Source organism: Massilia solisilvae (assembly GCF_024753215.1).
Lineage (GTDB): Bacteria > Pseudomonadota > Gammaproteobacteria > Burkholderiales > Burkholderiaceae_D > Telluria > Telluria solisilvae.
In genome coordinates this window covers 1-55979 of record NZ_JANUGV010000005.1, presented here as the reverse complement: position 1 = coordinate 55979, position 55979 = coordinate 1, and the positions used below count along the sequence as shown (strand labels likewise).

Below are 55979 nucleotides of genomic sequence, written 5' to 3'. Positions count from 1 at the left end.
AGCGTACCGCCGCTCACCAATACGTCGCTTGCGTCAAAGGTCGCGCCCGGGTCTTCGCTGAAGGTGAAGGTGATGGCCGCCGTCTCGCCAATCTTGAGCGCTGCTTTGTCGCTGGTGATCGCCAGCGTCGGCGCCAGGGTGTCAAAGGTCAGGCCAGGCGTTGCGCCGGCGCCGCCGGTGTTGCCCGCGCCGTCGGCGTAGGTGCCGCCTGCAACGGTGATGCTCGCCGTGCCGCCGTTGGTGCTTGCGGTCGGCGTGAAGGTCGCCGTACGCGTCGTTCCCATGCCCGACAACGCGCCCAGCGTACCGCCGCTCACCGCCAGGTCGCTCGCGTCAAAGGTTGCGCCAGGGTCCTCGCTGAAGGTGAAGGTGATGGTCGCCGTCTCGCCTGCCTTGAGCGCAGCCTTGTCGCTGGTGATCGTTACCGTGGGCGCCAGGGTGTCGAAGGACAGGCTCGGCGTGGCGCCGGCGCCGCCGTTGTTGCCCGCGGTGTCCGTGTACGTGCCGCCTGCCACGGTGATGCTCGCCGTGCCGGCGTTCACGCCATTCGTCGGCGTGAAGACGGCAGTGCGGGTCGTTCCCGTGCCCGACCATGTGCCCAGCGTGCCGCCGCTCACCAATACGTCGCTCGCGTCAAAGGTCGTGCCGGGGTCCTCGCTGAAGGTGAAGGTGATGATCGCTGTTTCGCCGACCTTGAGCGCCGGCTTGTCGGCGGTGATGGCGAGTGTGGGAACCGTGGTGTCGATGGTCACGGCCAGCGGGGCCGAGGCGGGGCCGGTATTGCCGGCCGCGTCGGTGGCCACCGCCGTGATCGAGTGCGTACCCTCCGACAGCGCCGGGGCGGTGATCGACCAGACACCGGCGGTCGCCGTGCCGGTGCCGATCAAGCTCGCGCCGTCGTACAGCTTGACGGTGGCGCCTGCCTCGGCGGTGCCGGTGAGGGTCGGTGTCGTGGTGTTTGTCTGGTTGTCGGTGGCCGAGGTGCCTGTATCGCTGCCGGCGGCGAGCGCGGGCGCCGAGGGGGCGTTCGGGGCCAGCGTGTCGAAGGTCACGCCCGGTGTGGCGCCGGCGCCGCCGTTATTGCCCGCGCCGTCCGTGTAGCTGCCAGCTGCCACGGTGATGCTTGCCGTGCCGCCGTTCGTGTTTGCGGTCGGCGTGAAGGTCGCGGTGCGGGTCGTTCCGGTACCCGTCAATGCGCCCAGCGTACCGCCGGTCACCGCCAGGTCGCTCGCGTCAAAGGTCGCGCCCGGATCTTCGCTGAAGGTGAACGTGATGGTCGCTGTCTCGCCAACCTTGAGCGCCGCCTTGTCGCTGGTGATCGTTACCGTGGGCGCCAGCGTGTCGAAGGTCACGCTCGGCGTGGCGCCGGCGCCGCCGTTGTTGCCCGCGCCGTCTGTGTACGCGCCACCCGCCACGGTGATGCTCGCCGTGCCGGCGTTCACGCCATTGGCCGGCGTGAAAACGGCGGTGCGCGTCGTTCCTGTGCCGGACAATGCGCCCAGCGTACCGCCCGTCACCAATACGTCGCTCGCGTCAAAGGTCGCGCCCGGGTCCTCGCTGAAGGTGAAGGTGACGGTCGCCGTCTGGCCAATCTTGAGCGCGGCTTTGTCGCTGGTGATGGTTACCGTTGGCGCCAGCGTGTCGAAGGTCACGCCTGGCGTCGCACCGGCGCCACCATTGTTGCCTGCCCCGTCCGTGTAGGTGCCGCCCGCCACGGTGATGCTGGCCGTGCCGGCATTCGTGTTTGCAGTGGGCGTGAAGGTCGCCGTGCGCGTCGTTCCCGTGCCGGAGACAGTGCCCAGCGTACCGCCCGTCACCAATACGTCGCTTGCGTCAAAGCTTGCGCCAGGGTCTTCGCTGAAGGTGAACGTGATGGTCGCCGCCTCGCCAGCCTTGAGCGCCGCCTTGTCGCTGGTGATCGCCAGCGTCGGCGCCAGCGTATCGAAGGTCAGGCCCGGGGTAGCGCCGGCGGCCCCAGTGTTGCCTGCGGCGTCCGTGTACGTACCGCCAGCCACCGTGATGCTTGCCGTGCCGCCGTTGGTGCTTGCGGTCGGCGTGAAGGTCGCGGTGCGGGTCGTTCCGGTACCCGACAATGCGCCCAGCGTACCGCCGGTCACCGCCAGGTCGCTCGCGTCAAAGGTCGCGCCCGGGTCTTCGCTGAACGTGAACGTGATGGTCGCCGTCTCGCCAACCTTGAGCGCGGCTTTGTCACTGGTGATCGTTACCGTGGGCGCCAGCGTGTCGAAGGTCACGCCCGGCGTGGCGCCGGCCCCGCCGTTGTTGCCAGCGCCGTCCGCGTACGTGCCGCCTGCGACCGTGATGCTCGCCGAGCCGGCGTTCACGCCATTGGCCGGCGTGAAGATGGCGGTGCGGGTCGTTCCCGTGCCCGACAATGTGCCCAAGGTGCCGCCGCTCACCAATACATCGCTCGCGTCAAAGGTCGCGCCCGGGTCTTCGCTGAAGGTGAAGGTGATGGTCGCGGTCTCGCCAATCTTGAGCGCCGACTTGTCGCTGGTGATCGCCAGCGTCGGCGCCAGCGTGTCGAAGCTCACGCTTGGCGTCGCGCCTGCGCCGCCATTGTTGCCCGCGGCGTCCGTGTACGTGCCGCCTGCCACGGTGATGCTCGCCGTGCCCGCGTTGGTGTTTGCAGTGGGCGTGAAGGTCGCGGTGCGGGTCGTTCCCGTACCCGACACCGTGCCCAGCGTGCCGCCTGTCACCGTCACGTCGCCTGCGCCGAAGGTCGCGCCAGGGTCTTCGCTGAAGGTGAAGGTGATGGTCGCGGTCTCGCCAGCCTTGAGCGCCGACTTGTCGCTGGTGATCGCCAGCGTCGGCGCCAGCGTGTCGAAGGTCAGCGACGGAGTCGCGCCCGCACTGCTGGCATTGCCTGCGGCGTCCGCATAGGCGCCCGCCGCCACGGTGATGCTGGCCGTGCCGCCGTTGGTGCTTGCCGTCGGCGTAAAGGTCGCGCTGCGCGTCGTTCCCGTGCCCGACAGCGCGCCCAGCGTGCCGCCCGTCACCGCGATGTCGCTCGCGTCAAAGGCCGCGCCAGGGTCTTCGCTGAAGGTGAAAGTGATGGTCGCCGTCTCGCCAATCTTGAGCGCAGCCTTGTCGCTGGTGACCGTTACGGTCGGCGCCAGCGTGTCGAAGGTCAGGCTCGGCGTGGCGCCGGCACCGCCATTGTTGCCCGCGCCGTCCGTGTAGGTGCCGCCTGCCACAGTGATGCTCGCCGTGCCGGCGTTGATGTTTGCTGTGGGCGTGAAGGTGGCCGTGCGCGTCGTTCCCGTGCCGGACACCGTGCCCAGCGTGCCGCCCGTCACCAATATGTCGCTCGCATCAAAGGTCGCACCCGGGTCTTCGCTGAAGGTGAAGGTGATGGTCGCGGTGTCGCCTGCCTTGAGCGCCGCCTTGTCGCTGGTGATCGCCAGCGTCGGCGCCAGGGTGTCGAAGGTCACGCCTGGCGTCGCACCGGCGCCACCATTGTTGCCTGCCCCGTCCGTGTAGGTGCCGCCCGCCACGGTGATGCTGGCCGTGCCGGCATTCGTGTTTGCAGTGGGCGTGAAGGTCGCCGTGCGCGTCGTTCCCGTCCCGGACAGCGCACCTAGCGTGCCGCCCGTCACCGTCAGGTCGCTTGCATCAAAGGTCGCGCCAGGATCTTCGCTGAAGGTGAAGGTGATGGTCGCGGTGTCTCCAGCCTTGAGCGCCGACTTGTCGCTGGTGATCGTCAGCGTCGGCGCCAGCGTGTCGAAGGTCAGCGACGGAGTCGCTCCCGCACCGCTGGCGTTGCCTGCGGCGTCCGCATACGCTCCCGCCGCCACGGTGATGCTCGCCGTGCCCGCGTTCACGCCATTCGTCGGCGTGAAGACGGCGGTGCGGGTCGTTCCCGTGCCCGACAACGCGCCCAGCGTACCACCCGTCACCGTCAAGTCGCTCGCGTCAAACGCCGCGCCCGGGTCTTCGCTGAACGTGAACGTGATGGTCGCCGTCTCGCCAATCTTGAGCGCAGCCTTGTCGCTGGTGACCGTTACGGTCGGCGCCAGCGTGTCGAAGGTCAGGCTCGGCGTGGCGCCGGCACCGCCATTGTTGCCCGCGCCGTCCGTGTAGGTGCCGCCTGCCACGGTGATGCTCGCCGTGCCGGCGTTGATGTTTGCTGTGGGCGTGAAGGTCGCCGTGCGCGTCGTTCCCGTGCCGGACACCGCACCTAGCGTGCCGCCCGTCACCAATACGTCGCTCGCATCAAAGCTCGCGCCCGGGTCTTCGCTGAAGGTGAAGGTGATGGTCGCAGTCTCGCCAGCCTTGAGCGCCGCCTTGTCGCTGCTGATCGCCAGCGTCGGCGCCAGCGTGTCGAAGCTTACGCTCGGGGTGGCGCCGGCGGCGCCATTGTTGCCCGCGCTGTCCGTGTACGTTCCGCCTGCCACGGTGATGCTCGCCGTGCCGCCGTTGGTGCTCGCCGTCGGCGTAAAGGTCGCCGTGCGCGTCGTTCCCGTGCCGGACAGCGCTCCAAGCGTGCCGCCCGTTACCGTCAGGTCGCTCGCGTCAAAGGTCGCGCCCGGGTCTTCGCTGAAGGTAAAGGTGATGGTCGCCGTCTCGCCAATCTTGAGCGCCGCCTTGTCGCTGGTGATCGTCAGCGTCGGCGCCAGCGTGTCGAAACTCAGCGACGGCGTCGCTCCGGCGCCGCTGGCATTGCCTGCGGCGTCCGCATACGCTCCCGCCGCCACGGTGATGCTCGCCGTGCCACCGTTGGTGCTCGCCGTCGGCGTAAAGGTCGCGCTGCGCGTCGTTCCCGTGCCCGACAAGGCGCCCAGCGTACCGCCCGACACCGTGATGTCGCTCGCGTCGAAGGCCGCGCCCGGGTCTTCGCTGAACGTGAACGTGATCGTCGCTGTCTCGCCAATCTTGAGCGCCGACTTGTCGCTGGTGACCGTTACCGTCGGCGCCAGCGTGTCGAAGGTCACGCTCGGCGTCGCGCCGGCGCCGCCATCGTTGCCGGCCCCGTCGGTGTAGGTGCCGCCTGCCACGGTGATGCTCGCCGTGCCCGCGTTGGTGTTTGCAGTGGGCGTGAAGGTCGCGGTGCGGGTCGTTCCCGTGCCCGACACCGTGCCCAGCGTGCCCCCCGTCACCGTCACGTCGCCCGCGTCGAATGTCGCGCCAGGGTCTTCGCTGAAGGTGAAGGTAATGGTCGCGGTCTCGCCAGCCTTGAGCGCAGCCTTATTGCTGCTGATCGCCAGCGTCGGCGCCAGCGTGTCGAAGGTCAGCGACGGAGTCGCGCCCGCACCGCTGGCATTGCCTGCGGCGTCCGCATAGGCGCCCGCCGCCACGGTGATGCTGGCCGTGCCGCCATTGGTGCCTGACGTGGGCGTGAAGGTCGCGCTGCGCGTCGTTCCCGTGCCCGACAGCGCGCCCAGCGTGCCGCCCGTCACCGCGATGTCGCTCGCGTCAAAGGCCGCGCCAGGGTCTTCGCTGAACGTGAACGTGATGCTCGCCGTCTCGCCAATCTTGAGCGCCGACTTGTCGCTGGTGATCGTTACAGTCGGCGCCAGCGTGTCGATGGTCAGGCTCGGCGTCGTCCCGGCGCCGCCGTTGTTGCCGGCTGCGTCGGTATAAGAGCCAGCCGCGATCGTGATACTGGCCGAGGTGCTGTCCAAGCCCGCCGTCGGCGTGAAGGTGGCGGTGCGCGTGGTGCCAGAGCCCGAGATGGCGCCGAGCGTGCCGCCGGTGACGACCACGTCGCCGCTCGTTCCGTTCCAGGTAAAGCTCGAACCGGGATCTTCGCTGAACGTGAAGGTGATCGTCGCGGTCTGGCCCACCAACACCTTGGAGACGTTGCTGCTGATGGTGACCGTCGGTGCGGTGCGGTCGATGGTGAAGCTGCCTGCGCTGCTGGTTGGGCCCACCTGGCCGCCGCCGGTGATCTGCCCGTACACGTTGTAGCTGCCATTGGCGAGCGTGGAGACGTCGATCGCCGGGGACGTCCACGTGCCACTGGTCAGCGTCGCCGAAGTGCTGATCAGATCGGTGCCGGCGTCGTACACCCCATTGCCATTCTTGTCCACCCAGACCTGCACGGTGCTGGTCGAATCGCCCGCCGCACCAGCGCCGGAGAAGGAGACGGAGGTGGCCTTGGTGAGCTTGTCGCTGTTGCTCAAACCGGTGTCGGTGGCGGCGGTCAGCACGGGTGCGCTTGCTGCGGGGGGCTTGACCGTCACGTTGACGGTGCGCGTAGCGGTGGCGGTGCCGTCACTCACCTTGACCACAAACGAATCGGTACCCGCATAGCCGGTGGTCGGCGTATAGACGATGCTGCCGCCCGGCGTGACATCGGTGCTGCCGCTGGTCGCGGTCGGGCTCGAGAAGGTCAGGACGCCATGGGACGGAGCGGTATCCTGGCTCCAGGTCAGCGTCTGGCCGCTGTCGGTATCGCTCACGTGCAGTAGCGCAGCCAGATTCACTGCGGTGTTCTCGGTGTCGGTGAGCTGGGTGGTCGTGTCGACAAAGGTTGGCGCGATATTGGCCGCGATCGGGTTTGAAACGCTGAACCCGTCGAACGTGTTTTGCGAGATCGGCCAGTGGACCAAGGGGTCGCTCGACCCGATGATCTCGACCGTAAACGTGTGTATGCCCACGAACCCCGAGAAGTCCCCGCCGGTATAGGTGGTCGATCCGTTTGCTGTACTGACGGTGGTTTGCGCGATCAGGCCCCCGCCCGCGTTAAAGCCGCTCACAAGAATCGAAAACGTTCCCGTCGCCGAGTATTTGATCCAGTTGATGCCGTCGAGGTTGAATCCCGTGATGTTGGTGTTATCGGCGGTGACGGTGAACTTTGCGTCACGCCATTCGTTTGGCGCGGCCGGCGAATTGAAATACAGGCCGTTGGCGTCATAGGCCCCGGTCAGGGAATAGCCGGTTTGCACGCTCAGGGTGAAGCCGCCAACGAACGAGCTGGTGCTCATGGTGGGCGTTACGTCCTGCAGGCCGGTTGGCATCAGGCCCAGCAAGGTGTCCAGGCTGTGCACGGCCGCGGCGTTTAGCGCGCCATCGCTGGTGACGTCGCCCTGGCGGTATTCGAGCACCCAGTCGCCGCCGCGCTGCGCACCGCCGGTCGCATCGGTGGACGCCGCCACGTCCGCGCCAGTGGCCTGCGCGATCTGGCCGACGAATCTGGCGCCGATCGCCGCCGCACCCACGTCGCAGCCATACAGCAGGATATCGCCACCAGCGGCCAGCGCCGCGCCGATCTTGCCCAGCACCTCGGTGTAGCCGCCGATGTTGGCCGAGTCCAGGTTCACGCTGCCGAAATTGAGCGATCCCTCCGCGCCGTGCCCAACCACGTGCAGCCCGCCGACGCCGCTGCGGCCCTCGAGGATTGCCGAAATTTGCTGCAGGCCATCCTTGCTTGCGTCCAGGACGTGCACTTCGACGTCCGGAAGGAAAGCGGCAACCAGTTCCTGATAGTGGGCGACGTTATCGAAAACGAAAGCAATTTGGGTGGCGGGTTCTTGGACAGTTTGGCTATTCATGGCACGTAGACTGGTCGAGACAAAGGGAAGCCCGGCCGGGCGAAGCGATTCCGGCAGGCAAATAATTAGCTAAGTTTAAGAGTTAACGTAACCGCGAGAAAGCACAACTAGCAAGACTTCTAGTATAAAAGTTTGCACAAAGGAAAATAATTGCTATATTTTCACGTAGTTTGTTGTAAATTGTGTAAACGGCGCCGGGAGCCGGCGGCTGTTCAAACGAGGAGGAGAAGAGGCGATGTCGGATCAATTTGTCGGAGAAATCCGAATGTTCGGGGGCGATTACGCGCCGCTGGGCTGGGCGCTGTGCGATGGCAGCACAGTCAGCATTTCCGGAAACGAGGCCTTGTATTCGCTGCTGGGGACGACCTACGGCGGCGACGGGGTGACAACGTTCAAGCTGCCCGACCTGCGCGGCCGGCTGCCCATCCACCAGGCAACGGGCAGCGTGCCCATCCTGGGAAGCGTCAATTACCCGATCGGCGCGATGGGCGGCGTGGAAACGGTGACGCTCATCACCAACCAGATGCCGGCGCACACGCACGTGCCCAGCGCCAACACCGCCAACGGCACCGTCTCCAACCCGACGAATGCCTTCTGGGCCAGCAACTCGGATTTCAGTGCTTATTCCAACGCCGCGCCGAACGCGCTGATGAACGCTGCCGAAATCGGCCCGGCGGGCGGCAGTATGCCGCACAACAACATGATGCCCTTCCTGACGATCAATTTCATCATCGCGCTCGAAGGCAACTACCCGACGCAAAACTAACAGGAGCAGACAATGGCTGAACCATTCATCGGCGAAATCCGCCCCTTTGCCTTCGGCTTTGCGCCGAAGGGCTGGGCAAGGTGCGAGGGCCAGCTTCTGGCGATCTCGACCAACGTGGCCTTGTTTAGCATTCTCGGCGTCACCTATGGCGGCGACGGCAAGACGAACTTCGCGCTGCCCGACCTGCGCGCGCGCACGCCGCTCGGTTTCAACAACACCTACCCCCAAGGTACGCTGCAGGGCGAACAAGCGCACACGCTGACCACCAACGAGATCCCGCAGCACACCCACCAGGTACTGGCGACCAACACGCCCGCGACCTTGTCCGCCGTGACCAACAACTACTGGGCCAACAGCATGAGCTACTCGCCCACGGCCAACGGCACCATGGGCGCGAACGCGATTGCCACTGCCGGCGCCAGCCAGGCGCACCAAAACATGCAGCCATACACGGCTGTGAGCTTCTGCATTGCCTTGCAGGGGATTTTCCCGCCACGTAGCTAAGGAGAAAGATCAACATGGACCCCTACATCGGAGAGATCCGCCTGTTTGCCGGCAACTATGCACCGACCGACTGGGCATTCTGCAACGGCCAGCTGCTCCCAATCTCGAGCAACACCATTTTGTTTTCCATCCTCGGCAATCGGTTTGGCGGGGACGGCGTTAGCACTTTCGGGCTGCCCAACCTGTCCGGCAAGGCACCGCTGGGCATGGGCCAGGGCCCGGGCTTGAGCAACCACAACCTGGCCACCAGTGACGGCAGTTCCACCGTGACGCTGGTGCAGAGCGAGATGCCCGTCCACACCCACGCGCCGCGCGCCTACGCCGACAACGGCAACAGCAATTCGCCGGCAGGCGGCGAGTGGGCGCAGTATGTGGACACGAGCACGCGCCCGCCAACTTCGGCCATGCTGTACAGCGACGGCACCAGCGGCGCAGTGCAGATGAACCCGCTGGCGCTGGGCGTTGCCGGCTCGAGTATGCCGCACAACAACATGCAGCCGTTCCTGGCAATGAATTTCATCATTTGCCTCAACGGTATTTTCCCGCAAAAACCGTAACGCGTACGGGCACAATGCCGATCAAATGGCGCCCGCACGGGCGCCATTTTTTTTAGTAGACCCGCTCAACCCCGACGCCGCGCGCGCGCAGCAGTTCGGGTACGCTGCGCGGGCCCAGCAGGTGCAGAACCCCGATCGCGGAGACGGCCTTGTCCGTTTCCTTCAGCAGGGTGTCGATCTTGTCCGCCAGCGTGCCGTTGCGGCCGTCGAGCAAGACCTCGCGCGTGAACTTGCCGCCCACGCTGTTATCCAATTGCATGCGCTGCGCCATCGCTTCCAGCCCGGCCTGATCCGCTCTGCCCCAGGCGCCGACCACGGTACGCACCTCGTTGGCTTGCGCACCCGAACTAATGCTGTTGAGACAATCCTCGAGGAAGCGCCATTGCGACGGCACCGGCAGCGAATCGAGCATCGCGAGCTGGCCCTCCAGCGATTCGAGCTCGACGATGCGAACGCCGCGCGCGCGCGCCATGCGGGCCAGTTCGCGATCGGTGGACAGGCTGGCGCGGTAACCCTGCTTTTCGTATTCCGCGAGCGACAGCAGTGTTGCCAGCAGCACAGGCTTATACGAGTGCGCGGTGGCCGGATCGAGCCCGGCGGCGCGTGCCATCTCGTCGATGCGGGTGAGCTTGCGCGGGCCAAGTTGCACATAGCCGGCGGCGCCCGGCGCCAGCTTGCCGTAGCGGTTCAGGGCGGCAGCCACCTTGGCGAACGAAGGCTGGGGATCGAGCTCCAGCGCCAGCACGCTGGCCGATTCGACCGCCGCCGCCAGTTGCGGTTCCAGCGGATAGAAGCTGGGCAAACCGACATGCATGGTACCGAACAGGAACATCGTGTGGCCATGCGCGCTCAGCCTGAATAATGCACCACGTTCTGCCGCCTCGGCCGGCTGCCAGGACAGGAACACGAAGAACACTATAATCAGGCGTCGCAACATGCTCACTTTGAATCCGTCGGTTACTGTGGTCGATATTACAAGAACTCCTAAAATCTGGTTGTTCGATTTGGACAATACCTTGCACGATGCATCGCATGCGATCTTCCCTGCGATCAGCGCGAACATGAACGTGTACATCGCGCGCGTGCTTGGCGATGGCACGCAGCCGGCCAGCCCGGAAGCCGTCAACGCCGCGAGGATTGGCTATTGGAAACGCTATGGCGCCACACTGCTCGGCATGATCCGCCACCACAACGTGCGCGCCGCCGACTTCCTGCACCAGACGCACCAGTTGCCGGCGCTGCAGCAGATGATCCGCGCCGAGCGCGGGCTGGCGCGGCTGCTGGCGCGGCTGCCCGGCACCAAGATCCTGCTCACCAACGGACCGCGCGGCTACTCGGGCGAGGTGATGCGCCACCTGGGCTTGCACCGCCAGTTCGCGCACCACATCGCGATCGAGGACATGCACGTGCACGGCCGGCTGCGGCCCAAGCCGTCGACGCTGATGCTGCGGCGCCTGCTGCGCCGCCGCGGCCTGGACGCGCGCCGCTGCGTACTGGTGGAGGACACGCTGGCCAACCTGAAGAGCGCGCGCCAGCTGGGCATGGGCACCGTGTGGGTCACGCAGTACCTGCGCGTGGCCGACCCGATCGGCACGGCGCCGCTGCCAAGGATGCTAAAACGTCCACATTACGTCGATGTCAAAGTAAAATCGGTACGGCAGCTTCCCGGCAGCCTGCACAAGCTGCGCTGAACCGACCTCCAACCGACCCGAATCCATGTCCAGTACCAAGCCAGGGCAACGCAAACTGCAAATCCTCCAGGCCCTGGCCGGGATGCTCGAGCATCCCAAGGGCGACAAGATCACCACCGCGGCGCTGGCCGCGCGCCTGTCGCTGTCCGAAGCGGCGCTGTACCGCCATTTCGCCAGCAAGGCCCAGATGTTCGAGGGGCTGATCGACTTCATCGAATCGAGCGTGTTCGGGCTCATCAACCAGATCGCCGAGCACGAGGAGCGCGGCATCGACCAGGCGCAGGCGATCGTGCGCATGCTGCTCGCGTTCGCAGCCAACAACCCGGGCATGACGCGCGTGCTGATCGGCGACGCACTGGTGGGCGAGGACGAACGCCTGCAGCTGCGCATGAACCAGTTCTACGACAAGGTCGAACTGGCCTGCAAGCAGGCGCTGCGCCTGGCGGCCTCGCAGGGTATGGGGCTGGAAGACGAAGTGGCGGCACGCGCCGGCCTGCTGGTCAGCTATGTCACCGGCCGCTGGCACCGCTTTGCCAAGAGCGGTTTCAGGCACAACCCGGCGGACGGGGCGCCGGTCCAGATCGCGCTGCTGTTGGCCGCGCCGCAGATGGCCTGAGGCGATGGGCACCGACGAAGTCTTTGCGCTGCTCGACGACGCGCTCGCAACTGCGGGCGAGCCGGGCTCGCGCCTGTACAGCGGCCACGCCGCCACCCTCACCTGCGCCGATGCGGCAGGCTGGCCGGTGCTGCTCGAGGACCTGGAACGCGCGCTGGCGCGCGGCCTGTTCGCGGTTCCCCTGCTCACCTATGAGCTGGGCGAGCGCCTGGCCGGTATCGGCGCGCGCACGGCCGATGGCCCGCTGGCCCAGGTGCTGCTGTTCACCCGCTGCGACAGGCTGACCGCCGCGCAAGTGCAGGCGTGGCTCGACACGCGCGCCGCACCTGGCGTGCCGGCCGGTGTGGCGGCAATCGCGGCGAGCGTGAACGAAGCGCAGTTCGCGCGCGCCATCGAGCGCATTCGGGACTACATCGCGGCCGGCGACACCTACCAGGTCAACTACACGTTCCGGCTGCGCTTTGACGCCTTCGGCCCGCTGGCGGCGCTGTACGCGCGGCTGCGCGCACGCCAGCCGGTGCCTTATGGCGCGCTGATCGGCCTGCCGGACGGCGGCGCAGTGCTGTCGATGTCGCCGGAGCTGTTCGTGCGCCACCACGGCGGCGAACTGGTCGCGCGGCCGATGAAGGGCACGGCGCGCGCCAGCGGCGACGCGCAAGCCGACGCCGCGAGCGCCGCCGCGCTCGCGGCCGACCCGAAGAACCGCGCCGAGAACCTGATGATCGTGGACCTGCTGCGCAACGACCTGGGCCGCGTGGCCGCAACCGGCAGCGTGGACGTGCCCGCCCTGTTCGAGGTGCAGCGCTTCGGCGACGTGCTGCAGATGACCTCGACGGTGCGCGCGACCGTGCCTGCGGATGCCACGCTGGCCGGCGTCTTCGGCGCGCTGTACCCGTGCGGCTCGATCACCGGCGCGCCCAAGCTGCGCACGATGCAGATCATCCGCGAGCTGGAAACGGCGCCGCGCGGCATCTACACCGGCGCGATCGGCTGGATCGACCCGCCGCAAGACGGCCGCGCGCTCGGCGACTTCTGCCTGTCGGTGCCGATCCGCACCCTTGCGCTCGGCCCGCTGGAACACGGCGTGCGCCGCGGCGAACTGGGCGTGGGCGCGGGCATCGTCTTCGACAGCGATGCCGCCGCCGAATACGCCGAGTGCCAGCTCAAGGCGCGCTTCCTGACCGGACTGGCGAACGACTTCGAACTGTTCGAAACGATACGCGCGAGCTTCGACGACGGCCCGCGCCACCTGGACGAGCACCTGGACCGCATCGGCCGCTCGTGCGCCTACTTCGGCTTTCCATTCGAGCGCGAGGCAGCGAAGGCGCTGGTGGTGGACGCCTGCCTGGCGCTCGGCCCTGGCCTGCAGCGCGTGCGCCTGTCGGTGAACGCGACCGGCGAAGCCAGGGTGCAGGCAGCCCCGCTGGGCGAGACGCCGCGCGAACCGGTGCGCGTGCTGCTGTCGGACCAGCCGACCGACTCCGGCGACCTGTTCCTGCGCCACAAATCGAGCATCCGCAGCCGTTACGACGCGGCCTGGAAGGCGGCCGAGGCAAAGGGCGCATTCGACGCACTGTTCTTCAACGAGCGCGGCGAACTGACCGAGGGCGGGCGCAGCAACGTCTTCGTGCGCATCAACGGGCGCTGGTACACGCCGCCGCTGTCCTGCGGCCTGCTGCCCGGGGTGGTGCGCGCGGTGATGCTGGCCGCGCCCGCGTGGAAGGCGTCCGAACGGATCATCACCCGCGCGATGCTGGAGAACGCCGAGGACATCGTCGTCTGCAACGCGCTGCGCGGCCCGCTGCGCGCCGTGCTCGACACCACTACCCGGCTTTCCTGAGCCATGCTTCGGCGCGCGCCGAAGCATGGTGCGCGCTTATGCGGTTATCGTTCCTGCCCTTCCCCACTGAGGACACACGCATGGAACTGATCCGATACCTTGAGCGGTACTTCTTCACGCGCGAGCAGCTGCTGGATCGCTGCGCGATCGAGCTCGCGCAGCTGGCCAAGCTGCAGGCGGCACGCATGGCGCCCGCGCCATCCTACCGGCTGCGGCTGGACATCGGTTGCGACTCCTTCTTCGGCCCCTGGGCGGGCGCGGCCGCCGCCGACTACTATGCGAAGGGGTACGTGGCCTGGATCGGGCAGCTTGCCGGGCTGGATGGCGAGGCGCAGGCGCGCGCACTGTTCGACCAGCGCTACATGGCGCGGCTGGACCAGCTGCGCGCCGGCGGCATCGCACCAGGGGCGCCGGCATTCGCCAGCGAAGAACACCTGCGGGCGGAATGGTCCGCCTTCCTCGACGGCACCTACGGCCTGTGCACGGTGTCGGGCCTGCCCGAGGATATCGCCGCCAAGGAGGCGGCGGTCACGGTGATCAACGAGACCGCGCCGGCGGCAGCCACGGACGCGCTGGCAAAAGCGCGCCTGCGCACGGCGGTCGACCTGCTCGACAGCGTGGCCGCGCCCTTTGCCCCGCACGAGGTGGCGCGCAGCTCGCGCCAGCGTTACGTGAACGCGATGCGCGAGGCGCACAGGCTGTGAATCAGGCAGCCAGCTTCTGCATCTCCCAGTACAGGTCGGACTTGCCTTCAAAGCCGATGCCCGGCAGGTCCGGCATCGTGATGAAGCCGTTTTCGACCTTGACCCCATCGGGGAAACCGCCGAACGGCTGGAACAGGTCCGGGTAGGACTCGTTGCCGCCCAGGCCCAGGCCGGCCGCGATGTTCAGCGACATCTGGTGGCCGCCGTGCGGGATGCAGCGGCTGCGCGACCAGCCGTGCTGGTGCAGCATGTCGAGCGTGCGCAGGTACTCGACCAGGCCGTACGACAGCGCGCAGTCGAACTGCAGCCAGTCGCGGTCGGGACGCATGCCGCCGTAGCGGATCAGGTTGCGCGCGTCCTGCATCGAGAACAGGTTCTCGCCGGTGGCCATCGGCTTGTCGTAGTAGTTGCGCAGGGTCGCCTGCAGTTCGAAGTCGAGCGGGTCGCCCGCCTCCTCGTACCAGAACAGGTCGTACTGCGACAGCGCCTTGGCGTACCGGATCGCGGTGTCCAGGTCGAAGCGGCCGTTGGCGTCCACCGCCAGCTTCTGCCCGTCCTGCAGCACCGACAGGATCGAGTCGATGCGGCGCAGGTCCTCGTCGAGCGAGGCGCCGCCGATCTTCTTCTTGACCACCGTGTAGCCGCGGTCGATGTAGCTCTTCATCTCGTCCTTGAGCTTTTGGTGATCCTGGCCCGGATAGTAGTAGCCGCCGGCCGCGTACACGAACACCTTGCGCTCCGGCGTGCCGTTGCCGTAGCGCTCGGCCAGCAACTGGAACAGCGGCTTGTCCGCGATCTTGGCCACCGCGTCCCACACCGCCATGTCGATGGTGCCGACCGCGACCGACCGTTCGCCGTGGCCGCCGGGCTTCTCGTTGGTCATCATCGCCGCCCAGATCTTGTGCGGGTCCAGGTTCGCGCCGGTTTCGTCCAGCAGCAAGGCCGGGTCGGCATCGAGCACGCGCGGGATGAAGCGCTCGCGCATCAAGGTGCCCTGGCCGTAGCGGCCGTTCGAATTGAAGCCGTAGCCGATCACCGGTTTGCCGTCCCTGACCACGTCGGTGACGACCGCCACCAGGCTCAGGTTCATTTTCGAAAAGTCGATGTAGGCGTTGCGGATCGAAGAGCTGATCGGCACGGTCTTTTCGCGGATTTCTACGATTCTCATGGTGATCTTTAGCGATGACGGAAAGACCCAAGCATAGGCCCGCAGGGCGGTTTTATAATGTCGGTATTTTCATAAGAGTTTTCACCCAAAGTGAAAAGCGATAGCGCATCCGAACTCGAATTCTTCGTGCTGGTGGCACGCCACAGCAGCCTGTCGGCCGCCGCGCGCGCGCTCGACCTGACCCCGCCGGCGGCCAGCAAGCGGCTGGCACAAATGGAGCAGCGGCTTGGGGTGCAGCTGGTGAACCGGACCACGCGCAGCATCGGCCTGACCAGCGAAGGCGAAACCTACCTGCGGCACGCCACCCGTATCCTGGCCGAGATCCGCGAGATGGAAGACGCCGTCTCGCTCGGCCGCAGCGCGCCGCGCGGGCTGCTGCGCGTGAATGCCACGCTCGGCTTCGGCCGCACCACGATCGCGCCGCTGATCTCACAGTTCGCCCGGCGCTATCCGGAGGTCGAGGTGCAGGTGGAGGTGACGGACCGCCCGGTGGACCTGGTCGAAAGCGGCTTTGATCTGGCGATCCGCTTCGGCACCCTGCCCGACCGGCGGCTCAACGCACGCCGCATCATGTCCAACCGCCGCTTCCTGTGCGCCTCGCCAAAGTACCTGGAACGCCACGGCACGCCGCGCACGCTGGCCGACCTGGCGCAGCACCGCTGCATCATCCACCGCCAGAACGACGACGCCTATGGCATCTGGCGCTTCATTCACAAGGACCACACCGAGGTGGTGAAGGTGCACGGCAGCCTGTCGAGCAACGACGGCGACATCGTGCTGGGCTGGGCGCTGGACGGCCACGGCATCCTGATCCGCTCGGAATGGGACGCGGCCAGGTACCTCGAGAGCGGCCGCCTGCGCATCGTGCTGCCCGCGTTCGAGCTGCCCTCGGCCGACCTGTTCGTCTACTACGCAGGCGGGCGCGCCAACCAGCCGGTGCGCACACGCGCGTTCATCGACTTTTTGGTCGAGCACTTCCGCAAGGGCCAATCGTAGGGTGGGCAGGTCTCCTGCCCACGCGTTCACTCCAAGCGTGCGTCCCCGGTCGCTTGCGTGACCTGCTACCGCTGGTTGAACGCGTGGGCAGGAAAACCTGCCCACCCTACATTGCAACGCACAAAAAAGAAAAACCGGCCGCGAGGGCCGGTTTTTAGCTTTTGCTGGAAGCTATGTTTAATCGTTAAATCAGAACCTGTATCCCACCCCCACACCAATGAGCAGCGGATCCACTTTGACGTCGCTTGCGCGCGCGCCCGAGATGTTCACATCGCTGCGGATCTGGACTTTTTTCACGTCCAGGTTAATCGACCAATTCTTGTCCAGTTTGAAGTCCACGCCAGCTTGCAGGGCGAGGCCAACGCTATCGTGCTCGAGGCGGCCAGCGCCGTTCAGCAGGTTCACGCTCGACAGCAGCGTGTAGTTCACGCCCGCGCCGACGTACGGGTTGATGTCGGCGCCCGGCAGGAAGTGATACTGCGCCAGCAGGGTCGGCGGCAGCTGCTTGAACGTGCCGATCTTGGCGCCGTCCAGGGTCACGTCATGCTTCTGCGGGTAGGTCAGGATCAGTTCAGCCGAGATGTTCGGCGTGAAGAAATACGAAACGTCGACTTCGGGAATGGTCTTGTTGCTGACATGGATGCGGTCAGCCGCGCCAACGCCACCAACAGGCGCGGACTCGTTGGCCGGATCGATGTACACGGCACGTGCGCGTACCAGCCACGGCGATTCCTGCGCCATCGCAGCGTTCACGCCCATCAGGCCGATCATTGCAACCATCACTTTCAGCATCGACTTCTTCATTTCACTTACCTCTTTTATGTCGTTGTATGAATGAGATGTAGGATATTGATGCGGCGCAATAAAATCGTTGATGTGCATCAAAATTCTCACCCCCAGCCGGGGGGGATCGGCGCCACTGCGAATTTGGCAGGAACAACGCGGGCTAGAATTTCCGATTTGAAATCGACCCACCACCAAGGAGTCACCGTGCCCTCGCTCAAACCGCTCGCCATCGCCGCCACCGGCCTGTTCGCGCTGACCTCTGCGTCTGCCGCGGAGATCGTCCAGAAAGTGAAGCCGCCTGTCAGCCAGGCCTACATCGACCTGGCCACCTTCAACGGCGGCGCGCCGATGGCGCCCGCCGGCGGCATGGGCGGCATGCTCGGCGGCCTGTTTGGCGGCGGCAAATCGAATGACCGCGGCAACAGTTTCGGCCAGACCCAAGGCCAGGCCCAGGGGCGCTGGATGGACGTGACCCTGCTGACCCGCCACAACAAGGAGCTGAAGACCGCGACCCAGAGCGTTCCATCCGGCAGCAAGCTGGCCCCGACGCTGAACCTGCTGGCGCCGGAGCCGACCAAAGTGGTGGCGGAATCGCACGTGGCCAGCGAAGGTCCTGGCGAGTTCCAAATGCCGAAAGGGAAGATGTATCTGTACTGGGGCTGCGGCACCGAGGTGCGCAAGGGCCAGCCGCTGGTGATCGATTTCGCCAGGATGGATCCGAAGCAGATGAACCAGTTCTTCCAGAACCGCAACGCCATGTTCCGCGTGCCGGAACCGGCGCCGGGCCGCCCGGTGTGGCCGAATAAAAAGGACGACCGCATGCTGCCGGAAGGCGCGAGCATGGCCGGCGAGCACACGTTCGCGGGCGAGGGCGTGGTCGATGGCTTCAAGTTCAACATCGACGCTGCGCACGACCTGATGCCGGCCGTGGAAGCGACGCGCAGCGACGATGCCAGGGGCGTGCTGTTCAAGTGGAAGCCGATGCAGCAGGCCACCGGCTGGTTCGTGCAGGCGATGGGCATGCGCGACAGCGCCGCCGCCGGCAACGGCGACATGGAGATGGTGTACTGGACCTCGAGCGAGCTGCCGGACATGGGCATGGGCCTGGTGAACTACCAGCCGGACAGCTCGATCGCCAAGTGGCAGAAGGAAAAGGTGATCCTGCCCGCGAGCACCAGCGAATGCGCGGCGCCGAAGGAAGCGGTCAGCGCGATGGCGATGTCGCGCGTGATCGCTTACGGCGACGAGCTGAACATGGCCTATCCGCCGCGCCCGAAGGATCCCAGGATCGACTGGGAGCCGCAATGGGAGGTCAAGGTACGCCGCAAGTCGGTCGCCTCCTTGACCCCGGGCATGGGCTCGATGATGGGGGCGGCGATGGCCGGCCATGCGGACGACGAGGACAAGGCCCCGGCGCCACGGCAGGCGCTGGCACAGCCACAACGCGAGCAGCAACAACCGCAGCCGGACAAGCCGGCCTCGTCGGCGGCGGTGGAGGCGATCAAGAGCAGCGCCTTCGACCTGTTCAAGAATGTCCTGCAGCGCAAGGCCGAGGACGCGCTGTCGCGCTAACGCGGTTAATGACGCCGGGCCCGGCCCTAGAGCGTGAGCGAGTAGTGGTAATACTGTTCGTCACGCACCCAGCCTTCCGACTCGTAGAGCGCCTGAGCTTTTTCGTTGTTGATGCCGGTTGACAGCGACAGGCGCAGAGCACCCTTGCCACGGGCGTACTCGGCCGCCGCATGCATCAACGCGCGCGCGACGTTGCCCCGGCGTGCCTCGGGCGCGACAAACAGGTCGTTGAGCACATAGACGCGGCCCGCTGACACCGACGAGAACGACGGGTACAGCTGGACGAAGCCGACTGCCTGCCGGTCCTTCTCGGCCACGAAAACGGCCGACTCCCCTTTGGCGAGCCGCTCGCTGATGAAACGCTCGGCCAGGCCGGCGTCGGCGGGTTTGCCGTAGAACTGGCGATAGGCATCGAACAGGGGCGCAACGGCTGGCACGTCGGCCAGTTGCGCTGGTCGGACAATGATCATGTGGTGTCTCCGGACAGGTGGCGGTCGTCAATGCGTGACCGAATCTTATTTTTCGGTAATTATAAGAGCCGCACGCGCGCCCTGCCGAGATGTATTCACATGGCCAGCGCCTGCTCGATCTTGCTGACGAATTCCTTGTCTTCCGGCGCGATCTTGCTGGGGAAGTATTCGATCGTCTTGCCCTGGCGGTCAATCAGGTATTTGGTAAAGTTCCACTTCGGCGCCTGACCGGTGATTTTGGTCAGTTCAGTGTGCAGCGGATTGGCCTGGCCACCGATGACCGAGCTCTTGGCGAACATCGGGAACTTGACGCCGTAGGTGTTGTAGCAAAAGTCGGCGATTTCCTTGGAGTTGCCCGGCTCCTGCTCGCCGAAGTCGTTCGACGGGAAGCCGAGCACGACCAGCCCGCGCGGCGCGTATTTGGCGTACAGCTCTTCCAGCCCCTTGTACTGCTTGGTGAAGCCGCAGTAGCTGGCCGTGTTCACCACCAGCACCACCTTGCCCGCGTACTGGCACAGGTCCTGCGGCGCATCGTCCTGCAGGCGGTTGAAGGTGTGGCGCAGCACCGCCGGGCAGCTGGCCGCGGGCGCCGCTACGGCCACCGGGGCCTCCGACGTCGTCCCCGCGAAGGCGGGGACCCATAGAACGCTAGCCATACCACCCAGCAGCAGCCCAGAAACCAGTTTCTTCATCTCCGTCCCCCTTGTTGTGATGCTCAGGCGCCCAGCGCCCGATGCTCGATCTTCATGCAGCGGTTCATCACCACTTCCAGCCCCGCCGCACGCGCCAGGTCGGCCGCCGACTGGTTCTCGATCCCCAGTTGCATCCACAGGCAGCCGGCGCGCACCGCGATCGCATCCTTGGCCAGCGGCGGAATGTCTTCCGACTTGCGGAAGCAATCGACGATGTCGATGCGTCGGCCGAGCGGCGCCAGGGCGTCGGCCGCTTCCTGCAGGCTCGCATACACCGTTTCGCCCAGGATCTGCTGCCCGGCATACACCGGGTTGACCGGCACGATGCGGTAACCGTGCTGCTGCAGGTAGTGCGCCACCTCGTTGCTGGCCTTTTCCGGGTTATTCGACAGGCCGACTACGGCGATAGTGTGGCTCTCCTGGAGGATTTGCGGAATGGTTTTCATGTGACGTTGGCGATCAATGGTATCGGCCATTAGCTTAGCAGGTTTGCATCGCGCGCTGGCGCGGGCTTTGCCGATTTGCCATGTCGAGCAGAAATGTGAAAAGATGCCTGCTGATTCCTTCACCGAGCCATCCCCATGTCCGTCAAGAAAACCTTCGCCACTGCCGCGCTGTGCCTGCTGTTTGCCAGTGCCGCCGGCGCCGCGCCTGCCCTTGCGGACGTCGAGCGCAGCATCGTTGCCGTGTCCGCGTGGGGCGGCACGCCTGCCGATCCCGCCCTCGCGCGCAAGCAGACCGTCAGCTACATCACCCTGCATCACCAGGGCGAGCCCTTCCCCGAGGGCAAGGATCCGGTCCAATACCTGCGCAACCTGCAGGCCTGGTCGCGCAGCACCAAGCACTGGCTCGACATTCCCTACCACTACATCATCGACCTTGACGGCAAGATCTACGCCGGCCGCGACATCCAGTACGCCGGCGACACCAATACCGAATATGACCCGATGGGCCATGCGCTGATCGAGGTGGTGGGCAATTTCGAGGAAGTGCAGCCGAACCAGAAGCAGCTCGACGCCGTCGTCGACCTGATGGCGATGCTGGCGGCCAAGTACCATGTGCCGCTCGACCGCATCGCCAGCCACCGCGACTATTCCGCCCAGACCGTCTGCCCGGGCAAGAACCTGTACCGCTATGTGCAGGAAGGTTATTTCCGGCACCGCGTGGCGCAGCGGCTGGCCGCGCAGTAAGCGCCCACTTTCATTCTTCGAAAGGCTTTCATGATCCGCCCTATCCCGATGCTGTTGGCAGGACTGTTCATTTCCGCGTCATGCGCGGCGGCGCCGGCCACGCCGTCCGACGACCTGGCGCTGCAGCACGCCAAAGCGCTGCTGGCGCGCGTGCCGCTGGTGGACGGCCACAACGACCTGCCGTACATCATCCGCGAGCATCCCAAGTACCACGGGGACGTGGCGGGCTACGACCTGCGCCAGCATACCGACGGCGAGACCGACATCGCGCGCCTGAAGGCGGGCGGGGTGTCGGCGCAGTTCTGGAGCGTGTACGTGGACGGTGCGCTCAAGAGCGGCTGGGCGCGCACCCAGCTCGAACAGATCGAGCTGACCAAGCGGATGATCGCGCGCTACCCGGACAGCTTCATGCTGGCCACGACCAGCGCGGACATCATGAAAGCCAAGCGCGCCGGCAAGGTGGCCAGCTTCCTGGGCATGGAGGGCGGCCACGTCATCGAAAACAGCCTGGGCGCGCTGCGCGCTTACTACGACATGGGCGTGCGCTACATGACGCTGACCCACAACGTCACCCTCGACTGGGCCGACGCGGCAGCGGACGAGCACCGGCACGGCGGCTTGACGCCGTTCGGCAGGGAGGTGGTGCGCGAGATGAACCGGCTCGGCATGCTGGTGGACCTGGCCCACGTGAGCACCGACGTCATGCAGCAGGCGCTGGACGTGAGCGAGGCGCCGGTAATCTTCTCGCACACCGGCGCGCGGGCGCTGGCGCCGATCGAGCGCAATGTGCCGGACGAGGTGCTCAAACGCATGCCGGCCAATGGCGGCGTGGTGATGGTCTACTACGTACCGGAATTCCTGAACAAGCAGGCGCTGGCGTGGAGCGACGAGCTGAAAAAACGGACCCCGAAAGGCGCCAGCCCCGCCGACAAGAAGGCCATCTACGAGGCCTACCTGAAGGAGGCCGGGCCGCTCCCGCGGGTGACGGTGACGGATGTCGCCGACCACATCGAGCACATCGCCCGCATCGCCGGCAAGGACCACGTGGGCATCGGCGCCGATTACTGCGGCGGCAACGATCCGGAAGGGCTCAAGGATGTCTCGACCTATCCGGTGCTGTTCGCCGAGCTGATCAAGCGCGGGTGGAACGATGCGGACCTGGCGAAACTGGCCGGCGGCAACCTGATCCGCGCATTTGCCAAGGCCGAGCAGGTAGCGGCGCGCCTGCAGAAGGAGCGCCAGCCGAGCCTGGCGACGGTGGAGCTGGCAACTACCCGCTGAAACCACCCCCACCGTCGTCCAGGCGCACGCCGGGACGACGGCTGTTATTCAACCACGATCGGCTTGAGCGCGGTCGCCCCGCCCACCGCATTGCCGACCGCCTCCCACCAGATCGGGTCGTGCAGTTGACCCTGCTTTGACGGCAGGATCGAGAAGCGCTCCCATTCGGCGCAGGCGTCGCGGTCGGCCACCACCTCGCCGCCGTAGCGGGTTTCCTGGCCGGGCGGCTGCGCGCACAGCCATTTGCCGTGTGCGCTCTTCAGGCCAATGTGGAACAGGTCGCCCGCCGCGTGCAGGGTCCACTTCTCCCATTCGTCCGCCTTCGGGCGATTGCAGATCGCCCGCCCATCCGGTTCGGCCGACAGCCACAGCCTGGACTTCTCGTTCTGCAGCGACAGCCGGCCGTCGGCCCAGACGTAGACGTTCCAGCGCTCCTCGTCCCCGGCCCTGGCCAGTTCGGTGACCGCATGCATGACGCCGGTGGTGTGGGCCTGCAACAGACGGTCGTGCGCACTCAGGATCAGAAACTGGCCGGCAAGCGTGGTTTGCATACGGTTCCCCTTCGAGAGAAAGTGATCGGATGCAACAGTAAAGCGCATTAGGGCCGCGTTCGCCTTATGCCGGCTCAAGCGGCGGCCCGGTCCTTATTTGCCGCTGATATAGGCCTTCATCTGCTCGAATGCCGGCTTGTACGCGTTGCGGCGCGTGACGGCAAAGGCGTAGGCGCGGTGCTGGCTCGGCACATAGAAGGCAGCCGTGCCCCAGAAGCCGCTGTGCCAGTACGCTTTCACGCCATTTGCCTCGTACTCGAAAATGCCCATGCGATACTGGCTGTCCGCCGGGAGACCCTGGTTCGACAGCATCAGCTGCAAAGTCTCCGGATGCTTGAAGACCTTGCCTTCGAACAGGTCATACAGAAACCACGCCAGGTCGCGCGGGTCGGCCACGATGCCGCCGCCACCGTACATGTCGAGCGACGGATTCCAGCCGTAGGTATCGCGGCCGTCATCAAACAACTGGTGCGCGCGCGGCCCGGCCTGCGGCGCCGCCGGCTCCTGCGTTTCCCAGTACGTGCTCTTCAAGCCGAGCTTTTCATAGCCGAGGATCTCGTGGACCGCCCGCGCCAGCGGCTTGCCGGTCAGGCGCTCGATGATGTTGCCCAGCAGGCAGTAGCCGTCGTCCGAGTAGTAGAATTTTTCGCCGGGCTTGCCCACCGGGTCGGTCCAGCGCACCAGTGCGTCGAGCGTGCTCTCGCGCGTCCACGCGGTCTCGGGGTGGGTCGCCAGCAGCTCGCCGAATTGCTTGCTGTTGGTGTGGTCGGCAATGCCGGCCGTGTGCGTCAGCAGCTGGCGCACGGTGATGTGCGCGGTGTCGTAGCCGTCCTTGTCCAGCGCGGCAATGGTGGCCGGGTCCACGTAGTCGCGGATGCTCGCGTCCAGCTTGATCTTGCCGTCTTCCCACAGGCGCAGCACGGTGGCCGCCACGTAGGTCTTGGTGTTGCTGGCGACGCGGAAGGTGGCGTCCGGCCGCAAGCCTTCATTGCCCGTGACCGATACCGACGAGGTGACGCCACCGTGCGGCTCCCGGCCGACCATTGCGATGGAAATGCTGCCGGGCACGGGGGTGGCCGCGAACTTTGCATTGAGAGCATCCAGCGGACCTTGCGCCCACACCGCGCCGGCCATCCACATTGCGCCGACGAGGACTACCGCTTTTGTTCTTTTCATTCCTTATCTCCTCCGAACGTACATATAAAAAAAGGGCAGCCGAAGCTGCCCCTTTGTATTGCTGCGTGAAGCTCAGCGCTTGGCGCGCAGCTTCTGGATCGCTGCCAGTTGCGCGATTGCCGCGGCCAGTTCGGCCTGGGCTTTCGCGTAGTCGATCGCTGCGTCCTTGTTCTGCATCAGCTCTTCGGCCCGTTTCTTGGCTTCCTGTGCTTTTGCTTCGTCAAGGTCGTGGCCGCGGATCGCGGTGTCGGCCAGAACCGTCACGCGGTTCGGCTGCACTTCGAGGATGCCACCGGCGACGAAGACGAACTCCTCGTCGCTACGGCCGGCCACCTGGATACGTACGGCACCCGGCTTGACGCGCGTGATCAGCGGGGTGTGCTTCGGGTAGATACCCAGCTCACCCGCTTCACCCGGCAACGCGACGAATTCGGCTTCACCCGAGAAGATCGAGTCTTCGGCCGAGACGACGTCAACGTGGATAGTGTTTGCCATGGTTGTCCTTCAGTGTGAAGATGCCGACTTAGGCAGCCAGTTTCTTGGCTTTTTCGATGGCTTCCTCGATCGTGCCGACCATGTAGAAGGCCTGCTCCGGCAGATGGTCCAGTTCGCCCGACGCGATCATCTTGAAGCCCTTGATCGTGTCTTTCAGCGAAACGTACTTGCCCGGCGAGCCGGTGAACACTTCCGCGACGTGGAACGGCTGCGACAGGAAACGCTGCATCTTACGTGCGCGTGCCACCACCAGCTTGTCTTCCGGTGCCAGTTCGTCCATGCCCAGAATCGCGATGATGTCGCGCAGTTCCTTGTAGCGCTGCAGGGTGCCCTGGACCGAGCGCGCGGTCTCGTAGTGCTCCTGGCCCACGACCAGCGGGTCCAGCTGGCGCGAGGTCGAGTCCAGCGGGTCCACTGCCGGGTAGATACCGAGCGAAGCGATGTCACGCGACAGCACGACGGTCGAGTCCAGGTGGGCGAAGGTGGTTGCCGGCGACGGGTCGGTCAGGTCGTCCGCAGGGACGTACACGGCCTGGATCGAGGTGATCGAACCGGTCTTGGTCGAGGTGATGCGCTCTTGCAGGCGGCCCATTTCTTCGGCCAGGGTCGGCTGGTAGCCCACTGCCGACGGCATACGGCCCAGCAGTGCCGACACTTCGGTACCGGCCAGCGTGTAGCGGTAGATGTTGTCGACGAAGAACAGCACGTCCTTGCCCTGGTCGCGGAACGATTCCGCGATGGTCAGGCCGGTCAGCGCCACGCGCAGGCGGTTGCCCGGCGGTTCGTTCATCTGGCCGTACACCATCGCCACTTTCGAGTTGCCCAGGTTTTCCAGGTCCACGACCTTGGAATCGGCCATCTCGTGGTAGAAGTCGTTACCTTCACGGGTACGCTCACCCACGCCGGCGAACACGGACAGGCCCGAGTGCGCTTTTGCGATATTGTTGATCAGTTCCATCATGTTCACGGTCTTGCCCACGCCGGCGCCGCCGAACAGGCCGACCTTACCGCCTTTGGCGAACGGGCAGACCAGGTCGATCACCTTGATGCCGGTTTCCAGCAGTTCCTGCGACGGCGACAGCTCGTCGTAGGTCGGGGCGGCACGGTGAATCGATGCGGTGTGCTCGAGGCTGACCGGACCACGTTCGTCGATCGGGTTGCCCAGCACGTCCATGATGCGGCCGAGGGTGGCCGGGCCAACCGGCACCGTGATCGGCGCGTTGGTGTTCTTGATCAGCATGCCGCGACGCAGGCCTTCCGAGCTGCCCAGCGCAATGGTACGAACCACGCCGTCGCCCAGCTGCTGCTGGACTTCCAGGGTCAGTTCGGAGCCTTCCATTTTCAGTGCGTCGTATACCTTGGGCATGGCGTCGCGCGGGAATTCCACGTCGACCACTGCGCCGATACACTGAACGATTTTGCCATCAGCCATGTTCGTTCCTTCAGTAATAGTTAAATTCTTGTTTAGACGGCCGCTGCACCAGCGACGATCTCGGAGAGTTCTTTGGTAATCGCCGCCTGGCGGGTCTTGTTGTAGACCAGCTTCAGCTCACCGATCACGTTACCTGCGTTGTCGCTTGCCGCCTTCATGGCCACCATGCGCGCCGACTGCTCGGACGCGAGGTTTTCGGCCACTGCCTGGTAAATCAGCGCCTCGACGTAGCGCACCAGCAGTTCATCGATCACGGTTGCAGCGTCCGGCTCGTACAGGTAATCCCAGGCGTGGGATGCCTTGTCCGCTTCCAGCTGCTTGGCCGGCAGGGGGAGCAGCTGCTCGACCACCGGCTCTTGCTTCATGGTGTTGATGAACTTGGTGTAGCACAGGTAGACCGTATCGAGCTTGCCTTCCTGGTAGGCGTCGAGCATGACCTTGACCGGCCCGATCAGCTTTTCCAGGTGCGGGGTATCGCCCAGCTGCACGGCCTGTGCGGCGATCTTGACGCCGATCCGCTGCAGGAAACCGAGGCCCTTGTTGCCGATGGCGACAGCTTCGATGCGGTTGCCGGCGGTTTCGAGCTCGCGGCTCTTTTGCGTGACCTGGCGCAGCACGTTGGTGTTCATGCCGCCGCACAGACCTTTATCGGTCGTGACGACGATGAATCCGACGGCCTTGGCATCCGTGGTCTTGGCGCGGGCCATGAACGGGTGCGTGTACTCCGGGTTTGCGGTGGCCAGATTGGCGGTGATGTTCCGAATCTTCTCACTGTACGGACGGGCGGCGCGCATCCGGTCCTGCGCCTTGCGCATCTTGGACGCGGCGACCATTTCCATCGCCTTGGTGATCTTCTTCGTATTCTCTACGCTCTTGATCTTGCCACGTATCTCTTTGCCTGCTGCCATGAGTCCTTCCTTCTTGGACTGCCGCACCGTTCACCGGCGCGGCGATCCAAACGTGACGTGATTAGAATGCGCCCGACTTCTTGAAGTCGCCGATCGCGGCAGCCAGCGCTGCTTCGCCATCCTTGTCCAGCGCCTTGGTCTGTTCGATCTTGGCGAGCAGGTCGGCGTGCTTGGTCTTCATGTACGAATGCAGACCAGCTTCGAACGGCAGCACTTGCTTGACGTCGATGTCGTCGAAGTAGCCCTTGTTCACGGCGAACAGCGACACGGCCATCAGCGAGATCGGCAGCGGCGAGTATTGCGGCTGCTTCAGCAGTTCGGTCACGCGTGCACCGCGGTCCAGCTGCTTGCGGGTCGCTTCGTCCAGGTCCGATGCAAACTGCGCGAACGCAGCCAGCTCGCGGTACTGTGCCAGGTCGGTACGGATACCGCCGGACAGGCCCTTGATGACCTTGGTCTGGGCAGCGCCACCGACGCGCGACACCGAGATACCCGCGTTAATTGCAGGACGGATACCGGCGTTGAACAGCGAGGTCTCCAGGAAGATCTGGCCGTCGGTAATCGAAATCACGTTGGTCGGAACGAAGGCCGACACGTCGCCTGCCTGGGTTTCGATGATCGGCAGTGCGGTCAGCGAGCCGGTCTGGCCCTTGACGGCGCCATTGGTGAACTTCTCGACGTAGTCGGCGTTCACGCGAGCGGCACGCTCCAGCAGACGGCTGTGCAGGTAGAACACGTCGCCCGGGTAAGCTTCGCGGCCCGGCGGGCGGCGCAGCAGCAGCGAGATCTGGCGGTAGGCGACTGCCTGCTTGGACAGGTCGTCGTACACGATCAGCGCGTCTTCGCCGCGGTCGCGGAAGTATTCGCCCATGGCGCAGCCGGAGTAGGCGGCGATGTACTGCATGGCTGCCGATTCCGAAGCGGAAGCGGCCACGACGATGGTGTACTCCATCGCGCCGTGCTGCTCGAGCGAGCGCACGATGTTCTTGATGGTCGAGGCTTTCTGGCCGATCGCAACGTAGATACAGGTCATGTTCTGACCCTTCTGGTTGATGATCGCGTCCACGGCCACGGCCGACTTACCGGTCTGGCGGTCGCCAATGATCAGCTCGCGCTGGCCACGGCCGATCGGCACCATCGAGTCGATTGCCTTCAGGCCGGTTTGCATCGGCTGCGACACGGACTCACGGGCGATCACGCCCGGGGCGATCTTTTCGATCGGGGCGGTCAGGGTGGCGTTGACCGGGCCCTTGCCGTCGATCGGCTGGCCCAGCGCGTTGACGACGCGGCCACGCAGTTCCGGACCGATCGGCACTTCCAGGATGCGGCCGGTGGTCTTGACGGTGTCGCCTTCCGAGATGTGCTCGTAGTCACCCAGCACCACGGCGCCGACCGAGTCGCGCTCCAGGTTCATTGCCAGGCCGAAGGTGTTACCCGGGAACTCCAGCATCTCGCCCTGCATCACGTCCGACAGACCATGGATGCGGCAGATGCCGTCGGCAACGGAGATCACCGTGCCTTGATTACGAACATCAGCCTGACCCTCGAGACCCTGGATGCGGCTCTTGATCAGTTCGCTGATTTCAGATGGGTTAAGTTGCATGCTAACTCCTAATAGTTTCTTGATGCGTAGGGCAAGGGCGCGGCGCGCCGGTGTCTCGTGCGACTCAGGCGGTCAGCGCAACCTGCATCTGCTGCAGCTTGGCGCGAACCGAGGTATCGAGCACTTCGTCACCGACGACCACGCGCACACCACCGATCAGCGAAGGGTCCACTGTTACCGTTGGGTTCAGCTTGCGGCCAAATTTCTTTTCCAGAGTGGCAACCAGCTGCGACAGCTGGCCGGCAGAGATCTCGAACGCGCTATAGATAGTCGCGTCGGCGGCACCTTCCTGGGCGTTTTTCAGTACCTGGAACTGGGCGCCGATCTCCGGCAACAGAGCGACACGGCCATTTTCGGCGAGCATCGCGATAAAGTTTTTCGCTTCGGCGTTGAGCGGGGCCTTGACCAGAGACGCAATCGTATCGGCCAGCTGTGCCGGGGTCACGTTCGGGTTGTTGGCGAACTCCTGCACATCGGGATTGGCGCCGATCAGGGCCAGTTCACCGACGATATTGGACCAGGCCGCCATGTCGCCGTTTTGGGCGACACGGAACAGCGCTTCAGCGTAGGGGCGGGCGACGGTTGCGAGTTCAGCCATGATCAGAGCTCGGTCGACAGTTGGGCCAGCAGGTCGGCGTGCGCTTGCGGGTTGATCTCGCGCTTGAGGATCTGCTCGGCGCCCTTGACGGCCAGGCCGGCAACCTGGCCACGCAGTTCTTCGCGGGCCTTGGTCACTTGCTGCTCGGCTTCCGCCCTGGCTTGTGCGACGATGCGGGCAGCTTCGGCCTGGGCCTGGGCCTTGATCTCTTCGGCAACCAGTTGAGCGCGCTGCTCGGCTTCGGCGATGCGCTTGGCGCCTTCGTCGCGTGCCGAGGCCAGCTCGACCTGGACGCGCTTTTCGGCGGCGGCCATGGCCTGCTTGCCCTGGTCGGCCGCGGCCAGACCTTCAGCAATTTTCTTTGCACGCGCATCCAGAGCGTTCACCACCGGCGGCCAGACGAATTTCGCCACGACCCACGCCAGGATGAAGAACACAATGGACTGCACGAACATTGTAGCGTTTAAGTTCACAGCTTTTTCCTTCTCAGAATGAAATGTGCCGGGCCGGCGGTAAGTACGCGCGGGGCCCGGCTATTCAAGTATCCGGGGATTAGGCGCCGAACGGGTTTGCGAAAGCAAACATCATCGCGATACCAACACCGATCAGGAATGCAGCGTCGATCAGACCAGCCAGCAGGAACATCTTGGTCTGCAGGGTGTTCATCAGTTCAGGCTGGCGGGCCGAAGCTTCGATGTACTTGCCGCCCATCACACCAATACCGATACATGCACCGATAGCACCCAGACCAATGATCAGACCGCAAGCCAGTGCAACAAACGCGACGTTAGTCATCAAAAACTCCTTAGATAATCAAAAAAATGAAAAGTTAAAAAACCAGATACTGCGAAAAACGACGATGCTGCTTAGTGACCTTCATGCGCCTGGCCGAGGTACACCAGCGTCAGCATCATGAAAATGAAAGCTTGCAGCAGCACGATCAGGATGTGGAACACAGCCCAGACCGAACCGGCAAAGATGTGCAGGCCCGACAGCGCCAGGCTTTGCCCCGTGAAGCCCACCCACTGCGCACCCAGCAGGGCGATCAGCAGGAAGATCAGTTCGCCGGCAAACATGTTGCCGAAAAGTCGCATTGCCAGCGAGACGGTCTTGGCGGCGAATTCGATCAGGTTCAGGCCGAAGTTGAAGATCCACAGGGCCGGGTGGGCGCCGAACGGGGCGCAGAACAGCTCGTGCACGAAGCCGCCGGCGCCTTTGATCTTGACGTTGTAGTACAGCATGAGCACCAGCACGACCAGCGACATGCCCAGGGTGCCGTTCAGGTCGGCGGTGGGAACGACGCGGAAGTACGGCTCGCCCAGGCCCAGCTTGCCGGCGGTCCAGGAGAACAGGTCGACCGGCAGGAAGTCCATCGAGTTCATCAGCACGACCCAGACGAACACGGTCAGCGCCAGCGGGGCGATGAACGAGCGGTTGCCATGCACGATCGCCTTGGACTGGTCTTCGACCAGCTCGACCACCATCTCGACGAAGGCCTGGAAGCGGCCCGGCACGCCGGCGGTGGCGCGGCGCGCGGCGGCGATCAGGAAGATCGCGGCGACCGCGGCCAGCAGGACCGACCAGAAGATAGTATCGTAGTGGATAACGGAAAAGTCGATCGGGCCCTGCTGGGCGTGCGATGCGTTGTGGTGCAGGTGGTGCTTGATGTACTCACCGGCGGTGATCGCATGCTCACCGGCGGCGTGTGCTCCCTCAGCAATTTCAGTGGTCATTTCTGGTGCCTAAATAATAAGATGATGTAACTTTTGAGCGCCACGACGAAGCCGCCGATGAGCGCGGGCCAGTTCAAATCGTGGTACAACCAGGCGGTGGCGCCAAGAAAGCCCACCGTCAACGCAATCTTTATAAACTCGCCGACGAAAAATGTCGCCGGACTGGCTGCACCCGGACGGTGCACGCTGGCAAACAGGCGCAGCGCGAACAACGCGTTGGGTACGACACAACACAACCCACCGAGCACGGCTGAAATCATCGCAGGCCATCCCCCCAGCAGTGCGGCCACAAGGCCAGCCAGTGCTGTTGCCATCATTTGCAGGGAGACTATGCGCAGCATTCTTTTGGATTTTTCGCGCTAGCCATGTGAAGCCGGTAACGGTACGGTTGTTACAGTTATCCTGTCGATTATAAGTGTTTATACGGAAGCCAGTCAAACGATTCTGGACGTTGATGGGGCAGGTTTGTGGTGCGAAAAGTTTCGTGTAAGGAAAGATTTTGCACAGCGAAGGTGCATATATCTGTTAACTTACAGGAAACTTGCGGGGGTGGCGAAAAGTGAATTTCCACCCCCTTAAAACCACGTCGTCGCCGCGAAGGCGGGGGCCCACAGACCGCTTGCTCCGGCGCGAAGACATTCAGGCCGCAGGCGGAGCGGACTCAGCATGGGTCCCGGCCTTCGCCGGGACGACGGATCAAGGGACGGCGGGTGTGGATAGGCCGCCTCTTATCAACAAGCTCAGGCGCGCAGGCGCGCCAGCACGCCATCCAGGATATCCAGGTCGGCAAAGTCGATGATCATCTGGCCCCTGCCCTTTGGCCCCATCTTGAACTGGACCGGGGTGGCCAGCTTGTCCGACAGCTCCTCTTCCAGCCGCACGATATCGCCCGGCTTTTCCTTCTGGCGCGGGGCGGCCGCCGGCGCGTCGCGTTCCTCGATCGCGCGCGCGACCAGCTTTTCGGTCTCGCGCACCGACAGGCGCTTGGCAACGACCTGGTTGGCCAGCCCGATCTGGGTGGCGCTGTCCACCGCCAGCAGGGCCCGGGCGTGGCCCATGTCGATGTCGCCCGCCATCAGCATGGTCTGCACCGGGCCGGCCAGGTTAATCAGGCGCAGCAGGTTGGACACGGCGCTGCGCGAGCGTCCCACCGCGTTGGCGGCCTGCTCGTGGGTGAAACTGAAGTCCGAGATCAGGCGCGCGATGCCCTGCGCCTCTTCCAGCGGGTTCAGGTCCTCGCGCTGGATGTTCTCGATCAGGGCCATGGCGGCGGCGGCCTGGTCGTCGACCTCGCGCACCAGCACCGGGATCTCTTCCAACCCGGCCAGCTGCGCGGCGCGGAAGCGGCGCTCGCCGGCGATGATTTCGTAGCGGCCGCCATCCACCGGGCGCACCAGCACCGGCTGCATGATGCCCTGCGACTTGATCGATGCCGCCAGCTCGGCCAGCGCGCCCTCGTCCATGCGCGTGCGCGGTTGGTACTTGCCGGCCTGGAGCTGCCCGACCGGCAGCGCGGACGGGGTGGCGCCGCCCTGGGCCGGCTCCGAGTCGCCACCCAGCAGCGCTTCCAGTCCGCGGCCGAGGCCCTTCATCTTTTTGGTTGCCATGTTGTGTAGTCTTTCCAATTACATTGTCTTGATGCGCTGGACCATCTCGGCGCCGAACGCGATGTAGGCTTGCGCGCCCTTGGACGAGGGATCGAACACCACGCCGGGCATGCCGTAGGACGGCGCCTCGGCCAGGCGCACGTTGCGCGGGATGACGGTCTTGAACACCTTGTCGCCGAAGTGTTCCTCGAGCTGGCTCGATACCTGCTGCGACAGCGTCACGCGCGGGTCGAACATCACGCGGAGAAGGCCGATGATCTTCAGGTCGTGGTTCAGGTTGGCGTGCACCTTCTTGATCGTGTTGACCAGGTCGGACAGGCCTTCCAGCGCGTAGTACTCGCACTGCATCGGGATGATCACGCCGTGCGCCGAGCACAGGCCGTTCAGGGTCAGCATGGACAGCGCGGGCGGGCAGTCGATCAGGATGAAGTCGTAGTCGCCCTCCACCGCGGCCAGCGCGTCCTTGAGGCGGCGCTCGCGGTTGTCCAGCTCGACCATCTCGACTTCGGCGCCGGCCAGCTCGCGGTTGGAAGGCAGCACGTCGAAGCGGCCCGACTCGGAACGCTGGCGCGCGGACGCCACGTCGGCGCTGCCGAGCAGCACCTCGTAGGTGGAGGCCGACAGCCCCGCCTTGTTGATGCCCGCGCCCATGGTCGCGTTGCCCTGCGGGTCCAGGTCGACCAGCAGCACCCGCTGGTTCAGCTTGGCGAGGCCCGCCGACAGGTTGACGGTGGTCGTGGTTTTGCCTACGCCGCCCTTTTGGTTTGCAACGCAAAATATCTTGGCCATGTATCCCTAATCCCTGGACGCAACTGTCTTATAGGTTTAAACCGTTTATATTAACAAAACCATTTGCACGGTTTATACGAAATAAACGGTATAAACTGTTTATACGGTTTACTCTTTTCTACTGCGCTCGCTCGATGAAAACGAGGTGCCGCTCCGCTCCCAGCCTTGGCACCCGCAGGGGCCGCAGCTCGGTTACCTTCCATTCCTGCGGCAGCCTTTGCTGCTCCTCTGCCGGAGCCGTTCCCTTGAGCGCAATGAAGCGCCCGCCCTGGGCCAGCAGGTGTCCCGACCAGTTCACGAAATCCGACAGGTCGGCAAAAGCGCGCGAGGTGATGACATCGAAGTTGTCGCTCACCTGCAGCTGCTCCACCCGCGCCGTGTAGACGGTCACGTTGGTCAGGCCCAGCTCGGCCTTCACCTGGGTGAGAAAGGCGGTTTTCTTGTGCACCGTGTCCACCATCGACACCTTCATGTCGGGCCGGGCGATCGCGAGCACGATGCCGGGCAGACCGCCCCCTGCCCCGACGTCCAGCACGTTGGCAGCGCCCGCGAACGCCGGCACCGCGGCCAGCGAATCGAGCAGGTGGTGGGTCACCATCTGCATCGGGTCGCGCAGGGAGGTCAGGTTGTACACCGAGTTCCACTTGGCCATCAGGGCCAGGTAGTCCATCAGCTGGGCTTGTTGCGCCTCGGAGAGCGAAAGCCCGAGCTCCTTGATGCCATCGGCCAGCACTGCCGCGAGCGCGGCGCGGTCGAAACTTCCTCGCATCAGGCAGCCTCCTCGCCCTGGGTGGTGAAGCCCTTGTAGCCATGCTTTTTCAGGTACACCAGCAGCAGCGAGATCGCGGCCGGGGTCACGCCCGAGATGCGCGAAGCCTGGCCCAGCGTCTCCGGACGCTGCTTGTCCAGCTTCTGACGCACCTCGATCGAGAGGGCGGCGATGTCGTGGTAGTTCACGTCCTGCGGCAGGCGCAGGTTCTCGTAGTGGTCGTGGCGCTCCACTTCGCGCGCCTGGCGGTCGATGTAGCCGGCGTACTTGAGCTGGATTTCGACCTGCTCCTTCACGGCCGGGTCCTCGACACCCGGGCCGGCGAGCTGGCCGCCGTCCACGCCCTGCATCGTCATCAGCTGCTCGTACTGCACGCCGGGCCGGCGCAGCAGGTCGGCAAGCGTGTATTCGCGCTCGATGGCCTGGCCGACCACGCGTTCCGATTCGGCGGCGGCGAGGATGCGCGGGTTGACCCAGGTCGAGCGCAGGCGCTGCAATTCGCGCTCCACCGCCTCGCGCTTGGCCTCGAACGCGGCCCACTGGGCGTCGCCCACCACGCCGAGCCTGCGCCCGGTTTCGGTCAGGCGCATGTCGGCGTTATCCTCGCGCAGCGACAGGCGATATTCGGCGCGGCTGGTGAACATGCGGTACGGCTCGGCCACACCCTGCGTGGTCAGGTCGTCCACCAGCACGCCAAGGTAGGCTTCCGAGCGGCCCGGCGTCCACGCCTCGCGCCCCTGCGTTTGCAGCGCGGCGTTCAGGCCGGCCAGCAGGCCCTGTGCGGCGGCCTCCTCATAGCCGGTGGTGCCGTTGATCTGGCCGGCGAAGAACAGCCCCTTGATGGCTTTGGTTTCGAGCGAGGCCTTCAGGCCGCGCGGGTCAAAGTAGTCGTATTCGATGGCGTAGCCGGGGCGCAGAATGTGCGCGTTTTCCAGGCCGCGCATCGAGCGCACCAGGTTGATCTGCACGTCGAAAGGCAGGCTGGTCGAGATCCCGTTCGGATAGAACTCGTTGGTGGTCAAGCCCTCGGGCTCGAGGAAGATCTGGTGCGACTCCTTGGACGCGAAGCGGTGGATCTTGTCCTCGATCGACGGGCAATAGCGCGGGCCGACGCCCTCGATGACGCCGGTGTACATCGGGCTGCGGTCCAGGCCGTTGCGGATGATCTCGTGCGTCAGGGCGTTGGTGTGCGTGACCCAGCACGGTACTTGCCGCGGGTGCATGGCGGTGTTGCCCATGTACGAAAACACCGGCACCGGATCCAGGTCGCCCGGCTGCTCGGTGAGCACCGAGAAGTCGATACTGCGTCCGTCGATGCGCGGTGGCGTGCCGGTCTTCAGGCGACCTTGCGGCAGTTTGAGCTCCTTCAGGCGCGCCGACAGCGATACCGCCGGCGGATCCCCTGCCCGGCCTGCCGAGTAGTTCTGCAGGCCAACGTGGATCTTCCCGTCAAGGAAAGTGCCTGCGGTCAGGACCACGGCGCGCGCACGGAACTGCAATCCGATCTGCGTCACCGCGCCGACGACGCGGTCGCCCTCGACCATCAGGTCGTCCACAGCCTGCTGGAACAGCCACAGGTTGGGCTGGTTTTCCAGCCGCGAGCGGATGGCCTGTTTGTACAGCAAGCGGTCGGCCTGGGCACGGGTGGCGCGCACGGCCGGGCCCTTGGACGAGTTCAGGATACGGAACTGAATGCCGGACTCGTCCGTCGCGATCGCCATCGCCCCGCCCAGGGCGTCAACTTCCTTGACCAGGTGGCCCTTGCCGATGCCGCCAATGGACGGGTTGCAGGACATCTGCCCGAGGGTTTCGATGTTGTGCGTGAGCAGCAGCGTCTTCTGCCCGGTGCGGGCGGAAGCAAGCGCGGCTTCGGTACCGGCATGGCCGCCACCGACGACGATCACGTCGAATTCAGTAGGAAATAGCATGGTGGAATGTGATGCGAGGAGTACGAGAACGGATTATAGGCGTTTTGCTTGCCTAAATGCCGGGTCGGCAGGAAAACGACTGAAAAATGTTCCACGTGGAACAGGTTTCGGATACGACCCATGTTCCACGTGAAACAGTTTCGAGTGTACAAAAAAAACCCGGCGCGCTGGCCGGGGCTGTTTCACGTGGAACAAACCACTCAGCTGAGGAAGGCAGCGTATGCGGTTTTGACGATGAGCACGGAAACCACAACGAGGAAGAGCTTGCGGACGAAACCCGTTCCATGCTTCAGTGCGAGCCGCGTCCCGACCAGCGAGCCGCCGACCTGGCATACCGCCAGCAAGGCGCCCAGCTGCCAGATCAGGTGACCGCTGTAGCCGAACCAGATCAGCGCCGACAGATTGCTGCCCACGTTGACAATCTTGGCCGCCGCCGATGCACTGAGGAAATCGAAACCGAAAAAGCGGACGAACAGGAATAACAGGAAGCTCCCCGTGCCTGGCCCGAAGAAGCCATCGTAAAAGCCAATTGCTGACCCCAGCGTCATCGCCAGCGTTGCCTCGCGCCAGCCCTGGTGCAGCGGCGCGTGGACCGAACCGAAGTCCTTCTTGCGGAAGGTATAGATCGCCACCGCGACCAGGATGAACGGAAGCAGGCCACGGACGAAATCTGCCGGCACCCGACTCACGGTCCAGGCGCCAGCGAACGAGGCAATGAATGCGGCGATCGCGGCGGGCGCAGCCGTGCTCCATGCAACCGGCACACGCCGTGCATAGCTGATCGCGGCGGAGCCCGTACCAAACACGCTGGCCAGCTTGTTGGTACCCAACAGGGTGGCGGGGACTTCTTTGGGCAGCACGGAGAAGATGGCCGGTATCTGGATCAGGCCGCCGCCACCGACGACGGAGTCGACAAGGCCAGCCAGGAAGGCGGCCCCGCCGAGCAGGGCAAAATCAATCATCAACAACTTTCAAAGAACGGAAGCGGCAATTGTACGGCATGGAAAGCTGGGCCGATGGCATCCTCTTCGGTGTAAGATTTGCCGACAAACTAAAGACCGAGGTGGAGACATATGCACGGTGATACTGCCTACAATTTCAGCACCGTCCCCAACATTCTTTGCGAACCGGGTGCTGCCTCGAACCGCCTCGGCGAGGTGATATCCACACAGTTACCCACAGCCCGCCGGGTGCTCATCGTCACCGATCCGGGACTGCGCAAGGCGGGGCTGGTGAATGCGCCGCAGCGCTCACTGCAGCAGGCCGGGCTGGTGGTGGACGTCTTCCCGGAAGTGAGCGCCGACCCACCCGAGGCCGTCGTGGAAGCCGCCGTCGCCAGGGCGCGCGCCCATGGCGCCGACCTCGTCATCGGCTTGGGCGGGGGCAGCTCGATGGACGTCGCCAAGCTCGCCGCGGCGCTGGCCCGGAACGGCCAGGCGCTGAAGGAAGCCTACGGAATAGGGAAGGTCGAGGGAAAACGCCTGCTGCTGGCGCAAATCCCGACCACGGCGGGAACGGGCTCGGAAGTGACCAACATCGCCATCGTGACCACTGGCACGACCACCAAGATGGGCGTGGTGGCGCCCCAGCTGTATGCCGACCTGGCGATCCTGGACGCGACGCTCACGCTCGGCCTGCCGCCGGCCGTGACCGCGGCGACCGGTATTGACGCGATGGTCCACGCGATCGAAGCCTACACCAGCAAGCACAAGAAAAACCCGATATCCGACATGCTCGCCCGGCAAGCGCTGGCGCTGTTATCCACACAGTTGTTAACAGCCTGCGAGGACGGCCAGAACCTGCGTGCACGGCAGGCGACCTTGCTCGGCGCCTGCCTGGCCGGCCAGGCCTTTTCCAACGCGCCGGTCGCCGCCGTGCACGCCCTCGCCTACCCGATCGGCGGCATCTTCCACGTACCGCACGGGCTGTCCAATTCGCTCGTGCTGCCGCACGTCTTGCGATTCAATATGCCCGCGGCATGCGCACTCTATGCCGAGCTGGCCGAGATCGTCGCGCCTGAGGTAAAGGGCAGCGACGAGGCCCGCGCCGAAGGAATGATTGCTACTTTGCAACATATTGCCGTGCAGACCGGTATCGCCCGGCGCCTGCGCGACGTGGGCATCGGCGCAACCGACCTCGACCGTCTGGCGGACGATGCCATGCTCCAGACCCGCCTGCTGGGCAACAACCCGCGCGAGCTCACCCGCGAGCACGCGCGGGCGATCTACGCCGCCGCGCTGTAGGGCTCGCGCAGGTAGGCCAGCAGCAGGGCGTTGAGCTGGTCCGCCGCGGTCAGCTGCAGCCAGTGGTCCGCGCCCTCGATCCGCTCGTAGCGAAAACCGGCCTGCACGTAGCGGGCTGAATCGCGCATCTGGGCCTCTCCCAGGGCCGGGTCGTGATCGCTCCACACGCCCATTACCGGCACCTGCACCGGTGGCCAGTGATGCGGCAGACCGAGTTTGAGGTTGGCCCGGTAGTAGTTGAGCGCGGCCGTCAGCCGACCCGGGGGACGCAGGTTGCGCCGCCAATGGCCGATCTGGGTACGGTCGCGGGTGAATTTGCGCACAAAGAACCAGTTGCCGGCCTTGAGCGCGTGCTCCGCCAGGCCCGGAATCGCAAAACCGAACACATAGGACATGCGCAGGCGCTGCACGAAGCCGGCGTGCTCCAGCGCCGCCGGATGGCCCGAGGAAAGCGCCACGAACCGCTCCACACGGCCCGGCGCATGCATGCACAGAGACCAGCCGATGATGGCGCCCCAGTCGTGCCCCACCAGCCGCACCTTGCCCAGGCCAAGCACGTCGAGCAGCGCCAGCACGTCGTTACGCAGGTTGTCCAGCGCATACGCCTCCACCGCTTCTGGCGCATCGGTCTTGCCATAGCCGCGCAGGTCGGGCGCGACGGCCCGGAAGCCCGCCTCCGCCAGCGGGCCGATTTGCTTGCGCCAGACAACGTGCGTGTCGGGAAACCCGTGCAGCAACAGCACCGGCGGTCCCTGCCCGGCGCTCACCACGTGCATGTGCAGACCGTTTACGTCGAGAATGACCGATTCTTCAAGCACAGGCGCCCCCGTGTCGAATGGACAGCTCCAGTATTGCGTGGTCCGACGAAGCGATTATTGACGCGCGCCCAGCAGGAAGGGCGCGGCCGGCGGAACCAAGCCGCCGGCCAGTTGTCAGGGGGTCCGGCGCCGGCGCGACGAGGCGGCCCAGGCAGCGCCGATCTCGCCAACAATGCCGCGCCGGAGCAGCAGCACGCACGCCACGAAGATCAGGCCGGTGACGATGCCGACCGATTCGCCCAGCGTGGAGAACCAGTCGATGCCGGTCAGGCCGGCCAGCAGGGTGCCCCAGTCGCCCAGCTTGTTCTCGAGCGCGACAATGAGGAAGGCGCCCAGGATCGGGCCTGCCAGCGTCCCCATGCCGCCCACCAGCGTCATCAGGATGACCAGGCCGGACAGGGTCCAGTGCACGTCCGTGAGCGTCTCGAAGCCCAGCACCACGGTTTTGGTGGCGCCCGCCAGCCCGGCCAGCGCGGCCGACAGCACGAAGGCGAGCAGCTTGTACTTGTCCACATCGTAGCCCAGCGACACGGCACGCGGCTCGTTCTCGCGGATCGCCCCCAGCACCTGCCCGAACGGCGAATGCACGATGCGCACGATCAGCGCGAAACCGGCCACGAAAATGGCCAGCACGACGTAGTACATCGCCAGGTCGTGCGACAGGTCGACCACCCCCAGGAATTTGCCACGCGGCACGCCCTGCAGGCCGTCCTCGCCATGCGTGAACGGCAGGCGCAGCGCCGCAAAGTAGACCATTTGCGCCAGCGCCAGCGTGATCATCGCAAAGTAGATGCCCTGCCGGCGGATCGCGAGCAGGCCCATCACGAGCCCCAGCAGGGCCGCCGCCAGCACCCCCAGCACGATGCCGGCCTCGAACGGCAGGCCCAGCACGGCCAGCGCATGGCCGGTCACATAGCCTGCCGTGCCAAGGAAGGCCGCATGCCCGAACGACAGCAGCCCGGTATAGCCAATCAACAGGTTGAAGGCGCAGGCGAACAGGGCAAAGCACAGCAGCTTCATCAGGAACACCGGATAGCCGACAAAGGGCGCGGCAAGGGCGATGAGCAGTGCGATGGCGTAACCAAGCTTCTTGTTCATCCCTTCCCTCTCACTTCTCTTTGCCAAACAATCCGGCGGGCCGCAGCAGCAGCACGATGACCATCACGACGAACACCACCACCTCCGAGCCTTCGGGGTAATACACCCGCGTCAGGCCCTCGATCACGCCCAGGCCCAGGCCCGTCAGGATCGAGCCGAGGATCGAGCCCATGCCGCCAATGACGACGACCGCGAACACGACGATGATCAGGTTCGAGCCCATCAGTGGCGTGACGTTGATGACGGGCGCCGCCAGCACCCCGGCAAAGCCCGCCAGCGCGACGCCAAAGCCGTAGGTAAGCGTGACCATCAGCGGCACGTTCACGCCGAAGGCTTCGACCAGCTTGGGGTTCTCGGTGCCGGCGCGCAGGTAGGCGCCCAGCCGGGTCTTTTCGATCACGAACCAGGTTGCCAGGCACACGGCGAGCGAGGCGCCGACCACCCAGGCACGGTAATTCGGCAGGATCATGAAGCCCAGGTCGGTGGCGCCGGCCAGTTGCTCGGGCACGTCCAGCGTCTGGCCGGACACGCCGAAGAACGAGCGAAACAGCCCTTCCAGCAGCAGCGTGATGCCGAAGGTGAGCAGCAGGCCGTACAGGTGGTCCAGCTTGTACAGCCAGCGCAGCATGGTCTTTTCGATGACGATGCCGAACACGCCGACCAGGAGCGGGGCCAGCACCAGCATTTCCCAGTAGTTCAGGCCGAACGAGGTCACGCCGATGTAGGCCAGGAAGGCGCCGGTCATGTACAGGGCGCCGTGGGAAAAGTTAATCACGTTGAGCAGGCCGAAGATCACGGCCAGGCCCAGCGACAGCATTGCGTAGAACGAACCGTTGACCAGGCCGAGCAGCAGCTGGCTCATCATGGCCTGCAGGGGGACGCCGAAGATTTCCATAAACAGTTACCGCTAAGGCGTCGTTCCCGCGCCGGCGGGAACCCATGCTGAGCGTGACATCACGCGGCCTATGGGTCCCCGCCTGCGCGGGGACGACGGTTTTTGGGCTACAGGTGCTAACAAGGATTAGCTCGGTGCGGACATCACTTCCACGCCGTGCACTTGCTCTCGGCCTTGGTGGTGTAGGCCTGGTCGCCCGGAATGGTTGCGACCAGCTTGTAGTAGTCCCACGGCCCTTTCGACTCCTTCGGCGACTTCACCTGCATCAGGTACATGTCGTGCACCATGCGCCCGTCCGGACGGATCACGCCGTTCTTGGTGAACATGTCGTTGATCCTGGTCTTCTTCATGTGCGCCATCACCTTGTCGGCGTCATCCGTGCCCACGGCCTTCACCGCGTTCAGGTAGTTCATGGCGGCCGAGTAGTCGCCCGCCTGCACCATCGACGGCATCTTCTTCATCTTGGCGAAGTACTTCTTGGCCCAGGTGCGGCTTTCGGCAGTCTGGTCCCAGTACCAGCCATCGGTCAGGTACATGCCCTGGGTGGTGTTCAGCCCGAGCGTGTGGATATCGTTGATGAACACCAGCAGGCCCGCCAGCTTCATCTTCTTGGTAATGCCGAATTCGTTGGCCGCCTTGGTCGCGTTGATGAAATCGCCGCCCGCGTTGGCCAGGCCCAGCACCTGCGCCTTGGACGACTGCGCCTGCAGCAGGAAGGACGAGAAGTCCGACGCCCCCAGCGGGTGCTTGACGCTGCCCACCACGGTGCCGCCATTGGCCTTCACCACGTCGGCGGTGTCCTTTTCCAGCGACTGCCCGAACGCATAGTCGGCCGTCAGGAAGAACCACGACTTGCCGCCCTGCTTCACCATTGCCGAACCGGTGCCGCGCGCCAGCGCCACCGTGTCATACGCATAGTGGACCGTGTACGGGCTGCACTGCTCGTTGGTCAGCGTCGCGGTGCCCGAGCCGATGGCGATGAACACCTTCTTCTTTTCCGCCGCCACCTTGGCCATGGCCAGGCTGGCGGTCGAGTTGGTACCGCCGATCAACAGGTCGACGCCCTGCTGGTCGAACCACTCGCGTGCCTTGGTGGCGGCGATGTCGCCCTTGTTCTGGTGGTCGGCCACGATGAACTCGATCTTCTTGCCGTTGATGGCGCCGCCCATGTCGGCAATCGCCATCTTGATCGCCTCGGCGCCGCCGTTGCCGTCCACGTCGGCGTACACGCCGGACAGGTCGGTCAGAAAGCCAATCTTGATCGTGTCGTTGGACATCTGGGCCTGGGCCGGCGACAAACCGGCGGCGCAGGCCGCGGCGGCGGCGAGGGCGAGAGCTTTGCGTTTCATGACGTCTCCGTTCTAAGAGTGAGTTGTTGGGCCAGCTTCTTGTTACACGCCGAGCAGCTCGTTGAGCACCGGCATTTTCGAGTTCAGTTCGGGCGCCGCGATCGTCTCGACCACCTGCCCGTGTTCAATCACATAAAAACGGTCCGCCAGCGGCGCGGCAAAGCGAAAGTTCTGCTCCACCATCACGATCGTGTAGCCCTTGGCCTTGAGCGTCGTGATCATGCGCGCCAGCGCCTGCACGATCACCGGCGCCAGGCCTTCCGAAATCTCGTCCAGCAGCAGCAGGCGCGCGCCGGTGCGCAGGATGCGCGCCACCGCCAGCATCTGCTGCTCGCCGCCCGACAGCCGCGTGCCCTGGCTGTGGCGACGCTCGAGCAGGTTGGGGAACATGGCGTAGATCTCGTCCAGCGGCATGGCGGCGCTGCGGTCGGCCAGCATGGGCGGCAGCATCAGGTTTTCTTCGGTCGACAGCGACGAGAAGATGCCGCGCTCCTCCGGGCAATAACCCACGCCCAGATGGGCAATTTTGTGAGTCGGCAGGGCGATTGACTCGACGCCGTGGATCCTGATCGAGCCGGTGCGCCGGCCCGTGAGGCCCATGATCGCGCGCAGCGTGGTGGTGCGCCCGGCGCCGTTACGGCCGAGCAGGGTGACCACCTCGCCCTCGTTCACCGACACATTGATGCCGTGCAGGATATGCGATTCGCCATACCAGGCTTGCAGATCCGAAATTTCGAGCGCGGCCGCCATCAGTGCGCTCCTTGCAGTTCGCCGCCGGCGGTGCCCATGTAGGCCTCCATCACCTGCTGGTTCTTCGATACTTCGGCATAGGTGCCCTCGGCCAGCAGCGCCCCCCGCTGCAGCACCGAAATGCGGTCGCAAATGCCCGCCACCACGCCCATGTTGTGCTCGACCATGAGGATGGTACGCCCTGCCGAAACCTTCTTGATCAGTTCCGTCACCCGGTGCACGTCTTCGTGACCCATGCCCTGGGTCGGCTCGTCCAGCAGCATCAGTTCCGGCTCCATGGCCAGCGTGGTCGCGATTTCCAGCGCGCGCTTGCGGCCGTACGGCAGGTCGGCGGTCAGGGTGTCGGCAAAACCGGCCAGGTCCACTTCGGCCAGCAGCGCCAGCGCCCTGTCGTTGAGCTCGTCGAGCAGGCGCTCGCTGCGCCAGAAATGGAAACTCGTGCCCAGTTCGCGCTGCAGGCCCACGCGCACATTCTGCAGCACCGTCAGGTGCGGAAATACCGCCGAAATCTGGAATGACCGGATGATGCCCATGCGGGCAATTTGCGCCGGTTTGGCCCGGGTGATGTCGTGGCCATTGAACAGGATGTGCCCGGCGCTGGGGACCAGGAATTTGGTGAGCAGGTTGAAGCACGTGGTCTTGCCGGCGCCGTTCGGGCCGATCAGGGCGTGGATGTGCCCGCGCTGCACCTGCAGGTTCACGTCATTGACGGCGGTGAAACCCTTGAACGATTTCGTCAGGTTCCGCGTCTCTAGAATGACGTCGGCCATCGCGTCTCCTCTGCGTACTTTTTATACTATTTTTTGCAATATTTAATAAATAATACACATATCGGCAGGTGCTCACAATACAGCACGGTTAGCGTGGCGGGGGCTTTGGCGCAGACCGTTTGTGCGAATTTTCGCAGGGCTGTCAGGCCATTATCTGCGCCGCGATCTTCTCCGCGATCATCATGGTCGGCGAATTGGTATTGCCGGAAGTGATAAAAGGCATGACCGAGGCGTCGACCACGCGCAGCCTGTCCACACCTTTTACGCGCAGGTCGCTGTCGACAACCGCCATCGGGTCTTCCGCCCTCCCCATCTTGCAGGTGCCAACCGGATGAAAGATCGTGGTGCCGATCAGGCCAGCTGCCTCGGCCAGTTCCTCTTCGGTCCGGTAATGGATGCCGGGCTTGAATTCTTCGGGCTGGTATCTGGCCAGTGCGGGAGCGGCGGCAATCCGGCGTGTCAGCTGGAGCGATTGCGCGGCCACTTTCCTGTCCTGTGCCGTGCTCAGGTAGTTCGGTGTGATTTTTGGCGGCGCAAAGCTGTTGTTGGACGCAATACGGACATGTCCGCGCGATGTGGGGCGCAGGTTGCAGACGCTTGCGGTAAATGCCGGGAACGAATGCAAGGGATCGCCGAATTTTTCCAGCGACAGCGGTTGTACGTGGTATTCGAGGTTGGCCGTCGCCTGGCTGTCGTCCGAACGGGCGAACGCGCCGAGCTGCGACGGGGCCATCGACATGGGTCCGCTCTGGAACAACGCATATTGCAGGCCGATGCGCATCTTGCCGAACCAGTTCGCTGCCGTCGTATTGAGCGTTTTGACACCCTTCACCTTGAACACCATGCGCAGCTGCAGGTGGTCCTGCAGGTTTTCACCAACACCTGGCGCATCGACGAGTGGCTCGATGCCATGCTGGTGCAGCATGGCGGCCGGGCCAATTCCCGACAACTGCAGGATCTGGGGTGAATTGACCGCTCCCGCGCTCAGTAGTGTTTCCCGCCTTGCCGTTGCCGTGAACATGCGGCCACCGCCGCTGAACTGGACGCCACGGCAGACCTTGCCATTGGCGCCCTCTTCGACCAGCAGTTTTTCAACGTGGCACCCGGTCATGATCGTCAGGTTCGTTCGCCTGGAGGCAGGGCGCAGGAAAGCCTTGGCCGTGTTAAGGCGAATGCCACGGCGCTGGTTGACCTCAAAATAGGCGGAGCCGGCGTTATCGCCACCGTTGAAATCGTCCACCTTCATGATGCCGACATGTTCGGCTGCATCGCGAAATGCGTCCAGGATTTCCCACGAAAGGCGTTGCCTCTCGACGCGCCATTCGCCACCCGCTCCGTGGATCGCATTCACACCGCCGTGGTGGTCCTCGCTTTTCATGAAGATTGGCAGGACGTTATCCCAACGCCAGGATGCATCGCCGGTGATGTCGGCCCAACGATCGTAATCGCTGCGCTGGCCACGCATGTAGATCATCCCATTGATGGATGAGCAGCCACCGAGAACTTTGCCTCGAGGGTAAATCAGGGCGCGACCAGCCAGGCCAGGGTCGGGTTCGGTCTTGAGCAGCCAGTCGGTGCGTGGATTGCCGATGCAATACAGGTAACCGACGGGAATGTGGATCCAGACGTAGTCATCACGGCCACCGGCTTCGATCAGGAGAACCTGGAAGTCCTTGTTCCGCGTGAGCCGGTTTGCAAGTACACAGCCAGCAGTGCCGGCACCAATGATGATGTAGTCGTATTCACCAGCCGATTCCACGCTGCTCGTCCTTTCAGGTCGTGCGCTTCCAGGGTTTGTATTCTGGCAAGCATACACCTGGCCTGAAGTTTTCCATATATGAGTTAACGAGTGAGTATACGAAGATAGTAGTGATAGTAAACGCGACCCGAATTGTGGATAAGATGGTTTTTTTCCACAGGATCAGTGGTTTACGGCACAGAAAAGCCGCTGGACAAACGCTGGAGCAGACAGGAACGTAAACTGAACAAAAATTTGCTTGCTCAACAGAAGCTGGTTTCTTCACATCTCGTGTTGTGGATATCCAGAGTGTTTTCCACAGACGAGTGCTGAAAATGGGGTGTAAGTGCGTTTGAGGCCAGGTGTTTGTGGAAAACCCATTGAATATCCACAGGATCAGATGTGCAAAAACAAGGGTTCGCCGGCAACGAACTTTTTTGTCCAGTTTACGTTCGCACCAGACGCAAGCGTTGTCCAGCGAGTTCAGGCGCACGTAAATAATTGACGCTGTGGAGAAAATTAAACTTATCCACAGAAGTCTACCCGTTTACTATCACTATCAACTTCGTATACTCATCTTCTAACTTATATATGGAAAACTCGTTCAGGGGTCGACCGTGCATGCCGGCATGTCCTGTACGTGTTTTCCTGCTAACGCCACCACTAAGAAAACATCAAAAATATGCGATTAGGCATCATCAGCGCCTTGGCTGACGAACAGCAGGGTCTCGTGGAAGCCATGGAAGGCCCCTCCAGGCTCGTCCATGGGCAGCGCGAGTACTTTGTCGGACGACTCTGGAAAATCGACGCTGTGTGCGTTTTATCGCGTATAGGCAAGGTTGCTGCCGCCATGACAGCGACAACCCTTGTGGAAAAATTCGGAGTTACCCACATCGTCTTTACCGGCGTGGCTGGTGCTGGCGACAAGAGCATCCGTGTTGGCGATATCGTGGTGGCGGAATCGCTGGTCCAACACGACATGGATGCGAGTCCGCTGTTTCCGCGTTTTGAAGTGCCGCTCACGGGGCAAACCCACTTCCTGGGCGACCATCACCTCGGCCAACAGCTGGTGTCTGCAGCACAATGGTTCCTGAATCATGGGCTGGAGGACGCCATCAGCGAGGCCGAGCGCAATGTCTTCAGCCTGACACAGCCGCGCGTCCACCACGGCCTGGTGGCGAGCGGTGACCAGTTCATGAACGACAAAGCACGCCTGGCACAGCTGAACGACGATTTGCCCGGTCTGGTGGCGGTGGAAATGGAGGGGGCGGCAGTTGCCCAGGTATGCCATGAACTTGGCGTGCCTTGCGCCGTCATCCGAGCCATTTCGGACAACGCCAATGAAAACGCGGCCACCGACTTCATGCGTTTCGTGAAGTCAGTGGCCGCGCAATACGCCTTTCACATCGTCAGGCGTTTTTGTTACCAGATTGTTCAGCCTAGCATCGACTCGGCCGACACGTAGTCGTAGCCCAGGTCCTTCGCCACAGCGGCATAGGTTACCTTCCCCTGGCAGACGTTCAGGCCATTGCGCAGGTGCGCGTCGTCGGCCAGTGCCTTGCGCCAGCCTTTGTCCGCCAGGGCGACGGCGTGGCCGATGGTGGCGTTATTCAAGGCAAAGGTCGACGTCCGGGCCACGGCGCCCGGCATGTTGGCCACGCAATAGTGCACGACGCCGTCGACCACGAAGGTCGGTTCGGCATGGGTGGTCGGATGCGAGGTTTCGAAGCAGCCACCCTGATCGATCGCCACGTCCACCACCACAGCGCCCTTCTTCATGCGCGAGATCATGCTGCGGGTGACCAGCTTGGGCGCTGCCGCGCCGGGCACCAGCACGCCACCGATGACAAGGTCGGCCGACAGTACGGCTTCTTCGATCGCGTGGGCGTTGGAGAACAGGGTCGAGATGCGGTTGCCATAGACCAGGTCGAGCTGACGCAAGCGGTCGATGTTCTTGTCCAGTACCGTCACGCGTGCGCCGGTGCCCACTGCCATCTGCAGCGCATTGGTGCCCACCACGCCGGCGCCGATGATGACGATATGGCCCGCCGCCACGCCCGGCACGCCGCCCAGCAGCAGGCCCATGCCGCCCTTCGACTTTTCAAGGTGGCTGGCGCCCGCCTGGATCGCCATGCGGCCAGCCACTTCGCTCATGGGCGCCAGCAGCGGCAACCCGCCGCCGGGGCCGGTGATGGTTTCGTAGGCGATGCAGATGGCGCCCGACTTGACCAGCGCCGCGGTCTGTTCAGGATCCGGCGCCAGGTGCAGGTAGGTGTACAGAATCTGGCCTTCGCGCAGCATGGCGCATTCGACCGGCTGCGGCTCCTTGACCTTCACGATCATCTCGGCCCGCGCGAAGATCTCCTTGGCGGTCTCGACGATCGTGGCGCCGGCCGCCAGGTACTGGTCGTCGGACAAGCCAATGTCGGCGCCCGCGTTGTGCTGCACCATGACCTTGTGGCCATGCGCCACCAGTTCGTGAACGGATGGCGGCGTCAAGCCGACTCGGTATTCGTGGTTTTTTATTTCTTTTGGAACGCCAACTAACATGTCTACCTCCAAAGGGAAAAAAACAACTGCTACGTCATCATTACAGACCCAAAGTCATGAGGCTTGCGTTACCGCCAGCCGCAGTCGTGTTCACGCACACTGCCCGCTCGGCAACCAGGCGCCAGACCGGGATCGCTGATTGCCCATCGGTATCAACGATCGCGACGATGGCGCCGGGACGGGCCGCCAGTTGCACACGCACATTCGCGTTGGCGCCGGTTTCGAGCAATGCTGCCTGGAATTCGGTACCTGCGATTTCTTCTTCCTTCACAAAACGGACCCGGTCGCGCGCCTGTTGCGGCAGTTCCCCCGGAATCAGGTCGCGGCCGGCGAGCGGCACCACGGCGCGGTTACCGGTCGACAGCGCGGCCGCGAGCTGGTTGAGCATGCCCTGCACCGTTGCCGCAACACAGAGCACGTTGCCGCGCGGCGCAAACGACAGGCGGTTACGCTCGCCGGTTGGCCCCGGCAGTTCCAGCGTGATGCCGGTCAGCGCCACTTTCGCGTATTGCGCGCCGAGCGCCTCGGCCCCGGTGTGGCCGTTGGAATGCATCCATTGCAACAACGCGGCCAGGCCAGGATCTGCCTGGTGGTCGTGCTGCAGCAGCGGTGCGGCCTGCCGTTGCAGCCGCTTCAGGTACAGCGGCCCGCCCGCCTTGGGTCCGGTGCCGGACTTGCCCTCGCCGCCGAACGGCTGCACGCCGACCACCGCGCCGACGATGTTGCGGTTCACGTAGATGTTGCCGATGTGGGCGCGCGCGGTGATGAAATCGATCGTCTCGTCGATGCGCGAATGGACGCCCAGCGTCAGGCCATAGCCGGTTGCGTTGATCGAGTCGACCACCTTGCCCAGGTCGTCGCGGCGATAGCGCACCACGTGCAGCACCGGGCCGAACACCTCGTGCGTCAGCTGCGCGAGCGAATCGATTTCCAGTACCGTGGGCGGCACGAAGGTGCCCTGCGCGTTCACGTTTGCCGGCAGCCCGAGCGCGAAATGGTCCCTGGCCGAGGTCTTCATGCGCTCGATGTGGCCCAGCAGGTTGCGCTGCGCTTCGGCGTCGATGACCGGGCCGATGTCGGTCGACAGCCGGTCCGGGCAGCCCACGCGCAGTTCGCTCATTGCGCCCTTGAGCATGCGGACCGTCTTGTCGGCGATTTCCTCCTGCAGGAACAACACCCGCAGCGCCGAGCAGCGCTGACCGGCGCTGTCGAAGGCCGAGGTGAGCACGTCGTTCACCACCTGCTCGGGCAGCGCCGACGAATCGACGATCAGCGCGTTCTGACCGCCGGTTTCGGCGATCAGCGCAATGTCGCAGCCTTCCTTGATGCCGCGTTCGGCCAGCGTCCGGTTGATCAGTTGCGCCACTTCGGTCGAGCCGGTGAAGATCACGCCTTTGATGCGCGTATCGCCCGTGAGCGCCGCGCCCACCACTTCGCCGCGGCCCGGCAGCAGCTGCAGCGCGGCCGGCGGGATGCCCGCTTCGATGAACAGCTCCACGGCGCGGTGCGCGATCAGCGGGGTTTGTTCGGCCGGCTTGGCCAGCACCACGTTGCCCGCGGCCAGTGCTGCCGCCACCTGGCCGGTGAAGATCGCCAGCGGGAAGTTCCATGGGCTGATGCAGGTGACAGGGCCAAGCGCCTGCGCCGGCGCGGTGGCGCGCACCTGCTGGGCGTAGTAGCGCAGGAAGTCCACCGCCTCGCGGATTTCGGCGATCGCGTTGGGCAGCGATTTGCCGGCCTCGCGCACGGCCAGCGCCATCAGCTCGGCGTAGTCGCGCTCGTACAGGTCGGCCACGCGCTCGAGCAGCTCGGCGCGCTTTGCGGCCGGGGTGTCTTGCCACTCCTGCGCAAACGCCGTGGCGGCGGCCAGCGCGGTCTCGACGTCCGCACGCGATGCTTCGCGCACCTGGCCGACCACGTCGGCGTTCTGCGCCGGGTTCACCACATTGAGCGGCGCGCCCGGTTCGGTGCTGCCCGCGACCAGCGGGCCGGCATTGTACGAACGCTGCTTGCTCAGTTCGACCGCGAGCAGCCGCAGGCTGTCCTCGTTCGACAGGTCGGTACCGGCCGAATTCTTGCGCTCCTTGCCGAACAGTGCCGGCGGCAGCGCGATCGCCGGATGCGGCTTGCCCTTGTAGGCACGCGCGGTCTCGAACGGATCGGCCAGCAGCGTATCGATCGGCACATTCTCGTCCACGATCTGGTTGACGAACGAGGTGTTGGCCCCGTTTTCCAGCAGGCGGCGCACCAGGTAGGCCAGCAGGGTTTCGTGCGAGCCCACCGGCGCGTAGATGCGGCATGCGCGCCCAAGGTTTTCGCTGCCGACCACCTGGTCGTACAGCGTCTCGCCCATGCCGTGCAGGCACTGGAACTCGTAATTGTCGATGTTCTCGGCGCGCGCCCAGGTGTAGATGACCGACAGCGTGTGCGCGTTGTGGGTGGCGAACTGCGGGTAGATCACGTCGGTCGCGCCCAGCAGCTTGCGCGCGCAGGTCAGGTACGACACGTCCGTGTACACCTTGCGCGTATAGACCGGGAAGCCAGGCAGGCCGTCGACCTGCGCGCGCTTGATTTCGGCGTCCCAGTAGGCGCCCTTGACCAGCCGGATCATGAACTTGCGGCCGCTGCGGCGCGCCAGGTCGACCAGGTAGTCGATCACGAACGGGCAGCGCTTGGAGTAGGCCTGCACCACGAAGCCGATGCCGTCGAAGCCCGCCAGTTCGGGGTCGAAGGCCAGCGCTTCCATCATGTCGAGCGAGATTTCGAGGCGGTCCGCTTCCTCGGCGTCGATGTTCAGACCGATGTTGTATTGCTTGGCAAGCAGCAGCAGGCTTTTCAGGCGCGGCAGCAGTTCGCCCATCACGCGATCGAGCTGCGCGCGGCTGTAGCGCGGGTGCAGGGCCGACAGCTTGACCGAGATGCCCGGCCCGTTCTTGATGCCGCGCCCGTTCGACGCCTTGCCGATCGCATGGATCGCCATTTCATAGGCGGCGTAGTAGTGCTTCGCGTCCGCTTCGGTCAGCGCCGCCTCGCCCAGCATGTCGTACGAATAGCGGTAGCCGCGGGTTTCGTTCTCGCGGCTGTTCTTGAGCGCTTCGTCGATGGTCTGGCCGGTCACGAACTGGTTGCCCAGCATGCGCATCGCCACGTCCACGCCCTTGCGGATCAGTGGCTCGCCGCCCTTGGCGATCAGGCGCGTGAGCGCGGTGCCCAGGCCGCCTTCGCTGCTGGTCGACACCAGCTTGCCGGTGATGAGCAGGCCCCAGGTGGCCGCGTTCACGAACAGCGACGGCGACTCGCCCAGGTGGCGCTTCCAGTCGCCCTTGCTGATCTTGTCGGCGATCAGGCGGTCGGCGGTGGCCGTGTCCGGAATGCGCAGCAGCGCCTCGGCCAGGCACATCAGCGCCACGCCTTCTTCCGAGGACAGCGAGAATTCGTGCATCAGCGCGTCCACACCGGAGGCGCGGGTGCGCTTTTCGCGCACGCTGGAGACCAGCCGGTGTGCCAGCATGTAGGCATCGCTGCTCGGGCGTGCGCCCTGCGCCAGCAGCCATTCGACGGCCTCTGCCTCGTCGCGGCGGTAGGCGGCGGTGATGGCGGCGCGTAGCACGCTTTGCTCGCGCTTGATTTCAGCCTGGAGTGCATCGAACGGGACGAACAGGGCTCCCGGGGAAGCGGCAATCTGCATGTGGACTCTTCAAAAAGAATGATCGGATGGAACACGGCGCAAAAACGCGCCGGGCTGCTTGTGGCTGCCAGGCGCGATGTCAAGCGCTAATAGATGATTTGGATTGTAGAGGGAAATTGTCTGGATTAATTCTGTTTTTACAGAAGACTGGCTAAAGATAGTTTTTGGTGAGAGAATTTGGCCAAATAATATTTACAAGCCGAGAGAGAACGGGATGCTGGACAAGATTAGCAAGAAGATCCTCGCCGAACTGCAAAACGATGGGCGGATCAGCAACGTCGAGCTGGCCGCGCGGGTGAACCTGTCGCCGGCGGCCTGCCTGGAGCGCGTGCGCAAGCTGCACGAGGCCGGCTACATCATGGGCTACACGGCGCAGCTCAATCCGCAGCTGCTGGATGTGTCGCTGCTGGTGTTCATCGAGGTGGTGTTGGACCGCACCACGCCGGAGGTGTTCGATGCCTTCAAGCAGAGCGTGCAGCTGATTCCCGAAGTGCTCGAATGCCACATGGTGGCGGGCGGGTTCGACTACCTGGTTAAGGCGCGGGTCAAGGACATGGCGGCGTATCGCGAATTCCTGGGCAAGACGCTGCTGCAAAAGGGCGTGCGCGAAACGCACACGTATGCGGTGATGGAAGAGGTTAAGAACACGACCAAGTTGCCGATCAGGTGACTCGGGTCGGATCGTTCCCCGTAGGGTGGGCAGGTTCTCCTGCCCACGCGTTCAACTCAAGTCCGGAGCGAACGCGCGAGCTGCGCTAGTCCTGGTTGAACGCGTGGGCAGCCGAGCTGCCCACCCTACGGATCGGGTTCAGGCGACTTTCTTTTCCGGCTTCGGCTGCGCGTTCGCGGCCATGCTTTCCAGGTTCTGGCGCAGCCAGCGGTGTGCCGGGCTGCGGCCGTCGCGTTCGTGCCACAGCATGTCCAGGTGCACGGCCGGCATGGCGAACGGCAGTTCGCGCCACACCAGCGCATCGGTCATGCCGGTGGCGACCATCAGGTGCTTGGGCAGCACCGTCACCAGGTCCGAGTTGGCCACCACCCGTCCCGCGGTGAAGAACTGGTTCACCGTCAGCAAAATCCGCCGCTCGCGCCCCAGCTGGGCCAGCGCTTCGTCCACCAGGCCGTGCGCGCGGCCGGAAAAACTCACCAGCAGGTGGTTGGCCTTGCAATAGGCATCGATGTCGAGCTTGGCCTTGGCCAGCGGGTGGGTCTTGCGCATCACGCACACGTACTCGCCCGAGTACAGCCGCTCGTGCCGGATCGGCGAGCCCACTTCGTACGACAGCTGCGCCGCCACGCCCGGAAAGAAGCCGACCGCCAGGTCGATGTCACCACGCAGCAGCAGCGGGCGCGGCTCGCGCGTGGTCAGCGGCACCATGCGGATGTTCACGCCGGGCGCCTCGCGTTCGATCGAACGCATCAGCGAGGGCAGCCAGTACGCGGCGGTGGCGTCGGCCATCGCCATGCGGAACGTGGCCTGCGCCTTCGACACGTCGAAGGTCTCGGGCATCACCGCCGCCTCCATCGAGGCCAGCGCGGCGCGCACCGACGGCCACATCGCCTCGGCGCGCGGGGTGGGCTTGACGCCGTAGGCGGTACGGATGAGCAGCTCGTCGCCCAGGCTCTCGCGCAGGCGCTTGATCGCATTGGACACGGCCGGCTGGGTCATGGCCAGATGCCCGGCCGCGCGCGTGAGGTTTTGTTCGGTCATCACTGCGTCGAACACGCGCAGCAGGTTGAGGTCAAGCGTGAGGAAGCTCATCGGAACTAGTCTGGAAGGGGCATTTAAGGAGTTACCGGAAGTGTACCCGATTTCCATTCACAAACGAAATGATCACCATTAGGAAACAGAATTAGATTTATATGTTGCAACGCACTATAGTGCCGACTGTCAACTAGCGAATAAAGTGTGAGAAATGTCTTTTACTGAAACCATGATCCACGGCCTGTCGATCGCCGAAGCCCTGCGCGGCTTGCTGGTGGTGTCGATCGTTGTCGGCACGCTGCTGGTCTTCCGTCCGTTGCTCAAGGGCATTGGCCGTGCGGCTGCCCTGCTGGTGCAGCAGCGCATTCTGGCCCGCGCCGAATTGGCGCAGCGCCGCACGCTTCACGCCGAGCGCGCCCTGGCCGCCCGCGGCTGATCCAGTTTATACCCCTCCCCCGCCAAAAACGCGGTGTCCGGTGATCCGGCGCCGCGTTTTTCTTTGGTGTTACTCCCGGTTTCTATCGGAGGGTGCGCCAGGATGCGCGCCGATCCGGCATACTAGGGCCTCCCATCCTCGTCCAGGATAGCCCAGCATGCCGTACAAATCGATCAACGACCTGCCGGATAACGTGCGCGACGTGCTTCCGCGGCATGCGCAGGAGATTTTTCAGGAAGCGTTCAACAGCGCGTTCGACGAGTATGCCGAGCGCGGGCCGCAAGGGCGCGAGGAGACCGCCTTCAAGGTCGCGTGGGCGGCGGTGAAGAAGAAATACCGCAAGAACGAGAAAACCGGCAAATGGGAGCCGGCCGCTTGAATCAGGCCGCGGCCTTCTTTTCCCGCATCAGCCGTTCGTACTTGGCCTGCAGCTCTTCGCGCGTTTCGCGCCATTCCGGGTTGAACGGAATGCACGAAACCGGACACACCTGCTGGCACTGCGGCTCGTCGTAGTGGCCGACGCATTCGGTGCACTTGTTCGGGTCGATGAAGTAGTGGTCCTCGCCCATCGAAATCGCTTCGTTCGGGCACTCGGGCTCGCACACGTCGCAGTTGATGCAATCGTCGGTGATCAATAAAGCCATGGTACTGCCTGGAACCTATGCTTTCGGCGCTGCCAGTTTCTTGTGCAACCAGCGTTCCACCGAGGGGAAAACGAATTTGGACACGTCGCCGCCGAGCTGGGCAATCTCGCGCACGATGGTGCCGGAGATGAACTGGTACTGGTCGGACGGGGTCAGGAACATGGTTTCGACGTCGGGCAGCAGGTAGCGGTTCATGCCCGCCATCTGGAACTCGTATTCGAAGTCGGACACGGCGCGCAGGCCGCGCACGATCACGCGCGCGTCGTGCTGGCGCACGAAATCCTTGAGCAGGCCGGAAAAACTTTCGACCTTCACGTTGGGGTAGTGGCCCAGCACCTCGTTGGCAATCTCCAGCCGCTCTTCGAGCGAGAAGAAGGGCCGCTTGTTCTTGCTGTCCGCGACCCCGACTACCAGCGTGTCGAACAGACCCGATGCGCGGCGCACCAAATCCTCGTGACCGCGGGTCAGCGGATCGAAGGTCCCTGGATAAACGGCTACAACCATTGCGGCTCCTGCGAGATGACGTGCTTACAGAACGCGCATTATGCCTGAAATCCAGTCTGCCGCCCTAAGTCAGGGCAAGGATTGCACGGTTTATGGGCGGTTTTGTCGCGTCAGGCTTCGTTTTCGTGCAGCTTGAGCAAGTAGTAGTGGACCATGCCGGCCTTGTCCTGCCTGACCGGTTCCCAGTCCGCCAGCCAGTCGGGACGTTCGGCCTCGTCGAACGGCAGCGGCATGCCGGATTCCGCATAGACCAGGCCGTCTTTGGCGAGCAGGCCTTTGCACAGCGGCAGGCTCTGGCTCAGGAGGTCTTGCTGATAGGGCGGGTCGAGGAAGACCAGGCCGAAGCGCTGACCGCGCAGGGCCAGGTCGCGCGCGCTGGCAAGCGCGTCGGCGCGCTGCACGCTGATGTTGCCGGCCTTGAGCTTTTCCTGGTTTTGTTCGAGCTGGCGGATCACGGCGGGGTGGGTGTCGATCATCGTGACCGAGCGGGCGCCGCGGCTGGCCGCTTCGAAGCCCAGCGCGCCACTGCCGGCGAACAGGTCGAGGCAGTCGATGCCGTCCCAGCCGGCATCGATCTGGTGGGTGATCCAGTTGAACACGGTTTCGCGCACACGGTCGGGGGTCGGGCGCAGGCCCAGCGCGTCCAGCACGGGCAGCGGGGTGCGTTTCCAGGCGCCGCCGATGATGCGGACCTGTTGTGCCTGGGGACGGTTGTAGCGTTTTGCGTGCTTGTTTTGCATGGCGCGCACTATAGCACGCGGCCTTCGCCGTCGTTCCGGCGAGAGCCGGAACCCATGCCGAGCTGGCGATGATGCGCGTTCGGGGTTTCGATACATTCAGCATGGATCCCGGCGT

At 64.4% G+C, this 55979-nt stretch carries 52 protein-coding genes (1 of these 52 running past the window's edge); 16 read left to right on the top strand and 36 right to left on the bottom strand.

The window, feature by feature from the left end:
- On the bottom strand, positions 1–7514 hold the 5' portion of the coding sequence (locus NX773_RS16975) for an Ig-like domain-containing protein (protein ID WP_258857490.1). It extends 3901 nt beyond the left edge of the window; 7514 of the gene's 11415 nt are visible here — the first part of the coding sequence; its start codon is at positions 7512–7514; its stop codon lies beyond the left edge, outside the window.
- A 265-nt stretch (positions 7515–7779) separates the two neighbouring features.
- Here NX773_RS16975 and NX773_RS16970 point away from each other — a divergent pair, with 265 nt between their 5' ends.
- The 3 genes from NX773_RS16970 to NX773_RS16960 are packed head-to-tail and all read left to right on the top strand — an operon-like array spanning position 7780 to position 9341.
- Positions 7780–8280, top strand: coding sequence for a phage tail protein (locus NX773_RS16970; protein WP_258857489.1), 501 nt, complete (start codon positions 7780–7782; stop codon positions 8278–8280).
- A 12-nt stretch (positions 8281–8292) separates the two neighbouring features.
- The gene (locus NX773_RS16965; protein WP_258857488.1) at positions 8293–8784 is read left to right on the top strand and encodes a phage tail protein; all 492 of its coding nucleotides are present in this window, start codon (positions 8293–8295) and stop codon (positions 8782–8784) included.
- A gap of 14 nt (positions 8785–8798) precedes the next feature.
- Positions 8799–9341 carry a phage tail protein gene (locus NX773_RS16960; RefSeq protein ID WP_258857487.1) on the top strand — a complete coding sequence of 181 codons (543 nt, stop codon included), beginning with the start codon at positions 8799–8801 and terminating at the stop codon, positions 9339–9341.
- Between the two features lie 52 nt (positions 9342–9393).
- Here the strand turns inward: NX773_RS16960 and NX773_RS16955 are convergent, their stop codons facing one another.
- Complete coding sequence (locus NX773_RS16955; RefSeq protein ID WP_258857731.1) at positions 9394–10278, bottom strand: TraB/GumN family protein; 885 nt, start codon at positions 10276–10278, stop codon at positions 9394–9396.
- Between NX773_RS16955 and NX773_RS16950 the strand changes: the two genes are divergently transcribed.
- The 4 genes from NX773_RS16950 (at position 10277) to NX773_RS16935 (ending at position 14192) form a co-directional block, all read left to right on the top strand.
- A complete protein-coding gene (locus tag NX773_RS16950; RefSeq protein WP_258857486.1) occupies positions 10277–11032 on the top strand; it encodes an HAD-IA family hydrolase in 756 nt (251 codons plus the stop codon). The two genes, NX773_RS16955 and NX773_RS16950, sit on opposite strands and share 2 nt — an antisense overlap.
- 25 nt (positions 11033–11057) lie before the next feature.
- Positions 11058–11648 carry a nucleoid occlusion factor SlmA gene (slmA, locus tag NX773_RS16945; protein WP_258857485.1) on the top strand — a complete coding sequence of 197 codons (591 nt, stop codon included), beginning with the start codon at positions 11058–11060 and terminating at the stop codon, positions 11646–11648.
- 4 nt (positions 11649–11652) lie between these two features.
- Positions 11653–13488 carry an aminodeoxychorismate synthase component I gene (gene pabB / locus NX773_RS16940; protein ID WP_258857484.1) on the top strand — a complete coding sequence of 612 codons (1836 nt, stop codon included), beginning with the start codon at positions 11653–11655 and terminating at the stop codon, positions 13486–13488.
- A gap of 80 nt (positions 13489–13568) precedes the next feature.
- Positions 13569–14192 (top strand): DUF6058 family natural product biosynthesis protein, encoded by a 624-nt coding sequence (locus tag NX773_RS16935; RefSeq protein WP_258857483.1) that lies wholly within the window; start codon positions 13569–13571, stop codon positions 14190–14192.
- Position 14193: 1 nt separating this feature from the next.
- On the opposite strand, the gene NX773_RS16930 is transcribed toward NX773_RS16935, so the two are convergent.
- Positions 14194–15360 carry a mandelate racemase/muconate lactonizing enzyme family protein gene (locus NX773_RS16930; RefSeq protein ID WP_258857482.1) on the bottom strand — a complete coding sequence of 389 codons (1167 nt, stop codon included), beginning with the start codon at positions 15358–15360 and terminating at the stop codon, positions 14194–14196.
- Between the two features lie 90 nt (positions 15361–15450).
- On the opposite strand from NX773_RS16930, the gene NX773_RS16925 reads away from it, so the two are divergent.
- Positions 15451–16356: a LysR family transcriptional regulator gene (locus NX773_RS16925; protein ID WP_258857481.1), complete on the top strand. Its 906-nt coding sequence runs from the start codon at positions 15451–15453 to the stop codon at positions 16354–16356.
- A gap of 189 nt (positions 16357–16545) precedes the next feature.
- On the opposite strand, the gene NX773_RS16920 is transcribed toward NX773_RS16925, so the two are convergent.
- Positions 16546–17160 (bottom strand): OmpW/AlkL family protein, encoded by a 615-nt coding sequence (locus NX773_RS16920; RefSeq protein WP_258823360.1) that lies wholly within the window; start codon positions 17158–17160, stop codon positions 16546–16548.
- Positions 17161–17346: 186 nt separating this feature from the next.
- On the opposite strand from NX773_RS16920, the gene NX773_RS16915 reads away from it, so the two are divergent.
- A complete protein-coding gene (locus NX773_RS16915; protein WP_258857480.1) occupies positions 17347–18714 on the top strand; it encodes a hypothetical protein in 1368 nt (455 codons plus the stop codon).
- A gap of 26 nt (positions 18715–18740) precedes the next feature.
- On the opposite strand, the gene NX773_RS16910 is transcribed toward NX773_RS16915, so the two are convergent.
- The 3 genes from NX773_RS16910 to NX773_RS16900 all read right to left on the bottom strand — a co-directional run bounded on the left by NX773_RS16910 (position 18741) and on the right by NX773_RS16900 (position 20322).
- Positions 18741–19184, bottom strand: a complete 444-nt coding sequence (locus NX773_RS16910) for a GNAT family N-acetyltransferase (RefSeq protein WP_258822841.1) — start codon at positions 19182–19184, stop codon at positions 18741–18743.
- A gap of 95 nt (positions 19185–19279) precedes the next feature.
- The gene (locus NX773_RS16905) at positions 19280–19840 is read right to left on the bottom strand and encodes a glutathione peroxidase (protein ID WP_258857479.1); all 561 of its coding nucleotides are present in this window, start codon (positions 19838–19840) and stop codon (positions 19280–19282) included.
- A 59-nt stretch (positions 19841–19899) separates the two neighbouring features.
- Entirely contained in the window at positions 19900–20322 is a 423-nt protein-coding gene (locus tag NX773_RS16900; protein ID WP_258857478.1) for a CoA-binding protein, read from the bottom strand.
- A gap of 135 nt (positions 20323–20457) precedes the next feature.
- Between NX773_RS16900 and NX773_RS16895 the strand changes: the two genes are divergently transcribed.
- Entirely contained in the window at positions 20458–21066 is a 609-nt protein-coding gene (locus NX773_RS16895; RefSeq protein WP_258857477.1) for a peptidoglycan recognition protein family protein, read from the top strand.
- Between the two features lie 30 nt (positions 21067–21096).
- Complete coding sequence (locus NX773_RS16890; protein WP_258857476.1) at positions 21097–22347, top strand: dipeptidase; 1251 nt, start codon at positions 21097–21099, stop codon at positions 22345–22347.
- Positions 22348–22391: 44 nt separating this feature from the next.
- Here NX773_RS16890 and NX773_RS16885 read toward each other — a convergent pair whose 3' ends face one another.
- The 16 genes from NX773_RS16885 to NX773_RS16810 all read right to left on the bottom strand — a co-directional run bounded on the left by NX773_RS16885 (position 22392) and on the right by NX773_RS16810 (position 36898).
- On the bottom strand, positions 22392–22898 hold the full coding sequence (locus NX773_RS16885; protein WP_258857475.1) for a fascin domain-containing protein: 507 nt from the start codon (positions 22896–22898) through the stop codon (positions 22392–22394).
- A 93-nt stretch (positions 22899–22991) separates the two neighbouring features.
- Positions 22992–24074 (bottom strand): serine hydrolase domain-containing protein, encoded by a 1083-nt coding sequence (locus tag NX773_RS16880; RefSeq protein WP_258857474.1) that lies wholly within the window; start codon positions 24072–24074, stop codon positions 22992–22994.
- A gap of 72 nt (positions 24075–24146) precedes the next feature.
- Positions 24147–24569, bottom strand: coding sequence for a F0F1 ATP synthase subunit epsilon (locus NX773_RS16875; protein ID WP_258822834.1), 423 nt, complete (start codon positions 24567–24569; stop codon positions 24147–24149).
- A 28-nt stretch (positions 24570–24597) separates the two neighbouring features.
- Positions 24598–26001, bottom strand: coding sequence for a F0F1 ATP synthase subunit beta (atpD, locus tag NX773_RS16870; protein ID WP_258822833.1), 1404 nt, complete (start codon positions 25999–26001; stop codon positions 24598–24600).
- A gap of 32 nt (positions 26002–26033) precedes the next feature.
- Positions 26034–26909, bottom strand: a complete 876-nt coding sequence (atpG, locus tag NX773_RS16865; protein WP_258857473.1) for a F0F1 ATP synthase subunit gamma — start codon at positions 26907–26909, stop codon at positions 26034–26036.
- A gap of 61 nt (positions 26910–26970) precedes the next feature.
- A complete protein-coding gene (gene atpA / locus NX773_RS16860) occupies positions 26971–28512 on the bottom strand; it encodes a F0F1 ATP synthase subunit alpha (RefSeq protein WP_258822831.1) in 1542 nt (513 codons plus the stop codon).
- 64 nt (positions 28513–28576) lie between these two features.
- Positions 28577–29110: a F0F1 ATP synthase subunit delta gene (locus NX773_RS16855; RefSeq protein ID WP_258822830.1), complete on the bottom strand. Its 534-nt coding sequence runs from the start codon at positions 29108–29110 to the stop codon at positions 28577–28579.
- A 2-nt stretch (positions 29111–29112) separates the two neighbouring features.
- The gene (locus NX773_RS16850; protein ID WP_258857472.1) at positions 29113–29583 is read right to left on the bottom strand and encodes a F0F1 ATP synthase subunit B; all 471 of its coding nucleotides are present in this window, start codon (positions 29581–29583) and stop codon (positions 29113–29115) included.
- 79 nt (positions 29584–29662) lie between these two features.
- On the bottom strand, positions 29663–29905 hold the full coding sequence (gene atpE, locus NX773_RS16845) for a F0F1 ATP synthase subunit C (RefSeq protein WP_258812922.1): 243 nt from the start codon (positions 29903–29905) through the stop codon (positions 29663–29665).
- Between the two features lie 71 nt (positions 29906–29976).
- On the bottom strand, positions 29977–30843 hold the full coding sequence (atpB, locus tag NX773_RS16840) for a F0F1 ATP synthase subunit A (RefSeq protein ID WP_258857471.1): 867 nt from the start codon (positions 30841–30843) through the stop codon (positions 29977–29979).
- The gene (locus NX773_RS16835; RefSeq protein WP_258857470.1) at positions 30840–31184 is read right to left on the bottom strand and encodes an ATP synthase subunit I; all 345 of its coding nucleotides are present in this window, start codon (positions 31182–31184) and stop codon (positions 30840–30842) included. The genes atpB and NX773_RS16835 overlap by 4 nt, the downstream gene beginning before the upstream one ends.
- Before the next feature lie 399 nt (positions 31185–31583).
- Positions 31584–32450 (bottom strand): ParB/RepB/Spo0J family partition protein, encoded by an 867-nt coding sequence (locus NX773_RS16830; protein WP_258857469.1) that lies wholly within the window; start codon positions 32448–32450, stop codon positions 31584–31586.
- A gap of 18 nt (positions 32451–32468) precedes the next feature.
- Positions 32469–33239, bottom strand: a complete 771-nt coding sequence (locus tag NX773_RS16825) for a ParA family protein (RefSeq protein ID WP_258857468.1) — start codon at positions 33237–33239, stop codon at positions 32469–32471.
- 118 nt (positions 33240–33357) lie between these two features.
- Positions 33358–34008, bottom strand: coding sequence for a 16S rRNA (guanine(527)-N(7))-methyltransferase RsmG (rsmG, locus tag NX773_RS16820; protein WP_258857467.1), 651 nt, complete (start codon positions 34006–34008; stop codon positions 33358–33360).
- On the bottom strand, positions 34008–35936 hold the full coding sequence (gene mnmG, locus NX773_RS16815) for a tRNA uridine-5-carboxymethylaminomethyl(34) synthesis enzyme MnmG (RefSeq protein ID WP_258857466.1): 1929 nt from the start codon (positions 35934–35936) through the stop codon (positions 34008–34010). Before mnmG ends, rsmG begins: the two co-directional genes overlap by 1 nt.
- 200 nt (positions 35937–36136) lie before the next feature.
- Complete coding sequence (locus tag NX773_RS16810; RefSeq protein WP_258857465.1) at positions 36137–36898, bottom strand: sulfite exporter TauE/SafE family protein; 762 nt, start codon at positions 36896–36898, stop codon at positions 36137–36139.
- Between the two features lie 111 nt (positions 36899–37009).
- On the opposite strand from NX773_RS16810, the gene NX773_RS16805 reads away from it, so the two are divergent.
- Positions 37010–38179, top strand: coding sequence for an iron-containing alcohol dehydrogenase (locus NX773_RS16805; protein WP_258857464.1), 1170 nt, complete (start codon positions 37010–37012; stop codon positions 38177–38179).
- On the opposite strand, the gene NX773_RS16800 is transcribed toward NX773_RS16805, so the two are convergent.
- The 7 genes from NX773_RS16800 to NX773_RS16770 all read right to left on the bottom strand — a co-directional run bounded on the left by NX773_RS16800 (position 38161) and on the right by NX773_RS16770 (position 45618).
- Positions 38161–38997, bottom strand: coding sequence for an alpha/beta fold hydrolase (locus NX773_RS16800; protein ID WP_258857463.1), 837 nt, complete (start codon positions 38995–38997; stop codon positions 38161–38163). The two genes, NX773_RS16805 and NX773_RS16800, sit on opposite strands and share 19 nt — an antisense overlap.
- Before the next feature lie 114 nt (positions 38998–39111).
- Complete coding sequence (locus NX773_RS16795; RefSeq protein ID WP_258857462.1) at positions 39112–40095, bottom strand: branched-chain amino acid ABC transporter permease; 984 nt, start codon at positions 40093–40095, stop codon at positions 39112–39114.
- Between the two features lie 10 nt (positions 40096–40105).
- Complete coding sequence (locus NX773_RS16790) at positions 40106–40990, bottom strand: branched-chain amino acid ABC transporter permease (protein ID WP_258822818.1); 885 nt, start codon at positions 40988–40990, stop codon at positions 40106–40108.
- Positions 40991–41133: 143 nt separating this feature from the next.
- Positions 41134–42339 (bottom strand): ABC transporter substrate-binding protein, encoded by a 1206-nt coding sequence (locus tag NX773_RS16785; RefSeq protein ID WP_258857461.1) that lies wholly within the window; start codon positions 42337–42339, stop codon positions 41134–41136.
- 42 nt (positions 42340–42381) lie between these two features.
- Positions 42382–43089: an ABC transporter ATP-binding protein gene (locus NX773_RS16780; protein ID WP_258857460.1), complete on the bottom strand. Its 708-nt coding sequence runs from the start codon at positions 43087–43089 to the stop codon at positions 42382–42384.
- Positions 43089–43859: an ABC transporter ATP-binding protein gene (locus NX773_RS16775; protein ID WP_258857459.1), complete on the bottom strand. Its 771-nt coding sequence runs from the start codon at positions 43857–43859 to the stop codon at positions 43089–43091. The genes NX773_RS16780 and NX773_RS16775 overlap by 1 nt, the downstream gene beginning before the upstream one ends.
- Before the next feature lie 142 nt (positions 43860–44001).
- On the bottom strand, positions 44002–45618 hold the full coding sequence (locus NX773_RS16770; protein ID WP_258857458.1) for a GMC family oxidoreductase: 1617 nt from the start codon (positions 45616–45618) through the stop codon (positions 44002–44004).
- A gap of 661 nt (positions 45619–46279) precedes the next feature.
- On the opposite strand from NX773_RS16770, the gene NX773_RS16765 reads away from it, so the two are divergent.
- A complete protein-coding gene (locus NX773_RS16765; RefSeq protein WP_258857457.1) occupies positions 46280–47062 on the top strand; it encodes a 5'-methylthioadenosine/adenosylhomocysteine nucleosidase in 783 nt (260 codons plus the stop codon).
- Here the strand turns inward: NX773_RS16765 and ald are convergent.
- Together ald and putA are read right to left on the bottom strand one after the other, a co-directional pair.
- Positions 47032–48147: an alanine dehydrogenase gene (gene ald / locus NX773_RS16760; protein WP_258857456.1), complete on the bottom strand. Its 1116-nt coding sequence runs from the start codon at positions 48145–48147 to the stop codon at positions 47032–47034. The genes NX773_RS16765 and ald overlap by 31 nt on opposite strands.
- A 40-nt stretch (positions 48148–48187) precedes the next feature.
- On the bottom strand, positions 48188–51835 hold the full coding sequence (gene putA, locus NX773_RS16755) for a trifunctional transcriptional regulator/proline dehydrogenase/L-glutamate gamma-semialdehyde dehydrogenase (protein WP_258857455.1): 3648 nt from the start codon (positions 51833–51835) through the stop codon (positions 48188–48190).
- A gap of 214 nt (positions 51836–52049) precedes the next feature.
- On the opposite strand from putA, the gene NX773_RS16750 reads away from it, so the two are divergent.
- Complete coding sequence (locus NX773_RS16750; RefSeq protein ID WP_258857454.1) at positions 52050–52505, top strand: Lrp/AsnC ligand binding domain-containing protein; 456 nt, start codon at positions 52050–52052, stop codon at positions 52503–52505.
- A gap of 138 nt (positions 52506–52643) precedes the next feature.
- Here NX773_RS16750 and NX773_RS16745 read toward each other — a convergent pair whose 3' ends face one another.
- Positions 52644–53597: a LysR family transcriptional regulator gene (locus NX773_RS16745; RefSeq protein WP_258857453.1), complete on the bottom strand. Its 954-nt coding sequence runs from the start codon at positions 53595–53597 to the stop codon at positions 52644–52646.
- Positions 53598–53751: 154 nt separating this feature from the next.
- Between NX773_RS16745 and NX773_RS16740 the strand changes: the two genes are divergently transcribed.
- Positions 53752–53976, top strand: a complete 225-nt coding sequence (locus NX773_RS16740) for a hypothetical protein (RefSeq protein ID WP_258822807.1) — start codon at positions 53752–53754, stop codon at positions 53974–53976.
- A gap of 157 nt (positions 53977–54133) precedes the next feature.
- Positions 54134–54355 (top strand): ChaB family protein, encoded by a 222-nt coding sequence (locus tag NX773_RS16735; RefSeq protein ID WP_258857452.1) that lies wholly within the window; start codon positions 54134–54136, stop codon positions 54353–54355.
- Between the two features lies 1 nt (position 54356).
- Here NX773_RS16735 and NX773_RS16730 read toward each other — a convergent pair whose 3' ends face one another.
- From NX773_RS16730 to rsmD, 3 genes are all read right to left on the bottom strand, one after another.
- The gene (locus NX773_RS16730; protein ID WP_258857451.1) at positions 54357–54620 is read right to left on the bottom strand and encodes a YfhL family 4Fe-4S dicluster ferredoxin; all 264 of its coding nucleotides are present in this window, start codon (positions 54618–54620) and stop codon (positions 54357–54359) included.
- Between the two features lie 15 nt (positions 54621–54635).
- On the bottom strand, positions 54636–55124 hold the full coding sequence (gene coaD / locus NX773_RS16725; RefSeq protein ID WP_258857450.1) for a pantetheine-phosphate adenylyltransferase: 489 nt from the start codon (positions 55122–55124) through the stop codon (positions 54636–54638).
- 110 nt (positions 55125–55234) lie between these two features.
- The gene (rsmD, locus tag NX773_RS16720; RefSeq protein WP_258857449.1) at positions 55235–55864 is read right to left on the bottom strand and encodes a 16S rRNA (guanine(966)-N(2))-methyltransferase RsmD; all 630 of its coding nucleotides are present in this window, start codon (positions 55862–55864) and stop codon (positions 55235–55237) included.
- Between the last annotated feature and the right edge of the window lie 115 nt (positions 55865–55979).

What these genes read in the sequence shown, in the direction of transcription:
- NX773_RS16935 (WP_258857483.1), top strand. Translation starts at nt 13,569, where the DNA reads ATGGAACTGATCCGATACCTTGAGCGGTACTTCTTCACGCGCGAGCAG.
- NX773_RS16930 (WP_258857482.1), bottom strand. Translation starts at nt 15,360, where the DNA reads ATGAGAATCGTAGAAATCCGCGAAAAGACCGTGCCGATCAGCTCTTCG.
- NX773_RS16905 (WP_258857479.1), bottom strand. Translation starts at nt 19,840, where the DNA reads ATGGCTAGCGTTCTATGGGTCCCCGCCTTCGCGGGGACGACGTCGGAG.
- NX773_RS16790 (WP_258822818.1), bottom strand. Translation starts at nt 40,990, where the DNA reads ATGGAAATCTTCGGCGTCCCCCTGCAGGCCATGATGAGCCAGCTGCTG.
- NX773_RS16955 (WP_258857731.1), bottom strand. Translation starts at nt 10,278, where the DNA reads ATGTTGCGACGCCTGATTATAGTGTTCTTCGTGTTCCTGTCCTGGCAG.
- NX773_RS16785 (WP_258857461.1), bottom strand. Translation starts at nt 42,339, where the DNA reads ATGAAACGCAAAGCTCTCGCCCTCGCCGCCGCCGCGGCCTGCGCCGCC.
- NX773_RS16735 (WP_258857452.1), top strand. Translation starts at nt 54,134, where the DNA reads ATGCCGTACAAATCGATCAACGACCTGCCGGATAACGTGCGCGACGTG.
- NX773_RS16775 (WP_258857459.1), bottom strand. Translation starts at nt 43,859, where the DNA reads ATGGCCGACGTCATTCTAGAGACGCGGAACCTGACGAAATCGTTCAAG.
- NX773_RS16875 (WP_258822834.1), bottom strand. Translation starts at nt 24,569, where the DNA reads ATGGCAAACACTATCCACGTTGACGTCGTCTCGGCCGAAGACTCGATC.
- NX773_RS16910 (WP_258822841.1), bottom strand. Translation starts at nt 19,184, where the DNA reads ATGATCATTGTCCGACCAGCGCAACTGGCCGACGTGCCAGCCGTTGCG.
- NX773_RS16965 (WP_258857488.1), top strand. Translation starts at nt 8,293, where the DNA reads ATGGCTGAACCATTCATCGGCGAAATCCGCCCCTTTGCCTTCGGCTTT.
- NX773_RS16740 (WP_258822807.1), top strand. Translation starts at nt 53,752, where the DNA reads ATGTCTTTTACTGAAACCATGATCCACGGCCTGTCGATCGCCGAAGCC.
- atpA (WP_258822831.1), bottom strand. Translation starts at nt 28,512, where the DNA reads ATGCAACTTAACCCATCTGAAATCAGCGAACTGATCAAGAGCCGCATC.
- atpG (WP_258857473.1), bottom strand. Translation starts at nt 26,909, where the DNA reads ATGGCAGCAGGCAAAGAGATACGTGGCAAGATCAAGAGCGTAGAGAAT.
- atpE (WP_258812922.1), bottom strand. Translation starts at nt 29,905, where the DNA reads ATGACTAACGTCGCGTTTGTTGCACTGGCTTGCGGTCTGATCATTGGT.
- NX773_RS16920 (WP_258823360.1), bottom strand. Translation starts at nt 17,160, where the DNA reads ATGAAGAAGTCGATGCTGAAAGTGATGGTTGCAATGATCGGCCTGATG.
- NX773_RS16810 (WP_258857465.1), bottom strand. Translation starts at nt 36,898, where the DNA reads ATGATTGATTTTGCCCTGCTCGGCGGGGCCGCCTTCCTGGCTGGCCTT.
- mnmG (WP_258857466.1), bottom strand. Translation starts at nt 35,936, where the DNA reads ATGCTATTTCCTACTGAATTCGACGTGATCGTCGTCGGTGGCGGCCAT.
- NX773_RS16750 (WP_258857454.1), top strand. Translation starts at nt 52,050, where the DNA reads ATGCTGGACAAGATTAGCAAGAAGATCCTCGCCGAACTGCAAAACGAT.
- ald (WP_258857456.1), bottom strand. Translation starts at nt 48,147, where the DNA reads ATGTTAGTTGGCGTTCCAAAAGAAATAAAAAACCACGAATACCGAGTC.
- NX773_RS16895 (WP_258857477.1), top strand. Translation starts at nt 20,458, where the DNA reads ATGTCCGTCAAGAAAACCTTCGCCACTGCCGCGCTGTGCCTGCTGTTT.
- atpD (WP_258822833.1), bottom strand. Translation starts at nt 26,001, where the DNA reads ATGGCTGATGGCAAAATCGTTCAGTGTATCGGCGCAGTGGTCGACGTG.
- NX773_RS16795 (WP_258857462.1), bottom strand. Translation starts at nt 40,095, where the DNA reads ATGAACAAGAAGCTTGGTTACGCCATCGCACTGCTCATCGCCCTTGCC.
- NX773_RS16830 (WP_258857469.1), bottom strand. Translation starts at nt 32,450, where the DNA reads ATGGCAACCAAAAAGATGAAGGGCCTCGGCCGCGGACTGGAAGCGCTG.
- NX773_RS16890 (WP_258857476.1), top strand. Translation starts at nt 21,097, where the DNA reads ATGATCCGCCCTATCCCGATGCTGTTGGCAGGACTGTTCATTTCCGCG.
- NX773_RS16765 (WP_258857457.1), top strand. Translation starts at nt 46,280, where the DNA reads ATGCGATTAGGCATCATCAGCGCCTTGGCTGACGAACAGCAGGGTCTC.
- NX773_RS16970 (WP_258857489.1), top strand. Translation starts at nt 7,780, where the DNA reads ATGTTCGGGGGCGATTACGCGCCGCTGGGCTGGGCGCTGTGCGATGGC.
- NX773_RS16730 (WP_258857451.1), bottom strand. Translation starts at nt 54,620, where the DNA reads ATGGCTTTATTGATCACCGACGATTGCATCAACTGCGACGTGTGCGAG.
- NX773_RS16825 (WP_258857468.1), bottom strand. Translation starts at nt 33,239, where the DNA reads ATGGCCAAGATATTTTGCGTTGCAAACCAAAAGGGCGGCGTAGGCAAA.
- NX773_RS16900 (WP_258857478.1), bottom strand. Translation starts at nt 20,322, where the DNA reads ATGAAAACCATTCCGCAAATCCTCCAGGAGAGCCACACTATCGCCGTA.
- putA (WP_258857455.1), bottom strand. Translation starts at nt 51,835, where the DNA reads ATGCAGATTGCCGCTTCCCCGGGAGCCCTGTTCGTCCCGTTCGATGCA.
- NX773_RS16745 (WP_258857453.1), bottom strand. Translation starts at nt 53,597, where the DNA reads ATGAGCTTCCTCACGCTTGACCTCAACCTGCTGCGCGTGTTCGACGCA.
- atpB (WP_258857471.1), bottom strand. Translation starts at nt 30,843, where the DNA reads ATGACCACTGAAATTGCTGAGGGAGCACACGCCGCCGGTGAGCATGCG.
- pabB (WP_258857484.1), top strand. Translation starts at nt 11,653, where the DNA reads ATGGGCACCGACGAAGTCTTTGCGCTGCTCGACGACGCGCTCGCAACT.
- NX773_RS16950 (WP_258857486.1), top strand. Translation starts at nt 10,277, where the DNA reads ATGCTCACTTTGAATCCGTCGGTTACTGTGGTCGATATTACAAGAACT.
- coaD (WP_258857450.1), bottom strand. Translation starts at nt 55,124, where the DNA reads ATGGTTGTAGCCGTTTATCCAGGGACCTTCGATCCGCTGACCCGCGGT.
- rsmG (WP_258857467.1), bottom strand. Translation starts at nt 34,008, where the DNA reads ATGCGAGGAAGTTTCGACCGCGCCGCGCTCGCGGCAGTGCTGGCCGAT.
- NX773_RS16880 (WP_258857474.1), bottom strand. Translation starts at nt 24,074, where the DNA reads ATGAAAAGAACAAAAGCGGTAGTCCTCGTCGGCGCAATGTGGATGGCC.
- slmA (WP_258857485.1), top strand. Translation starts at nt 11,058, where the DNA reads ATGTCCAGTACCAAGCCAGGGCAACGCAAACTGCAAATCCTCCAGGCC.
- rsmD (WP_258857449.1), bottom strand. Translation starts at nt 55,864, where the DNA reads ATGCAAAACAAGCACGCAAAACGCTACAACCGTCCCCAGGCACAACAG.
- NX773_RS16960 (WP_258857487.1), top strand. Translation starts at nt 8,799, where the DNA reads ATGGACCCCTACATCGGAGAGATCCGCCTGTTTGCCGGCAACTATGCA.
- NX773_RS16805 (WP_258857464.1), top strand. Translation starts at nt 37,010, where the DNA reads ATGCACGGTGATACTGCCTACAATTTCAGCACCGTCCCCAACATTCTT.
- NX773_RS16835 (WP_258857470.1), bottom strand. Translation starts at nt 31,184, where the DNA reads ATGCTGCGCATAGTCTCCCTGCAAATGATGGCAACAGCACTGGCTGGC.
- NX773_RS16855 (WP_258822830.1), bottom strand. Translation starts at nt 29,110, where the DNA reads ATGGCTGAACTCGCAACCGTCGCCCGCCCCTACGCTGAAGCGCTGTTC.
- NX773_RS16885 (WP_258857475.1), bottom strand. Translation starts at nt 22,898, where the DNA reads ATGCAAACCACGCTTGCCGGCCAGTTTCTGATCCTGAGTGCGCACGAC.
- NX773_RS16780 (WP_258857460.1), bottom strand. Translation starts at nt 43,089, where the DNA reads ATGGCGGCCGCGCTCGAAATTTCGGATCTGCAAGCCTGGTATGGCGAA.